Below are 52,460 nucleotides of genomic sequence, written 5' to 3' on the forward strand. Positions count from 1 at the left end.
ATCAACGCCTTAGCGGCATCCTCTTCCATTCCGGTCATGTCGACCAGTTCATCTACAGCCAGCTCGGCGAGATCGTCGCGCGTCTGCACGCCGTGTTCGGCCAGCTTCGCGAGCAGCTCCGGCGTGATGCCGTCGAGGCTCTTGAGATCCAGCGCTGCGTTCTCGACCTTTTCTTCATTCGCGATGGCCATCGTCAACAGCGCGTCGCGTGCGCGATTGCGCAGTTCGTGCACGGTGTCCTCGTCGAACGCCTCGATTTCGAGCATTTCGTTGAGCGGCACGTACGCGATCTCTTCCAGGCTCGTGAAGCCTTCGTCGATCAGGATGTCGGCAACTTCTTCGTCGACGTCGAGACGCGCCATGAACAGTGCACGCAGCCGGTCGCGCTCTTCACCCTGCTTCAGGGCGGATTCGTCCGGCGTCATGATGTTGATCTGCCAGCCGGTCAGTTCGCCTGCAAGACGAACGTTCTGACCGCTGCGGCCGATCGCGACAGCCAGCTCGTTCTCGTCGACGACGACGTCCATCGAGTGCTTTTCTTCATCGACGACAATCGACTGAACAGCTGCCGGCGCGAGCGCGCCGATCACGAACTGGGCGGGATCCTCCGACCATAGCACGATGTCGATGTTTTCGCCACCGAGCTCGTTGCGCACGGCCTGCACGCGGGAACCGCGGATGCCGACGCAGGTGCCGATCGGATCGATCCGCTTGTCGTACGCGATGACGCCGATCTTCGCGCGCACGCCCGGGTCGCGGGCAGCCGCCTTGATCTCGAGCAGGCCCTGCTCGATTTCCGGCACTTCCATCTCGAACAGCTTCATCAGGAACTCGGGCGCCGTACGCGACAGCTCGATCTGCGGGCCGCGCGCGGTGCGGTCGACCTTCGCGATGTAGGCGCGCACGCGGTCGCCCACGCGCAGGTTTTCCTTCGGGATCAACTGATCGCGGCGCAGCAGCGCCTCGACACGGCCCGATTCGACGATGAAGTTGCCCTTGTCGAGGCGCTTCACCGTACCCGTCATGATCTTTTCACCCCGCTCGAGGTAGTCGTTCAGGATCTGCTCGCGCTCGGCGTCGCGCACCTTCTGCAGGATCACCTGCTTCGCGGCCTGCGCGCCGATGCGACCGAACTCGATCGACGGAACGGGTTCCTCGACATACTCGCCGACTTCGACGTCGGGCTTCTGCTCACGTGCTTCGAACAGCAGGATCTCGCGATCCGGCTCCTGCAAGCCTGCCTCGTCGGGCACGACGAGCCAGCGACGGAAGGTTTCGTGCTCGCCGCTTTCGCGATCGATATGGACGCGGATTTCGGCGCCTTCGTCGAACAGCTTCTTGGAAGCGGACGCGAGCGCAGCCTCGAGGGCGCCCAGCACCACATCCTTGTCGACGTTTTTCTCGCGCGCCAGCGCATCCACCAGCATCAACACTTCGCGACTCATTATTTGCGGCTCCTAAAGTCAACTTGCGGAATCAGGCGGGCTTTGTCGATATCGGCCAGCGTGAAATCCAGCATGGCCGCCTCGCCCTTCTTCCTCTCAAATTCCAAACCGATCGTTTCGCCATTCGGCGCGTGCAGAATGCCCCGGTACGTCTTGCGCCCGTCCAGAGGCTTTTTCAAGGTCACGGAAACTTCGCTGCCAGCGAAGCGCTCGAAGTCGGCCAGCTTCTTCAACGGGCGGTCGAGCCCCGGGGACGAGACTTCGAGCCGTTCGTAATCGATGTTTTCGACCGTCAAGACGTGCTGGAGCTGACGCGTGACCTTTTCGCAATCTTCGAGCGAGATGCCGGCAGGCTGATCGATATAGATGCAAAGCATGCCGCGCCCGGTGCGCTCGAGATCCACCAGCTCGTAGCCGAGCCCGGTGACCGTGGTTTCTATCAGTTCCGTCAGTTGCACTGTGTCCTCTCAGGTGTTCGCGCCCGCCGCTCGCGATTACACCCGCGGGCGCGCGCCTTAGCCGGCGCAGGAAGCGCTACCCGAGATGCCTAACCGTTTCAGCAAAAAAAAATGGGCGGAACGCCCATCTTCTTACTGGTGGTCGCACCTGAGCCGCACATTGAATCCGTACGCCCAGCGACTCCGCGATTATAGCGATTTTTGGCGCAAACGCCAAGCCAGCCGGTAAAAGCAGCGTGTCGCCTGCCTTTACGGGCCCAAAAATGCGAAATCGGGCTGCACGATCGACCGGCGCCATGACGACAGGCCGGTGATCGGTCATGCCGGCGGCCATCCAGCACCGCGCGACATATATACAGTCGAAAGCAATCGACGCAATGCCTCGCGCCGACAAGACCGGCCGGATGCCGATCCGGCCGGCACACCGGCGGCCTTGCGCCGCATGCCTGACTGAATGCTCAGCGGCTGCGCGTGCGGCTGCGCTGCGGACGCTGACCGCCGCGCGGGCCGCCGCCATTGCCGGCACCCTCGGCACGATTGCCGTTCGGGTTGCGGTTACCGCCCTTGCTGCCGCCACGCTTGGGGCCTGCGCCATACGACGCGCGATTGCCGTCGACATCGCCACGGCCACCGCCGGCGCGATTGCCATCGCGTCCGCCCCCGCCCGCACGGTTGCCATCCCGGCCGCCGCCAGCGCGATTGCCGTAGCCCGACGGCGCGACCGGCAGGCTGCCGTAGCCGCTCAGGCCCGGCAGGCCCGGCCCGCCACGACGACCACCACCACGACGGGGCTGATCCAGCTGCCCATGCGTCGTCAGCACCGGCTCACGGCTGATGAAGCCCATCGACGTCTGCATCGGATCGGGCTGGCGACGCTCCGCCTGGCCCGCACCGGCGCGCTTGCCCTTCTCTTCGGACGGCGCCTTCAGGCCGACGGTCGCCATCAGCTTGCGCACCTGCGCGTCGTCGAGCTCTTCCCAACGACCGCGCTTCAGGCCACGCGGCAGCGGAATCGGGCCGTGACGCGTACGGATCAGGCGGCTCACCATCAGGCCGACCGCCTCGAACATCCGGCGCACTTCGCGGTTGCGGCCTTCGGCCAGCGCAACGTGATACCAGTGGTTCGTGCCTTCGCCGCCGCCGTCGCGGATGCGCAGGAAGTTCGCCGGGCCGTCATCGAGCTCGACGCCGTGCAGCAGTTTCTGCCGCATGCCTTCGGCCAGTTCGCCGACGACACGCACCGCGTACTCACGCTCGACGCTGTAGCGCGGATGCATGAAGCGGTTGGCGAGGTCACCGGAAGTCGTCAGCATCAGCAGACCTTCGGTATTGAAGTCGAGGCGGCCCACCGCGAGCCATTTCGCCGTCTTCATCGGCGGCAGGCGGTCGAACACCGACGGACGGCCTTCCGGATCCGCGTGGCTGACGATCTCGCCCGTCGGCTTGTGGTACAGCAGCACGCGCGGCGGCTTGTTCGGCAGCTTGCGCTTGACCGGCTTGCCGTTGATCCGCACCTGGTCGGTCGGCATGATGCGCTGGCCAATGTGCGCGGGCTCGCCGTTCACCGACACGCGGCCGGCCACGATCAGCTCTTCCATTTCGCGGCGCGAGCCCATGCCCGCTTCCGCCAGCACCTTGTGAAGCTTCGGCGCATCGTCGTCCGGCGACAGCACGCGCTTGTTCGCCGGCTGGCTACGGCCGCGACGCAGCATCGGTGCACGCACGCCGCTACCGCCCGCGGAGTTGTCCGCGTCGAATGCCGGCGACGTCACGTAGGCGAACAGTTCGTCCTGGGACGCATCGCCCTCCACCTTTGCCGCGCCGCCTTCAGCCTTCGGCGCGCTGCCGCGACGACCCTGGCCGCCCTGAGCCTTGGCCGCGCCTTCGCGCTTGGCCGCCGGCTTGCGAGCCCCCTTAGCCGCACCTTCCTTGCGCGGCGCGCGCGTCGGCTGCTGCGCTTCGGCGGCCTCGGCCGGCTGCGCGTCAGCGCCTTCGCCGCCCTGCGGCTCGCCTTCGGCGCCCTTCGACTTGGCTGCCGCGCGACGCCGCGCGATCAGGCTGCGCGGGCCTCGCCGCAGACCGCGGCGGGGACGCTCGTCGCCGCCCTCGGCCGAAGCGCCCTGCTCCGGTGCATCGTCGGCACGCGCTGCCTGCACGGCAGGCGCGGACGATTCAATATCGTGGATATCTGTCAAAACAACCTCAAAATGTCAGGTCTCGCGCCCGGCGCGGGCGCGGCAAGAAGTTGGCCGCGATCAGGCGCGACGCTGTTCAGGTTCTGCTTCGTCGTCCGGCAGCGCATCGGCACCGATGGGTGCACTGGCGCTTCGCACGGCATCGGCGAGACTGTCGGACGTGTCGTCCAGCAGCTCGTCGTCCGCAGGACGGGAGCGGGGGGCGTCGGCCTGGCTGGCCTCGCCAGGCGTATCGCCGGCCGCTTCCGCTCCGTCTCCGGCAACCGCTTCGGCAGCCGGCTTGCGATCTTCCTCGCTCCCATCCGCGCGCAGCGGCTCGGGCTGCACACCGGCCGGCACTGCTTCGGCGCCAGCCTGTTCCATTCGTTCCGTTTGCCCGTGAACAGCATCGAGCGTATCGCGGCTCGCGATTTCATGCGTCGACGCGACATCCGCCGCAGGATCGTCCGGCAATTCTGCCGATTGACCGGCGGATGCCTCATCTGTTTGCGGCGCGTCGCCCGTTGCATCGCCGGCAACCGGCATGCCCTCGTCGAAATCCATCGCCTGCTGCGCCAGCAGCGCGGCCTCGATGTTCGCGGCCGGCTCTTCGAGCGCAGGCAGATCATCGAGCGCCTTCAGGCCGAGGTCGTCGAGGAATTGCTTGGTCGTCGCATACAGCGCCGGGCGTCCCGGCACGTCGCGATGACCGATCACCTCGATCCAGCCGCGATCCTCGAGCTGCTTGACCACCTGCGTATTGACCGTCACGCCGCGAATCTCTTCGATATCGCCGCGCGTGACAGGCTGCCGATACGCGATGATCGCGAGCGTTTCGAGCACCGCACGCGAATATTTCGGCGGCTTCTCGGGATGCAGGCGATCCAGATAGTGGCGCATCGCCGGCTTGCTCTGGAAGCGCCACCCGGTTGCCAGCGCCACCAGTTCGACGCCGCGGCCGGACCATTCCTGTTTCAGATCTTCGAGCAACGTGCGGACCGTGTCAGCCGACACGCCGTCGGCAAAGAGCTTGCGCAAATCGCCGAGTTTCAGCGGTTCCTGCGCGCAGATCAAAGCAGTCTCGAGGACGATCTTCGCCTCTTGGGTATTCATGCAGCTAGGCCAGACCCTGTGGTCAAACGAACCGGATCAACAAACAGACGAAAGGAACGGAAGACGCGCTCGCCCGATTCTGATCGGTCATATTGATGGGAGCACGAACCGGGGGCGGCGAACCAACTTCAGGCCAGGCCCAAACCGGACGGAACAGCACGGCTCAACGACGGAACCGCGTGACTGAGCGCCATATTACGCAAAATTGCCCGGTGCGTAAAGATGAGCCGAACGGGGTGCCGCCAGCACGGCGCGCCCGCTCCGGCCCCGCTTCAGCGGTCGGCCACGCCCCGTGCCAGGAACCGCCGTAACCGCTCCACGCCCGCGTCGAGGCGTGCCGGATCGCACGCGTAGCACCAGCGCACGAACCCTTCTCCCTCCGGGCCGAATGCGCGCCCAGGCGCGAGGCCGAGCCCCGCCTCGCGCACCAGCGTCTTGCAGAACGCGAGGCTGTCCGACGCGCCCGGCAGGCGCAGAAACAAGTACATCGCGCCCGGCGGAGGCGGCACCTCGACACCCGGCAGCGTGCGCAGCGCGGCGACCAGGTGATCGCGCGCATCGTGCAGCGCCGCGACGAACGACCGCACGAACGGCTCGCCATCGCGCAGCGCGACCTCACCCGCGGCCTGCACGAAGCCCGGCGCACACGACGTGTTGTATTCGACGAGCTTCGACAGGTCGGCCATCACCGCTGCCGGCGCGATGAGCCACCCCAGGCGCCAGCCCGTCATTGCCCACGCTTTCGAAAACGAATTCACGACCACGACCCGCTCGTCGCGTGACGCGATGTCGAGGAACGATGGTGCACCGTCCGCACCGCCGGCGTCGAAAGCGAGCCGCTCGTACACCTCGTCGGCGACCAGCCAGATGCCGTGGCGGCGACAATGGGCGAGCACCGCTCGCTGGTCGTCGCGCGACATCGTCCAGCCGGTCGGATTGTTCGGCGAGTTGATCAGCAGCATCCGCGTATCGGGCGTCAGCGCCGCCAGCAGCCGCTCGACATCGAGCTGCCAGCCCGCATCGCCATAGCCGAGCGGTACGCATTCGACCTGCGCCCCAAGGATCTTCGGAATCTCGACGAGATTCGGCCACAGCGGCGTGACCGCGACGACACGTTCGCCCGGACCGACCAGCATCTGCGCGGCCAGCATCAGCGCGCTTACACCCGAGCTCGTCACGGCCACGGTGTCGGCCGCCGTCGCACCGTGACGGGCGCTGACGTAGGCCGCGATCGCGTCGCGCAGCGGCGCAGTGCCGAGGTTGTGCGTGTAGAAGGTTGCGCCATCGCGCAGCGCCGCCGCGGCGGCGTCCCGGATGAAGTCCGGCGTCACGCGATCGGATTCGCCGAACCAGAACGGCAGCATGTCCGGCACGCCAAAGCCGGCGTTTGCCACTTCCCGGATCAGCGACGGACGCAGCGCGTGCACGGCGTCGCGCGCCACCGGAAGAGAATCTGCGGAATGCACCATCGAGAACCACCTTCGAGGAACACGATCCGCGTAGTGTACCGGCCCGCAAGCAGGGCCGGCGCACGTCGATCCACGTCAGTCGAGGTCCTCTGCCCTCGCCGGCATCTGCCGCACGAGTTCCCAGATCGCCTGCGCAGCGGGCGACAACGACCGGTCGCGGCGGCGCACGAGTTCGACCGTGCGCTCGGTGCGTGGCGTGAGCGGCCGCGCGACGAGCGTCGAGCCGGCCGGTAGCGGCAGCGACAGCCACGGCTGCACGCTCACGCCGACGCCGGCCTCGACGAGTCCGAACACGGTCGCCGAATGCCCGAGTTCCTGCATGACCGTCGCGTTGACATGATGAGCGGCCAGCGCGGCATCGATCAGCGGCCGGCTTCCCGATGCATGATCGAGGAGCACGAGGCGCTCGCCGTCCAGCGCCGTCCAGGGCACCTCGGCCCGCGCCGCGAGCGGATGGTCCGCGCGCGCGACCAGGCAGAACGAATCGGTCATCAACGATTCGCAGACGAGATCGGCCACCGTGAGCGGACCGATCACGACGCCGAAATCGACCTCGCTCGACTTCACCTTGCGCAACACGTCGCTCTGCACGTCGTCGCGCAAACCCAGCGTCACGAACGGAAACTGGCGCTCGCACGACGCAACCACACGCGGCATCAGTCGGCACGCGATCGTCGGACTGGCCGCGACGATCACGCGCCCGCGGCGCTGCTCGCCGATCTCGCGAATTTCGCGCAGCGTGTCGTCGAGATCGTCGAGCAGACGGGATACGCTCGCGATCAGGTTTGCACCGACATCGGTCAGCTGCACGTCGCGCGTCGTGCGATCGATCAGCTTCAACCCGAGTTCGGCCTCGAGCTCGCGCACGCAGCGACTGACCGCGGACTGCGTGAGCCCGATCTCGTCTCCCGCGCGACTGAAGCTCTTGAGCCGCGCGACCTCGATGAAGACGCGAAGCTGGCGCAGCGTGACGTTCATTTCCCGACCTCATCAATCGTCGATATCGATGCGCGATTTTAATGCGCGAATCCGGCTTCGATGTGCGAATCAGGCACCTGCCCCACATGTTTCGCTGCGGTGCAATACATCCGCGAACGCACGTGGTGCGGGCGAACTGCACAAGATTGGTGATTGTCCCGATTTGCTGGCGGGTTATTTTGGCGTCTTATACGCCCCTAGCTGACTTAGCCGTTAGCTCGCTGCCAAGCGGCTCTCGAGGGAATTACCTCCGACATGGCACGCTTCGTGCATTACCTGGCGCACAGGGCGCAGGTTTTCGTCGGACGGAAGAGCAGAAACGCCGCTGCCGGCCAACCGGACGCCCCCACCCGGCACTCGATGATCGAGTGCCTGAAGAGTGCGCGGCGCAGGGCAGCGCACCGGAGTTAGCTTCGCTGAGGTGAGGACATGATGCTGTTCGACGATTTGAGAGATAACGAGTGGGCGCTGGTCGAGGGTCTGTTTTGCTCTGAACCCGCGCGGAGTGAGCGGCGTGGCCGCCCCCGCGTGGAAGCCCGCTCGGTGGTGAACGCCGTGCTGTGGGTGCTGTCGACGGGTGAAGGCTGGTCGAAGCTGCCGGGCCGCTATCCGTCGCCGCCGACTTGCCGCCGTCGCTTCGACGAATGGCAGGCGGACGGCACGCTCGCCGAAATCGTGAAGCGACTCGGCACGAGCGGCCGGCAGATTTCCCTGCGCGGGCGCATCGGCGCAAGCGCCGCGAAGCCGCCCGCACCGCCGAGCCGCGACCGGCTGCGCGGCGCCTTCTGGACCAATCCGGAATCCTGGCGCGCGCCCGTCAAGATGGCGTAACGAATGCTCGATCGGGCGGCTTCGGCCGCCCGGTTTCTTTCAGCGTCGCGACCTGTTCGCGACGCCCGCGTTGCCGTCGATTACCGTTGTCGTGTCGCGATACATCTATTTACCAATATTTACAGCTAGCCTGCACTCCCACGCTTACCTTAGCGAAATATCAACAGGCCGCGTCGACGGCTTGAAGGGAGCCCCGCCATGAAACCAATGTCACTGCTCGTCGCATGCGGCATTGTCATTTCCATGGCGTTGTCGGCCCCAGCCCACGCCGACGATCGCGTGAAGCCGCCCCATCGCCAGCAGGATCACCGGAACACCCTCCGCCAGCCGCCGTCCGCCAATCCGCCCAGCCGGCAAACCGTGCCGCGCGGCGACCTGCGCGGCGACATCGCCAGCAACGCGCGAGCGCGCATCGGCTCGCAGCCGACCGACGTACCGCGTCATCCGTAGTCCTGCCAATTTCGGGATTTAGCCAAAGAAAATGCCCGCGGTCGGGAACTGCGTCGCATGCGACGAGTCACAACGTTGCCATGAGCACAGCGTGGCAACAGCAAAAGTATCCGGTACGCCCGTATCCTCGCGATACGGGCTTTTTTTTGGTTCATCGCGGGAAACCGTGGAGCGTTTGAGGGGGATTGCGTAACCTGACGCCTGACTTTAAGGACGTCAGGAGGAGCAATTGCTCGATCGCAAGGCACTTCAGGCACTGGGCAGCTGGACGGGCTATCGGTTAGAGCGGGTGGAATGGCCGGAAGGAGAAGGCTGTACGCTGTCGCTGCATTTGAAGCCGGTCAGCAAGGTGATGTACTGCGAGCAATGCGGTGCACGGTGCCATCAAATCCACGAGACGACGGTTCGCCGCGTGCGCGATCTGCCGTTGTTCGAGTACCGGGTGGTGCTGCACGTCCCCCGCCGCCGGGTCTGGTGCGAACGCTGCGGCGGTCCGCGACTGGAGAAGCTGGTGTGGCTGGGCCGTTACCAGCGAGTGACGGAGCGATTTGCCAAGGCCTGCGAGAAACTGCTGCAAGCGGCCAGCGTACAGGCAGTGGCGGCTTTCTACGATCTGGGCTGGCACACGGTCAAATCGATCGACAAGATGCGCTTGCAAGCGCGTGTGGCTGAGCCGGACTGGTCGACGATCCGCTATCTGGCGATGGACGAGTTTGCACTCCATAAAGGCCATAGGTATGCCACGGTGGTGGTCGATCCGATCGGCCGGCAGGTGCTCTGGATTGGATCGGGACGCTCACGCGAGACGGCCCGCGCCTTCTTCGAGCAGCTTCCTGAGGGTGTCGCCGAGCGCATCGAAGCAGTCGCGATCGACATGACCACGGCCTACGAGTTGGAAATCAAGGCGCAGTGTCCGCAGGCCGAGGTGGTCTACGACCTGTTCCACGTCGTGGCCAAGTACGGGCGCGAGGTGATCGATCGGGTACGTGTGGATCAGGCCAATCAGTTACGCCATGACCGGCCGGCCCGCAAGGTATTGAAATCCAGTCGCTGGCTGCTGCTGCGCAACCGCCACAACCTGAAGCCCGAGCAGTCCGTGCATCTGAAGGAACTGCTGGCAGCGAATCAGCCCTTGTTGTGCGTCTACGTGCTACGCGACGAACTCAAACGGCTCTGGTTCTACCGAAAGCCTGCCTGGGCGGAAAAGGCCTGGGAACACTGGATCGAGCAGGCCCGGCAAAGCGGGATTGCCGCGCTGCAACTGTTCGCGCAGCGCCTACAGGGTTACTGGCACGGAATCCTCGCCCGCTGCCGCCATCCGCTCAATACCAGCGTCGTCGAAGGCATCAACAACACCATCAAGGTCATCAAACGTCGGGCCTACGGGTATCGCGACGAGGAATACTTCTTCCTCAAGATCCGCGCCGCGTTCCCCGGTAATCCGCGATGAACCTTTTTTTTGGCGCATCGCCAACCGCACGGCGATGCGCGTGACGGGATGATCGACCGCTACAGACGGCTTTCGAGAATCGCCACGGCACTCGCTTCGCTCAATGCGTAGTCGGCCATGCGGCGATCGGTCCAGGAAAGTAATTTCTCGTCGCGCTCGAGGCGCGAGAATTCGGCTCGACCGCTTTCGGTCAACACGGCAATGTCGACCGGCGCATGGAAGCCCGGCGCGGGGGCAACGGTTTTCTGCCTGACCGTGTCCATGAGCCCGAGCGAACGGAGATACTCGAACACACCCGGGCGGCGTGCCCACGGTACCTGGCGGTACTGCACTCGTCTCAATGCGTCGAGCACCGCTTCATTGGAATACGTGGCCATCTCGATTCTTTCTTAAAGTGCAGCGACAATGCGAAGCGGCGCGCCGGGCGGAGTCTCCGCCCGCCGATACCGCCACCGATTCTGGACGCCGACGGTCGGCGTCGCGTCAGGGCCGGATCGTCAGCCGTCCATAAAAAGACACCATACCCCAATCAAATTGATTCTGTTCGATTCATTTGCACTTCTCTTCATCTGTTTCATGCTCTGCCGCAAGCGGCGACGAATCATCTCGATCGTCGCCGTTGCGCTGTTCTGGCTGCTCGCGACAGGCTGGCTCGCCGCGCCGCTGATCGCCTGGACCGAGGCGGGCGTCGCACCCGTCGAGCACCCGGACATGCATGGACGGACCACGCTGATTCTCATCGGCGCAGGGACGAAGCGCACCGACTCCGGGCTGCGGCCGCCACCTGACGGAACCGCCCGCATCCACAAGGTCGCAGCGCTCTACCGCGCCTGCCGGCAGCAAGCCGAGCGCTGCACCGTGGTGATGTCGGGCGGCGACCCGCAGCATCACGGCGAAACCGAGGCTGCCGTGTACGGGCGCCAACTCGTCGCCGAAGGCGTCGCGCCCACGGACCTCGTTCTGGAACCGGAAAGCCGCACAACCTACGAAAACGCGAAATTCACTGCGTCTATACTACGCTCACAGTATGACGACGCGCGCATTCTCGTCACCTCGTCATACCAGATGCGCCGCGCATTGCTCGATTTCCACCGTTTCGGGATCGATCCGCAGCCCGTTTATGCGAATCGCCGGCGTGCGCAAACAGGCTGGCTGCCGCGCTGGCGCAATGTAGTCAACGCCGAGCAGGCGCTTCATGAACTGGTCGGCATCGCGCAGTTCCATGTGTATCGATGGCTCGGGTGGTTCTGACGACTCCGGGGAAACCGGAGCGGAAATGACTGCGGCGACGACGATGGCACGCACGTGACGAAGCGCGCGAAGTGTTGCGCGACTTCAACGGGGCGTTGCGTCGCGCCACGATCCGGTGCACATTGATCCGTCACTTTTGTTACACTCGACACGCACTCGATTGCAGTCGCCAGACAAAACGGCAACACTCGGGTTCATCACCACTTAGCGGAGGTAAAGCAATGAAGAAGACGTCCCTGGCTATCCTGGTAGCGATGTCGGCGCTGACTGGCGCAGCGTATGCGCAAGAGAGCACGGAAATCAAGACGATTACCGATCCGGCCAAGATCTCCGAGATCGAGCAGCGCGCACAGGCGCTGCAGCAGCAGCAAGCGGCTGAAGCCGCTCAGCCGGCGGTGCAGGAAGAGCATCACCACGGCAAGAAGGCTGCTCACCACAAGGCAGCTGCGAAGAAGGCCGGCAAGAAGGCTGCCAAGGCCGCAGACGCTGCCAGCCAGTAAGTTCGGCGGCACCGCACAAGCGAAAAGCCGAATCCGGGCAACCGGGTTCGGCTTTTTTGGTTGCGGTGCCCGTGCGCTGTGCTAAAGTCGCGCACCGAAATTTTCCACCCGTGCGCACCCCGGTGCGGAGGACAGCATGAGCAACATTCAACTCGACATCGAGTGGACCGAAGCCGCCACTCGCCAGATCAAGCAACTGATGCCCCGCGGCTCGGCTGACGCGTTCCTCGCGCTGCCGCCGATCGAGTGCCTGCCGATGGAGGGCGACGTGCTTTTCCTCGGCCCGCAAGGCAAGCAGCAACCGTTCATCGTCGCCGAGCGCCAGTACCATCACGACGGCGACGCCGACTGGACGATCATCCTGATCCTCGACGTACCCAACACGTCGCACTGACGCATCCCACGACCGGACACGTCCGGTCGCCCTGCCCGGCTCAGACGAGCTTCGACAGCACGCGGATTTCGGAACGCTCGATCCAGTCCGCGGCCGCTTCCCGATAAGCGAGAATGTGCGCGGAACGCGCATGAGCAGCCAGTGCCTCCTCGCTTTCCCAGCGCTCGACGAATACGAATCGCGCCGGCTCCTTCACGTCCCGATGCAGGTCGTACTGCAACGCTCCCGCTTCGTTGCGGGTCGGCTCGACGATCCCTTCGAGCTGCGCACGCAACTTCTCCTCGGCGCCCGGCTTCGCCACGATCAGCGCCACCACTGCAATTTCCGCCATTCCCGCCCCCCACCTTCGTCTGGAAAAGTCCGAGAATACGCGAATCGTGCAGCGGCTGCGCCAGCACGGCGTCACACGACGGCCCCAAAAAAATAGCCCGCGCTTCAGAGAAGCGCGGGCGAAACCGTCGCCCTACGAGGATAGGCGACGGGGCCATCGAGATCCGCACGCTGGCGCGGATCGTCATCAGTTGCGCCGACGCTTGTCGCGTCGGCATTCGAAGACGTCGATACCGTTGATCGGGCACTCGCGGCGCACCCCCGGCATCTGACGCCATCCTCCCTGTTTCAACAATTCCAACATATAAAGCAGGTTGCGTGCCAGCCACCACAGGCCGACCACCCTATTGATTTAAAAGGATAAATTTTTGACCTTCGACGATGCGACATGGGTTTTACCGCCGTAACGCACGGATGTTACGTAACGTCACGAGGAGGGACCGAACCTTCCGCACACATGCGCGCCGGCGAGCGGCGATAAAAAAAGCCCGCCATGTGGCGGGCTTTTCATCGATGCGGAGAAACGTCGAGATCAGCGAAGCTGATTCACGAGCAGCCCCATGATCTGGCGAGCCGGCGACGATGTATCGATCGCGCCCGCATCGTCGACGATCGCGATGCGCGTCTGGTCGGCCGTGAGTGCCTTCACGTTGACACGGTACTGCTTCGCCTGCTTTTCCTTCTTGCCGTGGAACAACTGGCTCCAGAAGCCCTGCTCGGCCGAAGTCAGATCCTTCGGATCGACATAGCGCACGAAATACAGGCCCTTGGTGCGATCGCGATCGTCGACGGTGAAGTTCGCGCGATCGAGCGCGAGACCAACGCGCAGCCACGACCGGTCGTACGGCTCGCCGAGCGTGACTTCCGACGGGACGGCAGCATCAGCCGCATCGTTGCCTTGCGCCGACGCGCGGGAAACGTTTTGCGCGGCAATCGCTGCAGTAGCCTTCGACGATGCGTCGTCGGCCTTCTTGTCCTTGGCCACCGGTACCGTGTTGTCCTTGATGTTCGCGATTGGCGGCTCGCCGTTCTTCGCGCGCTGCTCGTTCTGTGCAAGCACCGCCATCAATCGCTTCAGGTATTCGGTCTCGAGCGCCGGATCATTCGGCTTCGGTTCCCACTTGCTCGAATCGTTGTTCGAGCCCGTGATCGCTTCGCGCATCCCCTTCTGGCTGATGAACACGTAGGTGCCGCCATTCGGCGCCGAATCGAGACGCGTACGGTACTTGTTGCGCTCGGCCGTCACGTACGAGTTGCCCATCGCCTTCGAGATCACGCTACGGATCAGGCCGTCGTTGATCTGCGGATGGGTTTCGTTCCAGTCGGTTTCCATCACGCCCTTGTCGCGCTGGTCGACGACGAGCAGGAAGCCCTGCTCCTGCCAGAAGCGGCGAACCTGCGGCCAGACGGCGGCGGGCTGCTTGCCGTCGATCACGAGCCAGCTCTCGGTGCCGTCGCGCTGGATATGCATGCCGGCGACGGCCGGAGCAACGGTGTCCAGCGCAGGCGCTGCCTGCTGGACCTGCTGAAGCGCGGACAGGGAAGTCGCGCCGCCCTGGGGCGGCAGCGAACGCTGATCGGCCGTCTCGTCGAGCATGTTGGGCGGCACTGCGAGCGACGCTTCCTTCGATTTCGAATCGCTCTTGTAGTCCACTTTTGTGGGCGACGACGTACCGCAACCGGCGACGAGCGCGCCGGTGGCGAGCACTGCAGCGAACCGCATGGTAAGACGAAGATCAGTCATGTTCGGGGAATCCTCTTCCGCTAAATCACGGCGCTTTCCGTGGATCAACCTTGCATTTTACCGGGGCCGCGCCGCGATGTGCAAAAAAGCGACCGGCAAGAAAAAACCCGCGTCAGCTTGAGCTGACGCGGGTTCTTTGTCTGGTCGGGGCGAGAGGATTTGAACCTCCGACCACCTGCACCCCATGCAGCTTGAAAATCGGGCCGAATGCCTTTGCTGGCATGGCTTCTATGGGTAATGCTTCCAATATATTGATGTTTTTTTGAGCACGTAACGACGGGGCTTTACGGGGATGAGCTGGCTCTAATTGGAAAACATTGCGAGCATCTTCGATCTCTATACACTGTATGTAAATACAGTATCTTTCGTCCGATCATGCTTCACCAGCCCCTGCCATCCTTCCAGTCGCCGACCAATCGTGAGCTACGCGAGATGTGGCGTCGCTACCCGGACGGCCATGAGGTGCGTCGCCTGATCCTCGAGATCGCGAGGTGTCGGCATCAGTTCAGGGATGCGGAAGACCTCCGGAAATCGGTCCAGAAGGTTTGGAGCGAAGATGTCGGCGGCCACCTCGTCGCTCTGCACCAGCTACGCTTGATTCTCCAGGACGAAGCCCGGTTCGCCGAGGACTGAAAGTGCGCCGATCACGCGCGCGATCGCGTGGTCAGTCACGTTCGGAAACGGAAGCGCTGGGCGGCCGATCGGCTGGATCGCGCCGGCATGCTTCCAGTCAGGCGGGAGGTCCGTCACGATGTCGTTCCCGTTCTTGTACAGGTGCAACGGCACCTTCGCGAGCACCGCTGCCACGCTCCCGTTTGTGCTCACGCGCGGCGGCTCGAAACCGTAGACGGCTGCCGGCGGATTCCCGCTGACCACCATCGCCGCCGCGGCCATGATCGCGATCGCAGCACCGAGCGAGTGCCCGACGAGCGTCACCGGCCGACCGTCGATCGCTCCGAGCACATCGACGGCGATCGCGCCCCACGCCTTCCAGAATCCGTGATGCACCTGGCCGATGCCGATGACGTCGATCGGGTGCGCGTCCAGGTCAGCCGCGACGCAGTCAAGATTGTCGGTACCCGGGAAGGCTACGACCAGGCCGGCCGCCGTTTGCCGCACGATCGCGCGCGAGGCGCTGTCCGCTTTGCCGATGTCGGGCTTCGCGGAATACGCCTCCTGCGCGAGCAGCGCGTAATCGCGCGGGGTCATTGCAGCGGCGCGCCCGCGAGCGGCGTCGACGCAGCGGCCGGCGGCCCGTAGACCACCAGCCAGTTCGACAGCGCGATCGACGCGGCGCCGAGCGCGAGTCGAATCGATGCCTGCGCGGCTGAGTCGATCGGCAGCATGCCGACCAGGCCGATCGCCTGCGGGATCAGCGTGTTCACCAGCGATTGCGCGTTCGTCGCGTCGAGCGCCTTCGCGGCCGTGCAGATCTCGCCGTTGTCCGCCGCGAGCTGCTTCAGGTTCGCGTCATTCGGCAGCGACGCGCTCAGGTCGAGCAGCGTCGGCTGCACGACCGCGCATGCTTGCGCGACCTGCACCTTGGCGGTCGCTGCCAGATCGGCGAGTTTCTGCTGCTGGGCCGTCGTGCAGCCGGCCGCGACGATGAGAACGGACGCGACGATACCTGCCGCGAGCGGCATGAGCTTTTTCATGTGGCTTCCTTCGGGAGTGGCGCCGCGGCGTGCGGCAGACAGTTACTGCTGCGTGGTGGCTTGCGGGAAGAAGCGATTGACGACTGCGTGACCGAGCGTGATCAGCCCTGCCGCGAGCTGCAGCTGCGCGTCGAGCGGAATTTTCACGCCCATCGCCGATGCAGCCCAATCGATGAGCGGGACGAACGAGGACGCCGTGAATGTGACGGCGCCGGTTTGCAGAATGGATTTCGGCATGGCTACTCCTTGTGGTCTTGGACGAGCTCGTCCGGGGTGAAGACGAACCCGGCCTTGCGCGGGAACGCCTGGAACACGAAAGTCGGGAACGACCGGTGATGGATGCCGTGCGTCGGCGACCGGTGGAACTTCGCCGACAGCGGCAGCATGTTCGTCATCGCGTCGACGAAGACTTCAGGCTTCGCCGGATCGAACGCGTGCCAGTCGAAGCCGCGCAGCTCGACGAGCTTGCAGACGAGCCACAGGAACGATTCCTCGACCGGGTACAGTTCCTTCGTCGGCCGGTCGGTGGTCGGATCGAGCACAGGCAGCTCTTTCACGTCCCCCAGCGCGACGCCGCGCACAATGGCCCAGTCGATCGCGTCCGAATCCGCCCACTCGCAGAACAGGTGGTGATACTCGGGCGCCGGCTGGCCGCTGATCGCGCAGCGCAGGCCGGCCGCATGCCCTTCCTTCTTCGTGCGCCGGAACGTGGCCGATTCGGTGCGCGGCGGATGGTCCGGGTAGTACTCGATCTCGACGTCGGTCACGCGCACGGCATGCTCGCCGGCGATCTTCGGCAGGCCGGCGAGGCCCTCGGCCGTGCACTTCTCGCAGCGCTGCTCGAGCGCGACGTCATGGCTGCATCGGGTCATGTCTGGTCCGAAAATGAAAAAGCCCGGCGCGCGGCCGAGCTGGATTGCGAAATTTCGAAAAATCGAAAACTGGTGCATCAGGCCACGCCGAGAGCCTTCTTGCAGGAACCCCAGAGCGCCAGGCGGTCGTCCATGCCGTTCGGCGTCGCAGCCGAGCGCGGATTGCCGAGGTTGATCGCGCGGCTGATCGACAGGAAGTCGCCGGCATCAGCAAACGCGCTGAGCGCGTGGTCAGCCCAGAACTGAGCAGACGCTTCGGCTGCAACGCTCGGCTGCGCGATCTGGTCAGGGTTGCCCTCGAGGTTGATCCCGATCTTCTGGCCCATCACACGGAAGTTGTACCGGCCAGTGATCTGCAGAAGGCCGCCCCCGCGGTACCGGAAACCATCCCCGGCCTGCGTATTGCCGAGCTCGGCCGCCTTCGCCGCCGGCGGCTCATACGCACGCTGCGCGGCCGTCGGCCCCCAGATCTCGCGGAGCCACTGGAAGCCGCCCGTCTCGTGCCCGCACTGTGCGAGGAACGCGGCCTGCCGCGCGGGCGAGTCGATCGCATACAGCGCCATTGCGGCCGACAGCGGATCAGCCCAAGGCGTCGCGCGCTCGAGCGGAATCTTCAGCGCGGCGGACAAGATTTGAGGTGTCATGGTCATCCCAGAAGCAGCTTCACGACCGCGCTCGCCCAGTCGGGGATCGGTTCGTGTCGCAGGTAGCGAAAAACGATCACGCCAACGGTGCCGAACGCGATCGTCGGGCCGGCGACGTGCCGGACAAGGAAGCGCCACGCATCGGCAAGACGGCACAACGCGCGCACCGCGCGCGCGCCGCCATCCCACGTGTCGACCATCGACTGCGTGTTCGTCTGGATCATGGAAACCGACGCCACGATGGCGTCGATCTTCTCGTCCTGACGCTGAAGGTGCGCCTTCACCGCCGCATCACTTGCGTCGATTCGCTGTTCGAGCTTCGAGAAGCGGCGGTCACCCGCGCGCAGCCGTTCCTCGACGCGCGTGCGCGCCGTTGCGGTATCGGTCATTCATCCCCCGGAAATGAAAAAGCCGCCCGGTGGGCGGCTGCTGTTCGACTTTTTTGATGGGTCAGTACAACGGGTACCAGGTCGTATTCGTACCCCGGCAGAGATACCCGTGCCCCGCTCCTGCGGCGAGTGACGTCGCCGGAGCTGCCACGCTCCCAGACGCAGCGCCGAGCGTGAGCGCCGTGATTGTCTGAGTCGACGAGAAACGCGCGATCGAGCCGTCGTAAGCGCTGCTGCACGCAGGCAGCGTGATTGTGAGCGCGGCGAGCGTGCCAGCCGGGTCGATCACCGCCGTTTGCGTCCCGCTCGCGATTGCCACCGTCGCGCCGCTCGCTGGCGCCGTGTACGTGTAGGCCTTGTCGATCTGCTGCGCGGTGTTCGTGAGCGTTGTGCCAGACAGCGCGCCGCCGATATTCAGAGCACCGAGCTTCACGTTGCTCGAGTAGTTGCCGAGCGTGTTCGATGCGGCGTACTGCGACAGGCTGTAGATGTTTGTCGTCGGCACTGTCGCGTTGACGCCATATCCGCCGTTGTTGAAGATGTGGCGCGTCGAATCGATGGTGATAATCGTACTCGCATCGTCGACGCGCATGCCATCGCTCGTCGCGTTGTAGAGCTGGCCGGGCCCGAGCGAGATGCGGCCGTTCGGCCATTTCTGGATGTAGATCTCGATTCCGTTCGGGCTGCCCCCCAGCACGCCGGCAGATCCGAATGCACCGTTCATCACGATCGGCGCGTTCGACGTCAGCGAATCGTTGATCCAGACGCCATAACCGTACGAGCCATCGGAAATGCACTGATCGCTGAAGAAGATCTCGCGGTTCAGTCGCGCGGCCAGCGCGTTGTCGACCTGGTAGTTCGTGCCGTTGCCGTACGCGAGGATCTTCCCGAAATACACGCCGCCTTGGCCGCCCCCGACGTGGTACCCGATGTTCGAGAACGTCACGACGCCGTCGTCGAGGAAGATGTCGGAGCCCTCGTCGCTGGTCGGTGACCCGTTCATCATCAAGCCCTGATTTTGGACCTGAATGTTGAACTTCGAGTACTTGAAGACGTTGACGTTGTCGAGCCACACGCCGTTGTACAGCTTGCGCGTGGGTTGCCCGAAGACGCCCGCGTCGACGTCGAACAGCTCGCTGCCGTTCTGCATCCGCTTCAGGTGCAGCGCTGCGCCGGCCGTCATCGTGGTCGTCGAGTCGAAGCGCAGTCCCGAGATCGACCAGCCGGTCATCGAGGTCGTGCCGTCGCCGACTGTCCAGATGTCCGAAGTCGTGTTCGAACCCGTGTACAACAGCACCGTCTGCCGCGCCCCCGCGCCGCGGATCGATACGTTCTGCACGATCGGGAGCGCTTTCGGCGTGCTGAACACGCATGTTCCGGCCGGGAACACGAGCAGCTCGCCCGCGGTGAGGTTCGACAGCGCCGCATTCATCGCCGCGTCGTCGTTCGTCGTGCCGTCGCACTTCCCGCCGAAATCGCGGAAGTTGACGACGTCCTGCAGCTTGTCCATCACCGTGCGCGAAACGCTGCCCGGTGCAGTGCTACGGAACTGCGACACTGACGTGAACATGTTCGTCAGTTGCGACGCCGTCAGTATCTGGCCGGGAACGAACTGCGCGCGCGCCGGCGCGCACACCACGAATGCAAGCGAAAGCGCGAAGGCAATCGCGCAGAACAATTTACCGATTCGTCGCTTCATCTCATCAACTCCAGACCACCGATTGAACATCCGTCACCTTCGTCGCTGCCATGACCGCATCGACGAGCTGCTGTTTCTTCGTCAACGCAGCGAGGATCGCCGTCTTGCCATCCTGCCCGACCTGTTGGATCTGGGGCGCCGTGTGCTCGGCGTAGGTCCACGCGCCGCTCGCGTCCGCGCACCAGAACGGCGTCGTCCAGCCCGCAGCGAGGCCGGGATAGATCGAAGCAAGCACCGAAGCCGTGAGGTTCTGCTGATCGGTGATCGACGCCGGATACGTATGCGCCGCGCCGAGCGCGGACGATACAAACCCCTTCGTGATCGCGTTCGAGCAGGCCGTGGTCAGCATAGCGATCTGTGCCATCTGCGCAGCTGCGAGCAGCTCGGCTGCCGGAACGACAGGTGCGGTCTGCGTCATCTCACCGCCCACGACGTACCAGGTGCCCGATTCAGCTGCCGTGTATTCGGCATCCGAGAGCTGCAGAAGGTTCGATTCGGGCGGCAGCGACGCGTAGTTCAGTGCGTCGGTGTCGAGCAGGCGCAGCACGCGCGCGGTATTCTTGTCGAAGTATGCGTATTTCATGTCGTTCAGCACTCGATGATGACCAGACCCTGACCGCCGGAGCCGCCGCCCGCAGCGGTCCCAGCGGAGCTACCGTAACAACCGCCACCGCCGCCACCGCCGCCACCGAACGCGGCCCCGGTGCCCGCCTGTGCGCTGCCCTGAGCCGACTTTCCGCCAGCACCGCCACCACCAAACGGCGACGACGCGCCGAAGCCGCCGTTGCCCATATAGTTGCCGTCCGTACCGGCCTGGCCGCCCGGGTTGCCCGAGCCACCGAGGCCGCCGTTTCCGCCACCGCCGATAGCGTTCACCGTCGCGGCCACGCCGGCTGATCCCGGGCCGCCACCAGTCAGCGTTGCGAGCGTGCCGATCACCGTGTTTCCCCCGGCAGTGGCACTCGCGCCGCCGACGACGCCGCCGATTCCGCCAGCTCCGATCGAGATCACGATCTGCTGCCCGGGCGTCACGGCGAAAAACGCGCGCATGAGGAACTGCCCGCTCCCTCCGCCACCACCACCACCACCGCCGACAAGCGTCGACAAGCCGCCCGTGCTGGCACCTGCACCGCCGCCGCCGCCGGCCGCAACGCCGCTCACCCAGATGCCTGTCACGTTTGCCGGTACCGTGAACGTGCCGTTCGTGGCGAAAGCCGCAACGGTCTTGAGGTTCGCGAGCTGGCCGAGGTTGACGGCCTGATTCGATGCTGTCGCGGTAGCGACGGCAAACGTCTTGGTCGCATCCCCGTTCACCGCCGCGGCCGATGCAAGCAGGTTCGCCAGCAGCGTCGCCGTGGTGCCGTCGTCGATCGCCGGCTGACCGGTCCGTGCGACGATGAACTGCGCGAGCACGGCGCCCATGATGGTCGACTGCCGCCACGCCTTGTTGCATGCAGCGGACTGCGCCGTGCCGGACTGGAAGCCTTGCGAGACCGCAGCCAGCGCAGCGTACTGGGCCTGGGTCAGCACGTTCGCGCCGGCACCTACCGCGAACGGCAGAAAGTCGTTTTCGATTGCCATGTGAAGTCCAGAAAATGTCGTGACGACGCGTCAGGCGAGCGTCGAAACGTCGAGGGCGAAGGTGTAGTCGAGAAGGTTTTGCGGGGTGAGGCTCGTCGTCGACCACGCGCCGGCGTCGAATCCGGCGACGTACTCGTTGTCGACGTCGAAACCGAACACCGGCGAGCCGTCGAGCGACGTAAAGGCGTAGTTGACGTGGACCGCTTCCGGCTTCAGGGACAGGAAGCCCTTCGTCAGAAGCGCCGCATACAGCGCATTGGGCTGCTTCCCAGCGATGCCGATCGTGATCGACATGTCGCAGTGGTCTTCGATGAAGACCAGTGTGCCGGGCGGCGCCAGCATTTCAAGGATCGCGCCGGCGGCGTCCGGCGTTCCGTCCCAGTGGTTCGCCGCGATCTTCGCGCGCAGCGCCATTCGATACGTTCCATCGTCCAGCGACACGAGGCCGGTGTCTGGATCGAACGGTCCTTTCCATGCCCCCTGATCGAAGCCAAGGCCGAAGATGTCGAAGGCGAAGTACACGCCGACCAGCGGCGTGCTCACCTGCCGCGACAGGCCGATCCATTCCCCCAGCGTGTCGAGCTGGTCGCCCACGGCCGAGTCGAGGTCAAAGAGCGCCGGCATGCCGCCGAGCACGTTGATCTGGTCGACGATCGGCGATAGCCATGCCGCGACGACCGCCATAAAGATCGGACGCGGCTGATGCTCCGAGGTGATCAGCCCGGTGTAGTCGTCCAGTTCAGCCATGCTCACCCCGTCGTGATCGTCACCTGATCAGCCGTACACGAGGCCGATTCGTTGAACAGCAGAGCGACATCCGGCGATCCGGCACCGCGCGGCCCAGTGAGCACGAGGCTCATGATCTTGAACGTCGACGCGCCGCTGATGGATTTCGCCTGCGTGACGCATTCGTCCCATTCGACGCTCTGTGCCGCGCCCCCGCCGATCACGACGCTGTTGATGTACGCGGCGATCGCGTTCTGCATGGCGATGCCTGTCGCGGTCGTATAGCCGGGCAACACACGGATCGCAACGGCGACGGCGATCGGTGCATCGGTGGGCCGGAAGAAGTTGATCGGCACGGGCATGCCGTAGCGGTTCGTCGTGATGATCTGCGTCGTGCCGTAGGTGCCTCCGCCCGGGGTCTTCTTCACCGTGACCGCGTTGGCGATCGCCGTCGCGTCTCCGCCCTCGACGACGAGCGCGATCGAGTGCGAAGGGATACCGTTCGCATCCGTCACGCTGGTGTCGTTCTCGTACGCGACGTAGCGCGTCACGCCCGGGACGTTCCCGACAGCGCCGACGATCCCGTCGAGCACCGTTTGCGACGGCAGCGCCGTCGATACGCTCTGCCGCGCGCGCAGGGCGGGGTCCAGCTCGACCGGCGCGCCGGCGGCAGCATCCGACGCATTCGAAGCCGTCTGCCAGCCGCGCGTCGGCGTACCAATCTGGTTGATCGTGCCGGCAAGCGCGGTGATCGCGCCGATCGTCGTGCACGTCGCCGTAACCGTGATCTCGCCAGCCGGCGGAATCGTGACGGTCGCCGGCAGCGCCCACTGGTAGTTGTTGCCGTCCTTCACGATCCCGTTCGTGATCGTCGTGCCGGCCTGGCCGCCCAGCGTGATGTCGGCACTCGAATAAGACGCCGCTTCGCGCTGGATCCCGTTGATCTTCACGTTGCTCGACAGCGCGGCGCCCACCGCCTTCGACGGACTGAACGAGTTGTAGACGCCGATCGTGACCGAGTTGCAGTCCGCGATCGCCTGCGCGAATACGGCGAGCAGCTGCCCGTCCTGGCTGTCCGGGTCGATGTAGACGTCCGTCCCATAGATCGCCTGGTACTTCGCCTGGAAGTAGGCGTAGATGTCCGCATAGGTCGGCGCGGTAATGCCGCTCGCGCTGATGGTTGGCGCGACAGTGGTGAGCGTCGTCGTCACAGGGTCGTCTCGAAGGTGGTGGTGCCGTAGAGCGTCGTGATCGTCGCGGTGACGGTCAGCGTGCGGGTCGTGCTGTCCAGCGAGCTCGCATACTCGGTGATCTCGGTGACGCCGGTCGTGCCGAGGATGCACGCGCGGATCGCCGCGTCGGCCGTGCCCTGTGTGTTCTTCCCGATCACGGCCGGCCAATCCATGCCGACCGTGGTATCTAGGAACCACTCGCCACGAATCAGCCGCAGGCGCGTGATGACCGCCTGCGCGACGGCGTCCGGCGAGTTCACGAGGAAGTCGTTCGCCGACCCGCCGAAGACGTAGTCGCCGTCAGCGTCGAGTTTTCGGTATCGCATGAATGTCTCAGTTGACCGGGCCGGTATTGCCGCCCTGCGGGTCGGAGTGCGTGTGCGAGTCGTCGATGCGCTTGCCGTTCGAGGTCAGCGTCCCGATGAAGTTGATCGTGCCGGTGATCGTCGCTGCGACGCCTTCGGCAGCGCTGCCGATCAGCCCCGCCAGGAAGGTGAAGACGCCTTCGACCGTGAGCGCTCCCGTGAACGTCGATTGGGGCGAGTTCACCTCGACGGATGTGCCGGCATTGACCTTCACCGTCGGCGCATCGATCTCGAGGCCGCCTGGCGCGACGAGCTTCAGCGTGCCGGCTGCCGGGTTCAGGTCGACGTACGTCGCGCCGTCATCGCTGCGCAGCTGTGCGGACGTCGCGCTGATGCCCGGCAGCGCACGCGGGCGCGATCGGAAGCCGAGCAGCGCGAACCCGTCGGATAGGTCGTGCATGCGCTGCGCGGCTTGCTCCTGCACCCCGCCCGACTGCCACCAGGCATCGACGCTGCGCGACGAGAAGACCAGGAGGCATTCGTCGCCTGGAGCCACCGGGAAGGTCAGCGTACAATTTCCGCCAGACGGGAACTGCATCGGGCAGTCGACGACGGGAGGCAACGCAGATGTCGTAACCGTGCCGTCATTGGCCCGGACCGGAACCTTGATGGTCGGCTGCACGACGCAGGTCAGCGCGGCAGCGTCGAATGACTCGATCACGCCGGGAAGTGCCGTCCAGATTCCGACTTGCCACCCGCGCAGCGCCGAGCGCAGCGAGGCCAGCTCGTCGTCGACTCGCTCTTTTCGATCCATGGGGGAAGAATGAAAAAAATTTTAGCTGTTGCACTTGCCGCGTTGTCATTCGCCAGCGCAAGCGCGGTTGCAGAAACCAGTGAGGCTTACGTCATGGCGATGAAGCCGCCCGTCGACGGCGTAATCAAAAACGCGTCGATGCTGTACATGCTAGATCCGAAAGTCGCATGTCCGCTCGCGGTCGCGAACTACAAACACATGAGGCTCGCGTTCATCTTCAATCCGGCATTCAAGAAGCCGATCGCCGGATGTTGGGCGCGGACCAACGACCCGTCGGGAGCAGAGGCCGTCATAGTCGGCAACGACGGGACGTTTCTTCCGAGCGTGAACCTGATGAACCTCTATCGTGTAGACGTTCTCGACAATGGTGACGGGCGCGTTCTCGGGCCACTTATGACCGAAGAGCAGCGACAGAAGAACATCGCAGCTTACAAGCAACAGTTCCGTCAGCCATAAGGGTCGATTACCCCGAGCTTCGGCGGCACAACACCGCTGACTCCCTGATCGCTCTTATTTACGAGGTTCAGGTCCTGAGCTGTCGCATCGACGGCCAAACAGATCACCTCGTTGTACCAATCGTTGCCGCGCGTGTCTCCCCAGAATTCGTTCGACATCACGTAGTAGAAGCCGTCCCCGTTGATTTTGTTCTGCAGAGACGTGTTTCGATTGGCGATAGCGTCGGCGCTGCTCAGGCTGAATTCGTACCTTTGGATGCTCGAGTTGTCGAGCTGGATCAGGCGCCCGATCTTCACGGCAGGGTTGAGCAGCATGCGCACGGTGATGCCATTCTGCGTCTGCTCGGGTAGCCCGATCATGCCCGATGTCGCATCAATCACCGGGATCTCGCCGGGCACGTACGACGTCTCGGGCACGATCTGCAACTGTCCGTCCTGAATCGACCAGAGGGTTTGCGTCGAGCGTGCTACCGTTTCGAGGTGGTCACGTGCCATACCGAACAGCACTTGGCCGCGCGGCATCGGGTTCGATGGCATATCCGCGATATAGCCCGCCGTCACGCCGTACTTCCCCATCGCCTTCAAGCATGCGTCGACGACGTCCGCATGCGTCGAGCCTGCCGCGAGCGTCGTATTGACCACTGCGAAGTTGTACGCCATATCGCCGTCGGCGGCCGTGATGTCGATGTATGTGTCGGTCGGGCTCTCGCGCCCGCGCCGCACCTGGATGATCGATCCGTCGAAGATGATCCCGTAATTGCCCTCGTAACCGCCCTGTAGCACCACGCGCGTGAACTCAGCGGCCGCACGCTGCGCGGTATTGTCGGACACGTTGTACACTCGGATCCGCGCCGAGTTCGGTGTCTGGAGGTCGCCGCGCTGCACGCGGAACACAATGCGCAGGCCTGACAGGTCCAGTGCATCGCCTGAGTCAGGCCCGACGATCAGCGAGACCTTGCGGCCAAATTGTTGCGTTGCCATCAGTCGGTCACCCAGAAAACATGCGAGCCCACGCCGAGGTCGTCGAACGTCGGGACATCGTCAGGGCTCACCGCACCCTGCACCCATAGACGGCCACCGAAGCCGAGATATGCATACTGGCCGAGCAGATCGACGCCCGTGACGAGAGGAATGCCGTTCACAAGTGCGTTGCCGTTCGCATCGGCAATATCAAGAATCCAGCCGGTACCACCGGCGGCTCGATACTGGACCGTCAGCCGATAAATGACGCTGCTCAGCGTGATCGTGAACGTCTGCGGATCGGGCGTCAGCGGGATTTCGTAGAACGTCGTCATCACATGCTCGTCGGTGGAACCGATCCGCCCGGCGCCGGCGTTGCCGGCACAGCCGACTTCGCTCCCGCGTTCTGCGTCTCGGCAGTAGCGGCCGGATTCGCCTGATTCGCGCGCGGCGGTAGCTTCGTAGCCTGCGTGCTCACGATGATCACCTGCTTTAACGACGCCGTGAGCATCAACGCTGAACCGCTCTTCTGGTCGGTAACGACTGAAAGCCCAGTGATCAGCATGTTCGAGTACTTCCGGCGCGTCGACACGATATCGATCGGCTTGCGAAGGCTCTGAATCTGCAGCAGCTGGCTGTACACCGCGTCGACATACGTGCCGGTCGCCATCGTGTTGGCGCCGGTCTCGTCGAACGACACGACGGCCGCGCCGAGGAGCGCCTCGTAGTCGGCGTTGCTCCATCCGCACTTCATCAGGATCTCGCGCGGCCGCATGTACGCGTGGTCGTTCACCGGCGCGCCCGTTTCGACCGGGTGCTCGGTCACGACCACCTCATCGCTGTACACCTCCTCGATCGCTGCCGCGATCGTTACGGTGCCAATCTTCTTGCTGCCTACCAGCGTGACATCGAGGATGTCGGAAAGCGTGCTCACGTCATCGCCCCCTTCATGTTCCGCACCGTGGCGTCAGCGACGCCCTTTTGCTCGCGCGCGACGGACCGCGCGGTCGCATCAGGGTCACTGGACCCGCTCACCTGGATCTTGACGTCCTGGTTGATCTCGACGTGATTCGACGCGCCGGCCTGGGTGGCCGCCGGAGCGAGCCACTCGGGATTCTGCAGTGCGTTCGACATGATCTTCTTGAGCTTCGTGCCGTAATTGCGGTCCTCCGCGTAGACGCCGGTCAGTGCGTCGGCGAACGAAAACGCATTGCCCATCACCTTGCGGGCGTTCGCATACGGCTTTCCCTTCGCCAGCAACTGCGCGTGCGCATCGAACGCGTCCTCAAGCGTTTTGAACCGGCGGAACTTCGCCTGGTACGGCGTGCCGTCGGCCCGATGGTCAAGGCCCCATACGAAGTCCTGACCCGCTGTCGCCTGAATGCTGAACGGGTTGTTACTCCGCTTCGAAAGGCCGCTGCTACCGAACCCACTTTCGAGCGCCCACTGCGCGAACGTGACCAGCCAGGGCACGCCATACTTGCGCTCGGATTCCTTCGCCGCCGCGATCGCCGCGCGCACGCGATCGAGGAAGCCCGGTGCGGCCAGTTTGCTGCCGCCGGCAGCGGCCTCGGCACCTGGTACGCCGGCCGCTGCCGGCGGCGGCGTCGACGTGTCGGCGCCCGGCTGACCGTCAATCGTCGGCCCGAGAGCCTGGCGCCGGCGCAATTCTTCTTGCTCGCCGCTGTTCAGGTCTTCGCTGTGCAGCAGCAACCCCAGACCGCCAGCAAGCCGCGCGGCAAACGGCAGCAGGCGGCCGAGCAACCCGCCGGCGCCAGCCGCCGCGCCGGCAGTCGATGCGGCCGCCGTAGCGGCTCCCATCGCGCGCAGCGCCGCGACCATCTTCCATACGCCCGCGATGATCTGGAAGCCGCCCAGCACCTTGAAGATGCCGACCATGAACAGCAGTTTCGTCGACCAACCATCCGTCGCCTTGTCCAGCTCGAGGAACTGGTCGGCGAGCCACTTCAGCGGCGGTCCCATGGCGGCTGCCGCGTTGACGAAGGCGCTCGCGATGTCGCCGATCCGGCGCGCGATTTCCTCGCCATGGTCGTCCATCCATTTCTGGAAGTGATCGAGCTGCGGCCCGATCTTCTGCAGCATCACGCCTTCGATGCGGATGCCGAGGTTCTCGAACGTCGTCCCGATCTCGCGCAGCCGGACCATGAACTTGTGCGAATCGTCGGCCGCCTTGTCCAGGCCGGTCGTCGCCGACATCTCGCGATACTGCTTCAGGAACTTCTCGAAGTCCCCGTTGCGCATCGCGAGCATCAGGTTCTCGTCGATCCCGAAGATGTTCGCGTACTGGGCGGAGCGCCACGTCGGCATCTTGGCGAGCGCGCCGCCGAGGTCCGACATGATGTCGACCGTGTCGCGCAGCTCGCCGTTCGCGTTCCGCGTCTGCACGCCAAGGCTCGCGAGATACCCTTCACCGGCCGGGTTATTTCGCAGGAAGCGTGCGAGATTCTCGATCGTGCCGAACGCAGCCTCGGTCGATACGCCGAGGTTGCGCGCGGCGAAGTCGAACGCGCGCAGGCTCGTCGCCGCGGCACCCGTGCGCTGCGACACGAAGTACAGCCGTTCGAGCTTCGACGCGAACGCGGACACGCCCGCACCGAGCGTGAGCGCGGCGCCGGAGATCGTGGTGATCAGGCGCGTGACGCCCTTCGTTGCCCCCTCGACGCCTTCCGTGAAGTTCTTCAGGCCCTTCTCGTCGACCTTGAAGCCGAGAGCGACCAGGAACTCGCGTATGACGACCGATTCAGCCATTTTCTCTTTCCTGTCTGCGGCGCCAAGCCGCTTCGTTGTCTGCCCGGACGGTGAGTGAATCGTTCATCAGCGCGACGTCGGCCAGGTCAAGCGTCCCGTCCTTCAAGGACTCGAACCGGCACATCTGCGCGTGCACGGGCGCGAGCAGCCAGTCCTCGCCGCCGGGCAGCGACTTCAACCAGCCGTAGTCGCCGCCGGGCTGCTCGCTTGGCTGGTAAGCAGCCCGTTGATAAAAGGGCCGAGGTTCTCGACCACGACGCGCACGACCAGCGGCAGCATGGACCCCATGTCCATATCGTCGAACAGCGACGTCTTATGGGCAGCCGACCAGACCTTCGCCCAGCCATTCTGATGCTGGCGCTCGACCACCGACAGGCACGTGCCGAACACATACTCGGCGTCCTCGTCCTTCAGGCCGGCGAGCGCATCGGCGAACGGCTGCAGCACCGGTGCGATCGAGTCGACCAGGCCCAGCACGTCACGCTGTTCGGTTGCTGCCCCAGCTCCGCCAGCGTCGGCCGCGAGCGCGGCGAGGGCTGCATTTGCGGCCGCGTTGCGCGTGCGCTCGATCTCCGCATAGAACTTCATCAGAACCGGGATCATCGACGGGATGATCGGCGCGATGCGCCGGCTCACGTGGAACTGCTGCATCGCGTTCAAGCGCCCGATCTGGTATCGCTTGCCGCCCAGTTGGATTTCGGTCGCCATGGTCAGTACGTCCCGAGCAGGCTGTCGATCTTGATCGAGTCGAAGATCCACTCGACGATGTCGCCGTCCTTCGCATACTTCAGGTCCGGTGCCTTCTTGAACGCGCAACTGCGCGCCGTGATGACGTCGCCGGCAGCCGTCTGCGAGACCTCAATCAGGTTCTTGCCCCAGAGGGCGCTCGACAGCGACTGCGCGTCGTACATCGCCATCAGCTTGGCGTTGATGGGCGCCGTCTTCAGATAGCGCAGCGTCACCTGGCCGGACTTGTCGGCGTGCAGGCTGTGCATGCCCTCGCCGTCGGAGCCGATGGTCATCGTGTTCTTGTCGCCAGCGCGCGTGATCACGATGCCTTCCTCGGCCGTGGCTTCGCCGTAGCCGAGCGAGAACACGCCCGTCGGCCCGACGATCGTCGCGGTGACGTCCACAAAGCTGTAGGTGCTCATGGTGGTTTTCTTCCTTTACCGGTTGACGGTGAGCGCGATGTCGACGTCGCCGATCGCGCCCGCCTCCTTCGCCGCGACCTGGAACGAAACGGATTTACGCGCCTCGCGATCCGCCTGCGATTGCGACGAGATCGGCGGTGCGTACACGTAGTAGCCCTTCGACAGCGTCTGCCCCTGCACGATGGCGCCGAAGCCGGCCGAGTTCCAGACGCCCGGCGCGAGGTATCCGTTCGTCACGGCCTGGTCGCACACCGACGAGATCGCGCCGGCGATCAGCGCGTTGCCCGCATCCGTCTGCGGGATCTTCGTGGGGCTCTGGTACTGCAGGTTGTAGACCGCCGTCTGGACTGCGTTCTTGAACCAGATCGCGTTGTAGATCGAATCGACGAAGATGCCGCTCGGCGTGACGCCGTACTGCACGATCGCGGTGTTGTTCTGGTACGCCGCAAAGACGTTGCAGTTCTTCGCCTGCAGCGCATTGGCCTGCGACGTCGACAGCGTTTCCGCGACGATGCCGGGCTCCTGCTTGTAGTCCATCGTGATCGTCGTGCTGTTGCCGTTGAAATCGACGGTCAGCAGACGGCCGAGGAACGAGCTGATCGCATACGGGCTCGCGCTCGAGTACTGGATCACCGAGTACTGGTAGTTGAGCGCCTTCAGGCGGCTGGCCAGATCGGTCGTCACGGTCGGATCCAGCGTCTGCGGATTCTGGGTCGTGATCCCGTAGATATGCGCCTGGTCGGCCTCGATCATCGCCGCGACCGCGACGTGCTGGTCGTCCGTCACCGCCGTGTCCGCGAACTCGATCCCGAGGAACTTGCTCGCGAAGCGGTCGAGGAAGATCGCCACTGCGGCCGTCGGCTGCTCGGCTGCGATGCCGTTCACCGGCGCCGACGCGAGCGCGCTCGTCAGGCCCAGCATCGCCGAAACGTCGGTGCCGGAGCCGGGCGCGGTCGCGTAGCTGACCGTCGACGCCGCGACACCGCCGGCGAGCGTGGCGCCCGACAGCGTGATCGCGCTGCTCGACTTCGCCAGCGTGATCGCGTTACCAGCGTTGCCCACCGCGATCGCAGTCACCGTCGTGACGGCGCCGGTCGTCGAGTAGCTGCACTGGGACAGGTTCGCGTCCGTCGAAGCGGCGAGGAACGCCTGCAGGTTGGCCGCAGTCGCAGCCGCGTTGGCACCGATCAGCACCTGGCTGCCCGTAGGCGCGGAAGCGACGAACGTCACGGCCGTGCCGTTGATGGTGACGGTATCGTTCGCGGCCGGGTTCGCCGTCAGCGTGATCGTGCCGCTCGCGGCCGCGCCGATCCCGCTCGACTTGCTCGTCACCTGGAACTGGCTGCCGGTCCACACAACCGTCGCGTACGACGCGAGCGCCGCCTGCACAATCGAGGCCACGCCGTTCAGGTTCGAGGCCGACGAGAAGTTCAGCGCGGATACGTTGCGCGCGGTGCCGTCGATCGTTATATTGAACGCGCCGTTCGTGATCGCCTGCCATTGCGCGAGCGCCTGCTGCGCCGCCGACAGCGCGCCGCCCCGCAGCGAGCCCGACGTCGCCGTCTTCGCCCAGCGGCCGATGCAGAGCTGCGTGGGTTGCGGCGACTGACTCGCGTATTCGACCGCAGCCAGATACTCCGGCGCGCTCGTGCCAAAGTCGGATGCCACCTGAGTGGCAAGGTTCGACCCAGTGTATGCACGCATCCGTTCGTTGGTATCGATCACGGTCGATGCGCCCAGAAACAGCGCGGCGTTCAGGTTCGCGCCCTGAGCCGCGAGCGCCGCGAGGCTGAGCGTCACGTTGATGCGGCGCGATACCGGCAGTCCGTTGGACATGCTGATCCCCTACAGGTTGACGTTTATGGTGGATGTGACCGGCGGCGACGCGTCTGTCGTCGTCGACGCCTGCACGGACTTCAGGTTCAGGACCGCGTAGGTGCGCGTGACCTTGCGGCGCAGCTTCACGGACATGTCGTATCGCCGCACCCATTGCTGGTTGACCAGGTCCGGCGCCGCGCGGATCTCGGATACGCTGACGAACGCCATGTCGAGCAGCTGGAGCTGTTCGCGGTTCTGCGGGAGCGAGAGACCGTCGGCAAGCCGCTGAGCGTAGCCCTTGGCCTGCGGGCCGTAGAACGTGCAGAGCACGTCGAGATCCTGATGACGGATGTACGTGTCGCTGCCCTCGTTCGCGCCGTTGTGCACGATCGCCGGGCTCGCGTCAGGTGTCTGCGTCTGGATGCCGAAGGCGCACCAGTTGACGCTCGGCTCGGGCTGCTTCGCGACGACCGGTTGCCAGCGCGGCCGCACGAGGTCGGGAGACAGGGCCGTGATGCCCGCGACCAGGTCGTGCACCAGGTCGTCGAGGGCATCATCCTCGTCCGGCGGCGTATCGACGGCTGGCGCCAGGTATCCGCCGGTCGAGCTGTCGGTCATGGTGTCATCCGGAAAGCGGTTTCAGGTCGCACGTCGCGCAGACGAAGCCGCGGCCGAAGTGCGAGTAGTCGTTCACGTTGACGACGGTGTAGGTGCGGCCCGCCCACACGACTTCATCGGCGTCGTGGCCGGCGCTGCCGTCCATCAGCCGGAACATCGTGTGCACCGTGATCGATCCGATGATTCGGCTGCCGTCGGCATTCCGGTGCAGGATGTCGCCCTTGTCGCTCGTCACGACGGCCGAGAACGTGTTCGCGGTGGGCGTGTTCTGGCCGCGCCCGTGCACGTCGACGACCTGCGCCATGCGGTTGCAGATCAGGCCGGTATCCATGAAATCGGGATCGAGCAGGACTTCGGTAACGTCGAGGAAGGCCATGCGCTACCCCTTCTTGCGGATCACGTACGTGATCGAGTTGCGGTACTGGCCGGTGTCGACCAGCGTGTTCTCGCGCGTGACGCCGCGCCGGCGCCGCGCTTCGAGCGTCGATTCAGCCAGTTCGGGGGCGATGTTGCTGTTGACCTTCGCGCGCACGGAGTTCTGCGCTGCGATGCCGGCCATGTTCAGCCGGCGCTGGACCTGTTCGAGGTCACCGTCGAGCGCCGCTTCGACGCCCTTCTGCAGCTGCGGCTCGAACTTCGGCCGCGCGTCCTGCACGCCTGGCACGAGGTGCGGGCGCGCGGGGATGTTGTTCGCTGGGGATCCAGTCTCCTGGATGTAGCCGATCTCGGCGTTGCTGAGCGGCTGACCGTCGTCCTTGCGGCCGGCCGTACTGTCGGGCACGCCGACGAGCACTTCCTGCTTCACGAGACCGGCGATCGACTTCAGCACTTCGTCGAGGCGGTCTACCTTCATGCTGCCCATGGGATTCTCCCGACGGGCAGCGGCGGCGCTACAGCTGCATGCCGCCCGCGCCCATCATCATCGCGAGGCTGAGATAGCGGATCCCGTACATGGTGCTGTTCCAGAATCCACCGTCCTTGATGGCGACGGCCGCCGTGTCGTAGCTGGCGCTCACCTTGTCGACGGACTTCGCCGACTGCGGCCCGGTCACCTGCCCGGGCACGGCGCCGATGGCCGCCGCGTTCTGGTCGCGCATCGACAGCGCGACGTGGTGCGCAGTACAGAGCCCGATGCCGATGTCGGTCAGCTCCTGCCAGCGGTCCGGGTTCACGAGCGACACGGACACGGTCAGCCAGATCTGGATGACCGCATCGGGATACAGCGTCGAATTCTCGAATTCGGGAAACGTCTGGCGGAACTGAGCGATGTCCACGGGTCACCTTCGGTTGGAGATGGCGGGCGCGCCGGTGGCGCCCCGCCTGCGGCCATTATGCCTGCTTGCCGCCCTGCTTCTGGCTGCCGCTCGCCTTCTGCGAAGCAGCCTCGGCAGCTGCCGCCTGGGCTGCCTCGAACGCCGCGACGTTCGACGCGTGCTCCAGTTCGCGCGCGGCGATCGAGCCCTCCCGCGCGTCGAGCTCGGCGGCACGCGCGTCGATGCCCTTCGACATCGCATCGAGCTCGGCACGCTGCTCGGCCAGCCGGCCGCCCTCGGCTTCGAGCTCGGCGCGCGCCGCCGCGAGCGCAGCTGACATGTCGCTGCCGGCCGCCGCCGGCGCGTCGCCCGGATCGCCGAGGTGGTGCTTCACGTACCAGTTTTCCGCGACGGCCTCGTCGACCGTGTGCATGCCGACGTGGAAGTCGGTGTGCTTGCCGTCGGCACCGAGCAGCTTGAACGCCTTCGCAACGTAGATTTTCGTCTTCGCCATGATGTCCCCTTACACGCCGTCGCGGTAGCCGATGGTTTCCGGATACACGACTTCGACGACACCGAGCCGGCCGAAGTACGTCGTCAGCTGGCGGATGTCGCGGTACTCGAGCGGCGTGCGCTGCAGCGGCACGAGCGGGAAGCGCACACGGTTCTTGTCCTTCGTGTACGCGACCATGCGGTTCGTGTTGCTCGCGCCGCGGTTAGTGAGCCACTTCGAGGGGTAGATCTCGAGCGGCCGGCCGTTGATGGCGTTCGACAGCGAGTTGTTCTTCAGGAACTGCAGGATGCTGATGTTGCCCGCGCTGCTCACGATTTCCGAGTTCAGGCGCGAGAAGTTGAGCGGGTCGATCAGCAGGCGTTCGGGGCACACGGCATAAGCCGAGGCCGCCCACACGCTATTGAGCAGCTCGTTCACGTCCGCGAGCATCTGCGCCGGTGTCGCGCTGCCCCAGTTGCCGGTGATCGCGTTGCTGGCGTTGGTCACCGACGCCGCATTCACCAGCCCCGTCACGCCGAGGATCGGGTCGCCGATGTATACCTGCTCATCGACGTCCATGTTGTGCTTCAGCTGCATGCCCTCGAACTTCTGCTGGTCGACCGGGCGGCCGAGCTTCTGCGCGGATTCGAGTTCCGGGATCGTCCAGCCGATCTGCATGCCCCACAGGGTCAGCGGGTTCGGCGTCTTGCCGATGTCCAGCGACAGGCCGGCGATCGCGCTCGCGTCCTTGCCGATCCACGACTTGCCGTTCGGCGAAGCGCCGCCGGCGGCCGCGAACGTCGAGTTCGTGAACGACGACACCTCGTCGGCGATCGACACGTCCTCGCGGAGGTCGATGTCGCGCGACCACGTGACCGACGCGAGCGGCATGTGCAGCGTCTGGTCGAGCCGTTCCAGCTCGCCGACGAGGAACGAGCCGGTGCTGTCGATCGTCGCCGCGTCGAAGGTCATCAGCGCGTCGCGCGTGCGTGCGCGGATGATCGCCGGCGCGCCGACGATGGCGATGCCCGCCGCGCGGGCAAGCAGCGTTTTGTTGTGAGTCGTCATGTCGGCTCCCTTAGATGTTGTAGGCGATTTCGACGTTGCCGGCGGCATCGGCCGCCGCCATGAACGTCGCGCCGGCGATGGCGATCGTGTTGGTGCTGTCGGCCGCAGCTTCGATGCCGCCGATCGGCTTGCCGGCCGCGGCCGCCGCGACGCGCACGTAGACCTGGCCGTTCAGCGCGGCGACGCCGGCGTTCAGCTGGACGGTCATATAGCCGCGACGCATCACGTCGGCCGGGCCGCTGGTCGGCGGCGTCGACGTGCCGACGGGGTCCTGCGAGCTCTGCGTCGGGAACGGACGCACGAGCAGGCCGTAGACGGTCGTGGCGACGTCACCGGCGCCGATCGGCACGAACTTGCCGTTCGCGATCTTGCCGAACAGACCGTATGCCGAGAACGGCTTCGTCGAATCGAAGAACCCGGTTTCGACGGTGGCCTGCGACTGCCGGCTGATGTCGCCGGGAATGCCCGAAGGCATGCGAAACAGAATTGCGTTGCCCATGTGGCACTCTCCTTATTGGCCGGCCCGCTTGGACCAGAATTCCGCGTTGCGCTTGTTGATATCGGCGATCGTGGTTGCCTTGCCGAAATCGCGCGTGTTGACCTTGCCGCTCGAGGCGCCGGCGTTGTTCTTCGCGCGCATCAGTTCGGCCGCGCCGGTGAAAATGGTGTCGACGACGCGCGCGGGCATGGTGTCGAAGTCCGGCGAGCGACCGCCGAGGAACGGCGCGATCGCGGCGCGGCCGGCGTCCGTCTCGTACGCCTGGTCGAGCGCCTTGCGCTGGCAGCGGCAGAGCGCGGCCGCGCGGTCCTTCGTCTTCAGTCCGTCGAGCGTCGGGAGCTTCACGCCCGGCGCGAGGATCTCGGCGCGGGCCGGAATCAGGCGAGCGGAGTCGCCGGTATACAGATCGACGCCCGACTGATCGAGGCGGCCAGCGGTTTCGGCTTCGATGACGGTGTCCTTCGTCTCGTCCGTCTCGTCGTCCTCTTCCTCGTCGTCGTCCTCGGTTTCGCGCTCGCGGTCGGCGTCGCGGGCTTCGATGCGTGCCATGCGGCGATCGAGCGAGCGCAACGTCTTCAGGATCAGTGCGTTGTCGCCGGTCTTGCCGGCCTCGGCCGCCTCGCGCTTCTTGCGCTCTTCCTCGGACTCTTCGTCCATGGCTTCCTGCCCTTCCTTGAGCGCTTCCTCGACGCCTGCTTCGTCCTTAGCCTTCATGGACTGCATCAGGCGATCGAGCCACGCCGGCCGGCGCGAGGGCTTGCTGTCTTTCGTCTTCATCTCGGGTTCCTTATCGCCGATCGCGCAGCGCGGGCCGCAGCGGCCGCGAGGGACGATGGCTACGTGGTTGACAACGATGTTCCGCTGTACCCCGCGGCCGGGTGATACCTGTTCGTAGTCGGCCTCGTATCCGAGGCTGACCTCTTCGATTTCTTCGTCCTGCACCGCTTCGATCGCGTCCTGCGAGGTGATCAGCAGGTCGGCGAGGATCAGGTCGTTCTCGATGCCGTCACCGCGGCGGATGTTCAGCATCACGCCCTTGCCAAGCGCGGAGAACGTTGCGGGCGTGACGAAGTCGTCCGGATGGTCGAGTGTCACCGGCTTGCCGGCGCAGCTCGCGAGGGTCGCGTCGCGGAACACTTCCTCCGGCGTGCGGCTGATACGGATCAACCCGTCCGGGCCGGCCTCGATCGGCACCTCGCCATCCGCGTACAGCATCTCGCCAGTGCGCGCGACGGGAACGTCCTCGCACAGCAGGAAACCCTCGGGCGTGAGCGAACGCTTCGGCCCGAGCTTCTGTACGGTGTAGAAGCGCATATCAGTCCTCGGAAATAATCGGTTCGGCCCAGCACCGGCAGTTCCAGATCTGCCCGGGGTGGAATCGCATGACGCGGCCGTTCTCGTCGACCTCCGGCGGGTCGTTCCACGCGCAGACCTTGCCTTCCATCGCGCGGTGGCCGGCGCGCACGTCGCTGTCGCCGCTGGTGCGCCAGATGTAGTGCGTGCTGCCGACGGCGAGCGCACGGGCTTCCGTCAGCGACGTCGCCGCGCGCGAAACCTCCGTGCGGGCGATCAGGTCGGCGCGGCTCTTTGCCACCTCGCCCGATCGCTGAATCTCCTTCGAGATCGCAGCCGCGCGCGTGCTGTCTTCGAGCGCCTCGATCGTGAGACGGTGCACGCGCTCGGCGGCCTCCAGCGGGATCGACTTAATCAACCCCACCTGTTCCGCCATCAGCGCGCGCATCGTCTCGCCGGTCGGCGCGCGCCGCAGCTCGTCGCGCAGCGCGTGCGACATGTCGGCCGCCTGCTGCATCCATGCCTGCTCGTCGCGCCGGTTCAGGTCGTCGAGCATCCGCGCGGCGGTGACCTCGGCCCACGGGCCGAGCGCTTCGGCATATCGCCTAAGCAGCTGCTCGATCGTCGGCGCGTACGCGGGATCGCCAGGCGGAAAGCCATCGACCAACGCGCCCACCTGCTCGGCGATCTTGCGGAGCTGCGTCCTTAGCTGACGCTCGGGCGCGGCCAGGCGCACCGGATTGCGGCGTCGCTTGCGGTCCGTCGTTCGGGTCATCAGCATCAGTGGGAAGCTCCATCTCAGCCGCCGGCGGTGGCTCGTCCTCGGCCTGCTTGATTTCCTCGTCGGTGATCGACGAGAACACGCCAGTCCGATGGGCCGACGCGCGCAGCTCCTTCATGCCGCCGGCCGGCGTCACGAGACCAGCGTCGACAGCCTTCGTCACCGCGTCGGTGATCGTGTTGGCCGTCGCGGCCTTCTGCTCGTCCGTCATCTGCCACAGCGCGCGGAAGTCGTACGAGAAGCCCTTCGGGGGGGCTTTGCCGAGCACGGAGCGGAACAGCACCTCGAACAGCACGTTCAGCGGCCGGCGCAACCGGCGCTCCTGTTGCTGCTTGATGTTGTCGTAGTACGTGCGCAGATCCGACTCGCCGGTGGCGTTCAGGCCGGCCGGTGACTGGCCGAGCAGCCGCACGAGCGGGATCTGCAGCGCGCCGGCGAGCTGCTGCGCGAACTGCAGCAGCACGGCGTCCAGCCCGGTGAACCCGTACTGGTCGATCTGCATCTCGTCGTCGGCGTCGATCAGCGACAGCCCTTCGTTGGACTGGAACCGACGGATGAAGTCGACGTTCTTCAGGAGCGCCTCGAGCGCCGGGCCGCCCATCGCAATGATCTTGCGCAGGTCCTTCACCTTCATCGTGCGAAGGTGCGCCTTGAACACGAGCTGCGCCGCGCCCATCGTCGTGCTGTCGAACGCGACCAGGCGGTCGATCAGCCGCTCGATGACGGACTGCCCCCAGAGGTTCTCGGCGATGCGCTGCCAGTACGGCAGCGTGACGCCATCGAAGCGCAGCACGCGGCTGTAGTGGATGCGCTGGCGCGGCAGCGCCATCGAGTCGGCGACGACGTCGTAGTAGCGCGGCATGCCCAGCTCCGGGCCCGGCTCCTGCACCAGGTCATTGAGCGTCGGCTGCACGAGCCAACGATCGAGCACGCATAGGCCCTTGAACTGGCCCTCGGCAATCGTGTCCAGGCGCAGCGGCTTCGACGCGTCCTGCCCGTCGATCATCATCACGGCGAGCGCGCCGCCGTAGAGGCGCGACCACTTCACCGTGTCGCACAGGCTGTCCCAGATAGCGAGGTTCTCGAACCCCTGGTTCAGGGTGTCTTTGTCCTCGGGATCGATGTCGGAACCGATCTCGACGCCCATGCGCGTCATGTCTTCGGCGACGACGTCGACGGCCTGGCCGACGATCCACGACGACCGGTACATCGCCTCCATCTGCACGCGGTTGCGCGAGATGAAGTCGAACCCGTACTGGTAGGCGGACGACTGGTTCGGCGTGCCGAGCCCGACGCGCGCCTCGAAGTTCTGGAAGCTGTCCGGCGTCAGCCAGCGTTTCGCGTTGGCAGAATCCGCAGCCATCGCGCGGTATTGCCGCTGCTCGGCCTTGCGTTGTTTTCGATTCATCCTGCCAACCTTGTCCAGATGTCCAGAACCTGACCGGCCGGCTGATACGCGATCATCACCGCGTCAGCCAGGTTCGGCGATTTCGTGCCTTCCGGCGCCTTGTCGATGACGATCTTCCCCACGCCGTTGACGGTGTAGGTTGGCTGCGCCAGTTCCATCGTCAGCGCGGACAGCTCGTCCAGCGCTGGGTCGATCGAGATGATGTCGTCCGGGTTGTACGGCTTACCCTCGACGACGGCGCGATACGTCGCCTGAAAGCGCAGCCGCAACGCCCACCATGACTGCGCTTTCAGGTTCGCGAAGAAGTCCTGGTTTTTTCGCTCCTGGACCATCTCGCCTTCAGGGTCATGCACGGGCCCGGAGCCGCGGAACGGCTCGTCATTGATCGGCCGCTTGCCGATCGCGATGCGCTGCTCGTTGATCACGCGCGCGTCGCCGCGCACGCCCGCGCCGAGGCCATCGGCGTCGTAGTCGAACGACTCGTAGCCGAGCTCGTCGCAGATGCCGAAGGTCTTCTCGACCGTCTCGTAGATGTCGCCGCCCTTGCCCGACCAGGACCGGAGGTAGTTCAGCAGGAAGCCGTAGCGGCCCGCGAACGCGTTCTTGTCCTTGCCCTCGTCGGCGACGTCAAGGCCGCCGCGCCGCAGGCCGGTCGGCTCGATGCCGAGCTTCACGTGCGCGCCGATAGCGGCCTGCACCCATGCCGACGGAATCACGACGCCCTCGACGGACGCCGCGTAGTTGATGTCGATTTCCTGCGCGACGACGACGGCCGGCAGCTCGGCGACCTGTTTCGCGTACCAGGCGTCGTCCTTGCGCGGGTCGTCGCGCCAGTGGAATGTGAAGACCTTGATCTTGCCGCTGTGCCGTCGCTGGGCAAACGAGTTGCCCATGCCGTTCGGCGTCGAGATGTCCTGGCGGCAGTTCGTCGTCGCCGACAGCGATGCGTCGACCAGCTGCGGCCGCTCGAGGAACGCGGACTCGTCGACCACGTAGAAGCTGGCGCGGTCGCCGCGGCCGATGCCGTCACCCGACTCGCCCGTGATCACCGACCCGGTGTCAGGGAACAGGATCCGCATGTGCGGCGCGTGCGTGCCGATGTCCCACGATCCGCGAAACTCGGCGGGCAGCAGCCGGAGGAACTCGCGCGCCTTCCAGAACAGGCTCTTCGGTGCGCCGATCTTGTCGACGTACTCTTCCTTGCGCGAGCCGAACCCGGCCGCGACGCCCTCGTGAAACAGGCAGATCGTGTCGGCAAGGCCGACCGTGAGCCACGACATGCCCATGTCGCGAGTTTTCTCGGTGATGCCCGGCTCCTGCGACTTCCAGCGCTCCATGAACCACTGGCACCATTCCTCCTGCTTCGGGAACAGCAGGAACGGGATCGTCGCCGGCAGCCCGCGCTCGACGTTGCGCGGGTCGAACGTCATGCCCCAGTCGATGATGAACTGGGCCGGGTTGTCACGATAGAACGTCCGCAGCGCCGGCAGCATGGCCGGGTTCGCGCGGATGCGCTTCAGCCGCTCCGCTCGCCATTCGAACACCTGCACGTAGTCCGGTGTGCGGAAGTCGAACGGGAACGGGATGGGCATGCTACGGGTTCATGAGCTTGGCGTAGATCTTCGCCGCCTCCTGTGGGTCGTTCGTCACAGTCGAGATCGCGGTGATCGGACCGCCCTCCTTGCCCGTGTGCTCCAGGCGGTGACGGTTCGTGAACGCGTCGCCGGCTTCCTTCGCAGCTTGTTCGAGCAGTTGGGCCATCAGCGGAATGTTTCCACGCTGCTCGGCGATGCCGACAGCGTGGTCGAGTTTGCGGAGGCGCACGGCGCGATGCGCGACGCCGATGCGCGACGTGTCCTTCAGGAATTCCTCGCGCGTGTGCTCGAAGATCTCCCGGTATTTCTGGCTGAGCGCCGAGCCAGCGCGCTTCGTCGGGTCGTAGCGCTCGCATTGCTGCGGCGACACCTCGACGCCGAATTCATCGCGCACCGCCTTCGCGACTCGCGAGATCGTGTCGAAGCATGCGAGCGACTGGGTGATGTACACCTTGATCGCGTCGGGAAGTGCTGCCATAGCGGAAAATCGTTCAGTTACGCGGCCCGCAGGATGCAGGTGCCGCAGGCGCGCGCGATGTCGACGTGTCCGACCTCGGGTGCGCGCCGCGCGGCGTCGACCAGCTTCGCGGTGTCGCCGGCGCCGCCACCGACGCCGTAGCGCCGCACGATCCCGACGAATTCCTCGACGTCGTGCCCGCGGATGCCGAGCTTCGGCATGCCGTCCTTCGTGAATGCCGGCGCGCCGAATCCGTCGTCGCGCTGGCCGATGTGATACAGCTCGTGCTCGACGAGCGCGCACCACTCCATGTCGCTGCATTCGCGCGCATAGTGCGCGTCGAGCGTGATCAGGAACGCCGGCACGCGGCCGAACCATTCGCAGAGCTGCTGCTCCTGCCGGGCGCGCTGCCAGCCGCCGGCGCGGATCATCACCTCTTCGCACTGGCCGACGACGCGGCGCATCTGGCGCACGTTCTCGACGGCCGCCCAGAGGTAGGCAACGTCGGCGTCGACCAGGTGCGCGTGATCTCCGTTGTGCAGCGGCGCGCCGTCACGCAGGAAGGTGTGGTGCACCCAGTCGTTCACGCCGTCGGCCGGCATGAGGTGACGAAACCAGTTCGAGTCGTCGAAGAGCGCGTCAGGCGGCATGGGCCGGTTGCTGCCGGGCGCCGTCCTCTGCGCCCTGCTCATGCCGCGCTATCCAACCGCGGCGGCAGGTCGAACAGCGCCTCGGCAGCGCGGCGCGCTGGGCTGGGCTCGTTCCTGAGCGCCTGCCGCTGCCGTTCGCGCTGCTCGGCTTCCTGCTTCGCCTCGAGCACAAGCATCGGGTCGCGGTACATGCGGGTTTCGAGGATGCGGAAAGACATGGCGGAACCCCAATGCAAAAAGCCCGCTGGCTTTCGCTCAGCGGGCTTTGGACGCACGTATCACGTGTATCGAATATCGCGGATTATTGTGCATGAAATGCACATCGTCAAGTGGTTTCACTCTCCTTCAACAATCCGATCTCGTTGAGCTTCCGCTCGATCTCGCGCCATGCGACCTGCGCAACACCAACGGATTCACCCTTTCGGTCGCCATCGATCCAGAGCCGCACGGCCGCGTTCTGCTTGCTCACGGTGTTCCGATGCGCCTCACATTCGTCGGCGATCTCCGACAAATCGCACTTCACGCCAAACAGCCGCTCGATGATCGCGCGGCGCACGCGGTAGTGCGAGAAACCCGAGCAGTATGCCGCTGACGCGCGCGTCAGCCAGCCGATAGCAGCCTGCCATTCGAGGTTCGGTGTGCTGCCGCTGCAGCATGCCGACGCGCACGAGCACGGCAGCACATGCGGGGCGGCGCGCGCGACGATCACCGACATGTGCAACTCGGGCAGCGTTTCCAGCTCGCGCCGGATCATGCCCGCTTGGCCGGCGCCGGCCAGCCCGATCAGCCCCATTCCGTCGCCGCCGATCTCGCCGCGCATGCGCTTCGCCATGATCGTCTCGCCGTACTGCTGCGACGAGTAGCAGAGCGCGAAGCGCACGGCGTCGAACGCCGATTTGAACTCGATCACATCGCTCATCGCGCACCCCGCGTCGTCATGGCCAGTGCCTGGTGGCTGCCGAGCCAGCCCGCATACCCGGTGAGGTGGCTCGTGAAGTCCGGGCGGATCCGCGTGTCGACGTGCTGGTCGCCGCCGCACGTGCCGGCCAGCGAGAACATGCGGCCACGCTTTTCGCCCCGCTTCACGTCCACGCGCGTCGCTGCGCGGTCGCTCGCGAGCAGGTGCCGCACGGTCGACAGCGGCACGTCCGCGTTGCGCGACAGGTCGTGCGCCGTGTAGCGCTGCCCCGGCTTCATCACCGACAGCACCGTGTCGAGGGTGATTTTCGTGGTTTTCGTCTTCAAAGGGCCCTCCCTATGCTCGCTGCAGGTTCAGTTCGATGACTTCGACGCGCACGCCGGGCACGACCGCATAGCGCTTCGCAACCCAGAGATCGACGACCTGGCCGTCGTCGACGTACGCAACCCCGTTCATCCCATCTTTCAACGCCTTGACAACGTTGTCCGCGTCCGGCTTCTTGGTGGCGCCTATCTCGCCGGCGGCGGCCGCGCGTTGACGCTTCTGCGACCAGCTCGTCGGGATGGGCATGCCGATGTGCACGACGAGACGGATCGGACCAGCGTACGGCTCCGTGCTGCGCATGGCAGCGCTCGCGGCCAGCTTCACGAGGTTCTCGTACCGCTCGGTCTTCTCGGGCGTGTGCGTGCGCACATTGCCGGCCTGGCGTGAAAAGCGCGGGCGTCCCTTCGCGACGGGGGTTCCCGGGATCGTGAATTCGACGCTGCGCGCGACGAGCGTCGCCGCGGTCATGGACTGCTGCTCATGGCTCATCGGCCGGCCTCCAGGATCGAGCCAGCCGCGACCGGGCCGGCGCTGTTGCGAAATGCGCGGTTGTGCTCGTCCCACCACGGGCCATCGCCCGCAGCGCGCATCACGCGCAGCTTGAAATCGGGACACGTCTCGTGCTCGTCCTGCTCGAGGCCGAGCGTGCGGCCATGGGCGACGATTCCGGGCCAGCTGGTGTGCCACGGGCCGGCGGCCGCAGTGGTCGGGCTAGTACCGGCGCGGCCGGTGCGCTGCGCGATCGCTTCGGGCAGCAGCGAGTTCAGCAGCCCGATGTTCAACGGCTGGGTCGAGCCCTCACGCTTCCGGCGCAGGAGCCCGACCTGAATCGCCGTGCGGAGGTCGATCGGCGTCGCGCCGAGCGCGGGCCAGCTGCGCACGCGCTCGTCGTCGGCGGCGAAGCCGATGCCGCTGGTGCGAAGGATCTCGACGAAAGCGGCGGCGGCGTTCTGCGCATCGTCGCCTACTGCCTGTGCTGTGCCGCCGCCGCTTGCTTTTAGGTTTACTTCTCCCTCTCCCTCTCCCTTGGATGAGGTTTCCCCGGGGACAGTTGGGGGGACACCACCCGCTTGTCCCGGGGGACGCTTACCGCTTGTCCCCGGGGACACTTTCTGTTTGTCCCTAGGGACAGGGTCGCGATAGTCGGGGGACAAGAACTCTTCGAACGAGGGAAATTCGATCTGGATTTCGTGCCGCTGGTTATGCTTCTTGATGCGCGCGCACTCGGTTTTGTAACGCTGCTCGTGTTTCGCGGACCATGCGTTGCGCGCCTTCTCAGCGACGACGGGGTGGTACAGGCGACCATCGGCGCACTTCAGCCAACCGCGCAGCGCACCATCGCGGACCTTGCGCCACTCGGTGACGACGCGGCCGTAGCCGGCGAGCTGCGAGAGCACGCGATCGTCATCAGGAAGCGACGCCGCGGGCACTTGGTGCCACGCTGCGCACCAAAGCAACACGGCGGCACGGAACTCGTCAGCTGACGCCAGCGCAGCAATGTCGCTGTCGCGCAGGCGTACGACGTCGAGCGGCATGAACGCGAAGTCGCGCACGTCGCAGTCGGCGGCGGTGAGAGGATTCGGGAGGTCGTTCACGGCTGTTGCTCCTCATCATCGGTCCCAGATTGGGCCGCTTTGGGCCGCTTCTCGAACTCGATGACGAGCGGGTGCATGGCGCCGTACGCGCCGCGTAGCACCTGAATTCCCAGGAAATCGGTAACGGGGATGCCCTCCGCCGCCGCACGCATTGCCAGATCAGCTGCTTCGGCCACTGGCAGCAGGACCGCCTGCTCCACGCGGCGACCCGTCATGCATTCACCTGTGGGCCAGTCTGTCCCACATCGGCACTGACGCCCGCGAGCTGGACGGGCAAAGTACCCACAACGCCGAACAGCGCTACCTCCGCGATGCGGTTGAGCGCGGCGGAGTCGGAATCGATACCGTGCAGCTGCTTGTAGAACTGAAGCGCGTCGTACACGCGATCACGCAGCCGCGTTTTTACTTCGTTTCGAAATTCGGCGCGTCTTGACATGACGATAGCCCCGATTTTTATTGAAAAAGATGCGAACCACCGCTATGCGAGAATTGAAGCTCTCTACTTCCTCAACCCATTCACGACGGGGTTCGCATGACCGACAAGAAAACAGATGTAACGATGGAAAAGCTGGAGGCCCATCTTCGGGCGCTCGAGGCCGGATTCATCGCGCTGGCGCGCCTCTATCCGGAACGCGATGCCCTCTTCGCCGAGTTCGATCGCAACATCAGCTCGATCGCCGCGTCGTTCTCGAAGATCGGGCGCGACGACGACTGGAAGGCGAGCCTGTTTGGACATCGCGACGCGCTCAAAGAGCTAATCGACCGAAAGCCCTGATCCGATCTGCTTCGGCATCCAATTCGGCTTCGCTCGTTGATCGAGGAATAAGTCCGCCCCCACCGCCGGACGGCCGGACTCCGTCAACCTTGACGGTCACGACGAAGTTGTCGTGTACCTCGTACGTTCCGATGGAGCCGAGCCGAGCATGCTTGCCGCTCGACGGCTTCCGTTCGAGCCGCACCGGCTTGAACACGCGGGTCTTCTTCACTCCCCCTCCTTCGGATCGCCGATTACTTCCTTGTGCAGTTCGAGAAGCTTGCTCACGACCTCGTAGGACACGCGCTTTCCTCGTTTCCCCGTGTAAAGGCTGGAAACGGTTGATTGGTCGATACCCGTGCGTCGCTCGATCTCCATCTGAGTGAGACCGGCGGCCATGAGGTCAGAAATCATCTGTTGAGCGTTCATGCGACCCAGAATATTGCATTTGTACTTGAATAGCAAGTACCAATGCAATCGCACACCCTATTACGATTGCAATATGAATACATTCGGATTCCGCGTGCGCGAACTGCGCGAGAAGGCAAAGTGGTCGCAGGAGGACCTAGCAAAGGCGGCCAACGTCTCGCAGTCGACCATTGCGCAGATTGAGGGCGGTAGGAACAAGGGCTCGAAACACATCCTTGCGCTGGCGCACGCCCTCAATGTGTCCCCCGAATGGCTCCAGCATGGCGATACGAAAGGGACGTCATATGCCATCCCCGTGATTGCAAAGCAGCTCAGTGAATCGCCGGACGTCAGCCGCGCTGCGCGAGCATTGATCGAGGCGATCAAGGAGGCCGACCGCAACGGAACGTCCCCTGAGGCATTCGATGTCCTGAAGCAAACGCTCAGGCTTTTAGGGAAACGCGCTCCTGATCCTGATGAACCGTTTGACGTTGAAGATCCAGGCCAGTAATCGGAGTCAAATTCCAGTCATACATCAGGGCACGCGTCCGCCTCGCAAGTTTCCCTGTCACAACACTTCTGGCCATGACGCCGGGCCCCTGAAGCTCGGTCAGCCAATCATGGATGCCATCAGCGCTACGCCCCACAACGCGCACGAGCAACCCGATTCGCCCAGGCACACCGCACTTCGTGACGATCGCCAGATCGCCTGGCTTGCACCGCAGCCCTGCTGCCTTAGCATCCCCGTTCATCGCTTCCCTCGCAATTTCTTCTGACGAAATACTGTATGGATGTACAGTAGTTTAGCGAAATAATGGGGGCGCTTTCAATAGCATTGTTGGGCGCTGTCGAGCGAGTAAGCCTTTCCGAAGCACTGCACTCTCCCCTCAGCAAGGCTATGACAAATTCAATTGCAAATGTACTTGACCGAGCTTAGTACATTTGCAATACTTCACTCCAACGCAGCACACAACGCGCTGCGCCACCGCCCAGGCGGATCGCTCTCTAACAATCGAAGGTATGCCGGGACCGCTTCTGCGGAGCAACCGGCCGGCGCGATCAGCGTCGTGAGTCAGGACGGACGCAGCGGAAGACCGCTGTGCGCCGAGCGAGCCTGATGCAAGACAGCCAGAGCAACACGTGACCGATGGCGTGGTAATCGGCACACAACCTCGCGCGGCTCGGAGCCGGCACGGCCGGGAGTAGCCGGGCGCGCGAGTGAAAGCAGTTCTGACCGGTGGCGGTTCTTATTCGAGGCGCCACCGGTGAGAGCTGCAGCAGCAAGCACCGTTTGCCGTTTCACACCCCAATTTACTTAGCAGTTCTTCCTTTCTGGAGTTTCCATGAACGCGCCCACCCCCACCGCTGTTTCCATTCCGCAGCTCGCCGAGGGCGAGATCTACGTCGGCATCGTCACGAATACGGCCGGCGAACGGCATTACGTCGTGCTCCTGCCGGGCGACAACGACGACGCAACGTGGCAGGCCCAGATGGAGTGGGCGCAGTCGATCGGAGGCGACCTGCCGACGCGGGTCGAAATGCTCTTCCTTCTGGAAAACCATCGCGACGAGTTCGAGCGCGACGCGTACTGGACGTGCCAACCGGACACCGATCCGGGCTACTCCGGCTGGGCGTGGTCCCAGGGCTTCGGCGATGGCTACCAGTACACCAGCCTCCAGTACGGCGAGTTGCGCGCCCGCGCCGTCCGCAGATTGCCCATTTAACCCTTCATCAATTTCAACTGCATGGAGGGTGCGATGCATCCGAACAATCGCCAGGTCGGAAACGTCCGCGCGCTCCCTTCGCGTATGGACGCCCTCGCCGACCACCGACAAGCAGCAGCCGATGATGCGGCGCTGACGCGCGACGAGCGTAACGAGGCAATTGCCGAGCGCGTGACGTTCGACGTGTTGCCGTTCTCCGCCAATCAGATCGCAGTGCTCGACGCAGCGCTGCGCCGCGGCTACATCGAGGACGTCTACGAGGTCTGGAACGTGTGTCAGGACGTCCTGAAGGCGGAAATCGCGCGCCGCATCTCGGCCGCTGACCTCGCCGCAGTCGCGCCGCGCTTCGCGCAGACTACCTGCTCGTCGTGCGGCGTCGCGCTCGGCCCGGGCAACGCAGGCATCAGCCACTGCGCCGACCACGGCGCGCCCTCGCTGCGTCTCCTGCGCGGGATCTGACATGGGCCGCTTCGTTGTGGGCGTAATTGCCCTCCTGATCCTCTGGCTCGTCGTTGAACTCGCCCACGCGCTCAAACGCTGGAACGACGACGAACACCACCGCGGCTGAGCCGCGCCAACCACACCGAGAGACCACATGGGACAGACCAACCATCCGCAAGGGCCGTGGGAAACGTGCGAGCCCGGCGACTACCTCGACTACGACGGCAACTGCATCGTCGTGCTCGGCGAAGACGAGCGAATCTGCATCGTGCTCGGCACGGGCGAGAAGTCCCAGGCGCGCGCCCAGTTGATCGCGGCATCGCCGGATATCGTCACCGCGCTGCGCCTCGTTGCCTCAAAAACCGTGCTCACGTCCGGCATCCGTGCCGTCGTCGACGCTGCGCTCGGCAAGGCCGGCTGCTCAGCACCGGTTCCGGTCGCTGATCCTGTGCGCCACATCACCGTCGCGGGATTGAATCGATGAGCCGGCGTGAATATCCCCGCATCGGGATGAATCGGCGTCGATCAGGCACGAAGCTCTGCAACTGCTGCAGCGCGACGGCGAAGTGGCAGGTCGAGTTTCAGGTCGACTGGTTCCGCGGCGACGACGAGTGTTTTCTGCTTTGTGACACACATCACGCGCTCGTTGCGGACATGAATCTCATCGAACTCACTCGCCTGAAGGCCGAAGAGAACGCTCGTCGCCGTTCCACTCAGAAGGTGAATTCATGATGCGCGCCACGCACGATAACGCACTGCTGCTCGTCGCCGACCGCGCGCCGCGCGTTCGGCGCGCCATCGAGGCCGGCGTGTGGATGGCCGCCTACGGCATCGCGATCGCTGGCCTTTGGTACGGCTCGCTCGTCGCCGGCCCCTATCTGCGGAGCCTCGGATGACGCCCTTCGATTTTCTCGGCGCGCTGCTCGAACGCATCCACGCGCGCAGCCCGGTCGTCAGCTACATCGTCGCGAGCTTGATCGCCGCCGCATGCATGTATGCCGTCGCCGCCCTCAATGCCGACGGCACCAGCGCCGTCGCCAACCTCGTGAGAACCTGATGAACCCGTCCGTCTACACCGTCCGCGCGTCCAGCTGGGGCGCACTCTTCGACTGCGCGTACCGCTGGGAGGGGATCCACCTCCTGAACATGCGCAACGTGGTCGGCCTGCGCGCCGCACTTGGCACCGCGATTCACGCCGGCACGGCCGTGTTCGACCAGGCACGGCTCGATGGCTCGGGCCTGACCGTAGACGATGCGGCCGGCGCGTTCGTCGACAAGCTGCGCGACCCGGAGAACGAGTTCGATCCGGAGCGCGACGACCTGAGCATGTCCGACGCCGAGCGCATCGGCCTGTCGCTCACGACGAAGTACTGCCTCGATTTCGCGCCGCGCTACCACTTCATCGCGGTCGAGATGGAAACGAAGCCCCTCGAAATCGACTGCGGCGGCGACGTCATCGTGCGCCTGACCGGCACGATGGACCGTGCACGCGTGCGCCGCTCGGCAGCCGGCGTCGGCATCGCAGACCTGAAAAGCGGCTCATCGGCAGTCCAGAAAGGCGCGGCGGTCACAAAGGGACACGGCCCGCAGATCGGCACGTACGAGCTGCTGTACGAGCACACGACCGGCGAAAAAATCGGCGACACCGCCGAGATCATCGGCCTGAAGACGAAGGGCATGCCCGAGGTCGCGACCGCGCCGATCGCGAATTCGAAGCGCGTGATGGTCGGCACCGAGGAAACACCCGGGCTGATCCAGTTCGCCGCGGACATGTTCCGGTCCGGCCGCTTCTACCCCAACCCGAAATCGCTGCTGTGCGACAAGAAGTACTGCCCGCGCCACGGCACCTGCCAGTTCCACGACTAACTCGCGAGATCTCCATGTCCACGCCTACCACCCTGGAATCCGTCCGATCACCGCTCCCGCGCGAAGCCAGCCTACCCGCCGTCGCCCCGGGCTTCGGCTCCCTTCAATCGTTCGAGCTGATGCAGCGCGCGGCGAACCTGCTCGCGTCGTCAACGCTCGTGCCCGCCGCGTACCGCAAGGTGATCGAGAAGCTCGACAAGTACGGCAATGTGAAGGAATCACGCGACAACCCGAACGCGCTCGCGAACGCCGTCGTGGCGCTGAACATGGCGCAGCGCATGGGCGCCGATCCGCTGATGGTGATGCAGAACCTATACATCGTCGAGGGCCGGCCGTCGTGGTCCTCGCAGTGGATCATCGCCGCCGTGAACGGCTGCGGCCGGTTCTCTCCGCTGCGCTTCGACATCAAGGTGCTCGGCGCGAAAAACGTCGACTACGTCGAGACGTTCTGGGAGAACAACCAGCGCCAGAAGCGCACGATCAGCGTGCCGATCACGGACAAGGTCTGCGTCGCATGGGCGATCGAGAAGGAAACGGGCGAACGCATCGAGTCGCCCGCCGTGTCGATCGAGATGGCCGTCAAGGAAGGCTGGTACACGAAGAACGGCAGCAAGTGGCAGACGATGGACGAGGTCATGCTGCGCTATCGCACGGCGTCGTTCTTCGGGAAGCTGTATGCGCCCGAGCTGCTGATGGGCCTCACGACCGTCGAGGAAGCGGCCGACATCGTCGACGTGCACGACGACGGCAGCTACTCGGTGAACCGCGCCACGCTCGACGAGCTGCGCGTCAGCCGCGTCCAACCTGCCGACGAAGTACCGCGCGGCACCGCGCCGGCACAGACTGGGCCCGCGTCCGAACCGCAGACCGACGGCGCGCCGGCTGCCGCGCAGGCGGATCCGGTCGGCGACCAGGACGAGCCTCGCGCCGGCGCCAGTCAGAGCCAAGGCGGTTTCGAGTTCGACGTCGAGGGCCTGGTGCGCGGCATCCGCGAGGACATCGAGTCCGCCGCGACCGCCGAGGATCTCGACCTCGCGCGCAGCGCGATCGCCGGGGTGCCGGACGAAGCCGCAAAGGCGGACCTGAACGCAGCGGCATCGGCGCGCATGCGCGCCATCACCGCAGCAGCCGAACAGGCTCAGCAACAACCGCGCGCCGGTGCTGCCCGCCGCACGCGCGCGCCGATCAGCGCCGACTAACCGGAATCTCCCATGAAGATCACCGACATCTACGTCTCGAAAGTGCTCGGGATCCACGCCGCAGACCTGCGGCTGTCGAAGCCCGTCGCACTCTTCGCCGGACCAAACGGCGCCGGCAAGAGCAGTCTGCAGGAAGCTGTGCGCATGGCGCTGACCGGTGACACCGTGCGCGTCTCGCTGAAGAAGGAATACGGGTCGCTCGTCACCGAGGGTTCCGAGGCTGGCCAGATCGTCGTCGCGTGCGGCGAGCAGGCAAACAGCGTCATGCTGCCGTCGGGGAAGCTGAAGCGCGAACTCGCCGAAGATCCGCGCCTTCCGCTGGTGCTCGACGCGCAGCGGTTCGCGCACCTCGGTTCGGCCGAGCGCCGCGCGTTCCTGTACGACCTGATGGGTGTGAAGATCGGCGTCGACGAAATGCGTCTCCGGCTGCTCGATAAGCTCGGGCTTCGCGCCGATGCGTTGCCAGCGCCGGCCGCCGCACGGCTCGCAGCCGTCACACCTATGTTGCGCGCCGGCTTCGAGGCGGCGCAGAAGGAGGCGGCCGACCGCGCGCGCGGTGCGAAGCAGTCGTGGCGCAACGCGACCGGCGAGACCTACGGCAGCCAGAAGGGTGCGACCTGGCGCCCGGCGCCGGTCGAGTTCGACGAAGCAGCGTTACGGAAGCTCACAGGCGACCGCGCGGCGCTCGACGACCGGATCGGCGAACTGCAGCAGCAGATCGGCGCAGCCGACGCGGCGGACACCGCGGCACGTGCGCGCGCGTCGAAAATCGCCGACCTTCGCACGCGCGCCGCCGGTTACGCGAAGGCGGTCGAGCTCGCGCAGCTCGCCGACGAGCAGGTCGCCGAATTCCTGCCCAAGGTCGAAGCGCTTCGTGTGCTCGCCGGCGCGGCTCCGGCCGGCACCGAATGTACGTGCCCCGACTGCGGCGCACTCCTGCGCTATCTCAACGGCGTACTGTCGGCGGCGGCCGCAGCCGGAGCGCGCGACGCCGACGCGGCCGCGAAGCTGCCCGAGTATGAGCACGGCCTGAAGACGCTGCAAAACGCGGCCGCGAACCGGAAACGTGACGTCGAAGCAGCTGAATCGGCCGCGACGCAGCTGCGGGCGCTCGAAGACGACGCGGAGGGAAGCGGCGCGGCCGCTGCGCGCGAAAGCGGCGACGCCGCGCGCTCGGAGCTGGCCGACCTTCAGCGCCATCGAAAGCAGCTCGACACCGACATTGCGACGCTTCGCGAAATCGAGCGGCGCGCTGCCGGGGCCGCCGATCTGGCAAAGCAGGCTGCGGCACTGCACGAAGACGTCGCGGCATATGAGGCGATCGCCGACGCGCTCGCGCCGAACGGCATACCGGCCGACCTGCTCAGCGAAGCGCTCACGCCGATGAACGAGCGCCTGACGGACCTGGCCGAGATGTCCGAATGGGCAGACGTGACGATCACGCCGGAGATGGAAGTT

The 52,460-nt window shown here is 65.2% G+C and carries 70 protein-coding genes (2 of these 70 cut by a window edge); 18 read left to right on the top strand and 52 right to left on the bottom strand.

The features are described 5' to 3' along the window. The 6 genes from nusA to CFB34_RS16140 form a co-directional block, all read right to left on the bottom strand. Positions 1-1,445: the 5' portion of a transcription termination factor NusA gene (nusA, locus tag CFB34_RS16115; protein ID WP_006476166.1), read on the bottom strand. 31 nt of this gene lie to the left of the window's left edge; the window shows 1,445 of its 1,476 coding nt (coding positions 1-1,445); its start codon is at positions 1,443-1,445; its stop codon lies beyond the left edge, outside the window. Beyond that, entirely contained in the window at positions 1,445-1,903 is a 459-nt protein-coding gene (gene rimP / locus CFB34_RS16120; RefSeq protein WP_014897219.1) for a ribosome maturation factor RimP, read from the bottom strand. The genes nusA and rimP overlap by 1 nt, the downstream gene beginning before the upstream one ends. A gap of 458 nt (positions 1,904-2,361) precedes the next feature. Continuing rightward, positions 2,362-4,098: a 23S rRNA pseudouridine(2605) synthase RluB gene (gene rluB / locus CFB34_RS16125; protein WP_089439948.1), complete on the bottom strand. Its 1,737-nt coding sequence runs from the start codon at positions 4,096-4,098 to the stop codon at positions 2,362-2,364. A gap of 60 nt (positions 4,099-4,158) precedes the next feature. Then, complete coding sequence (scpB, locus tag CFB34_RS16130) at positions 4,159-5,190, bottom strand: SMC-Scp complex subunit ScpB (protein ID WP_089439947.1); 1,032 nt, start codon at positions 5,188-5,190, stop codon at positions 4,159-4,161. A 272-nt stretch (positions 5,191-5,462) separates the two neighbouring features. Continuing rightward, entirely contained in the window at positions 5,463-6,659 is a 1,197-nt protein-coding gene (locus CFB34_RS16135) for a pyridoxal phosphate-dependent aminotransferase (protein ID WP_089439946.1), read from the bottom strand. 75 nt (positions 6,660-6,734) lie between these two features. Further along, complete coding sequence (locus CFB34_RS16140) at positions 6,735-7,637, bottom strand: LysR family transcriptional regulator (protein ID WP_071334368.1); 903 nt, start codon at positions 7,635-7,637, stop codon at positions 6,735-6,737. Between the two features lie 429 nt (positions 7,638-8,066). Here CFB34_RS16140 and CFB34_RS16145 point away from each other — a divergent pair, with 429 nt between their 5' ends. The 3 genes from CFB34_RS16145 to CFB34_RS16155 all read left to right on the top strand — a co-directional run bounded on the left by CFB34_RS16145 (position 8,067) and on the right by CFB34_RS16155 (position 10,368). After that, positions 8,067-8,468: a transposase gene (locus CFB34_RS16145; protein ID WP_006409263.1), complete on the top strand. Its 402-nt coding sequence runs from the start codon at positions 8,067-8,069 to the stop codon at positions 8,466-8,468. 198 nt (positions 8,469-8,666) lie between these two features. Continuing rightward, positions 8,667-8,918, top strand: coding sequence for a hypothetical protein (locus CFB34_RS16150; protein WP_089439945.1), 252 nt, complete (start codon positions 8,667-8,669; stop codon positions 8,916-8,918). Positions 8,919-9,147: 229 nt separating this feature from the next. Beyond that, positions 9,148-10,368 (top strand): ISL3 family transposase, encoded by a 1,221-nt coding sequence (locus CFB34_RS16155; RefSeq protein WP_089439991.1) that lies wholly within the window; start codon positions 9,148-9,150, stop codon positions 10,366-10,368. Positions 10,369-10,427: 59 nt separating this feature from the next. Here CFB34_RS16155 and CFB34_RS16160 read toward each other — a convergent pair whose 3' ends face one another. Continuing rightward, the gene (locus CFB34_RS16160) at positions 10,428-10,745 is read right to left on the bottom strand and encodes a hypothetical protein (RefSeq protein WP_011351791.1); all 318 of its coding nucleotides are present in this window, start codon (positions 10,743-10,745) and stop codon (positions 10,428-10,430) included. 157 nt (positions 10,746-10,902) lie between these two features. On the opposite strand from CFB34_RS16160, the gene CFB34_RS16165 reads away from it, so the two are divergent. From CFB34_RS16165 to CFB34_RS16175, 3 genes are all read left to right on the top strand, one after another. Beyond that, positions 10,903-11,619, top strand: a complete 717-nt coding sequence (locus CFB34_RS16165; RefSeq protein ID WP_089439943.1) for a YdcF family protein — start codon at positions 10,903-10,905, stop codon at positions 11,617-11,619. 221 nt (positions 11,620-11,840) lie between these two features. Further along, complete coding sequence (locus CFB34_RS16170) at positions 11,841-12,119, top strand: hypothetical protein (RefSeq protein ID WP_039339310.1); 279 nt, start codon at positions 11,841-11,843, stop codon at positions 12,117-12,119. Positions 12,120-12,255: 136 nt separating this feature from the next. Further along, positions 12,256-12,513, top strand: a complete 258-nt coding sequence (locus CFB34_RS16175; protein ID WP_021162409.1) for a hypothetical protein — start codon at positions 12,256-12,258, stop codon at positions 12,511-12,513. A gap of 40 nt (positions 12,514-12,553) precedes the next feature. Here the strand turns inward: CFB34_RS16175 and CFB34_RS16180 are convergent, their stop codons facing one another. From CFB34_RS16180 to CFB34_RS16250, 15 genes are all read right to left on the bottom strand, one after another. Further along, positions 12,554-12,844, bottom strand: coding sequence for a putative quinol monooxygenase (locus CFB34_RS16180; RefSeq protein WP_089439942.1), 291 nt, complete (start codon positions 12,842-12,844; stop codon positions 12,554-12,556). Between the two features lie 531 nt (positions 12,845-13,375). After that, positions 13,376-14,587, bottom strand: coding sequence for an outer membrane protein assembly factor BamC (bamC, locus tag CFB34_RS16185; protein WP_089439941.1), 1,212 nt, complete (start codon positions 14,585-14,587; stop codon positions 13,376-13,378). A 588-nt stretch (positions 14,588-15,175) separates the two neighbouring features. Next, positions 15,176-15,796 (bottom strand): alpha/beta fold hydrolase, encoded by a 621-nt coding sequence (locus CFB34_RS16190; RefSeq protein ID WP_089439940.1) that lies wholly within the window; start codon positions 15,794-15,796, stop codon positions 15,176-15,178. After that, positions 15,793-16,242, bottom strand: a complete 450-nt coding sequence (locus CFB34_RS16195) for a hypothetical protein (RefSeq protein WP_089439939.1) — start codon at positions 16,240-16,242, stop codon at positions 15,793-15,795. Before CFB34_RS16195 ends, CFB34_RS16190 begins: the two co-directional genes overlap by 4 nt. Before the next feature lie 42 nt (positions 16,243-16,284). Further along, positions 16,285-16,479 (bottom strand): hypothetical protein, encoded by a 195-nt coding sequence (locus CFB34_RS16200; protein WP_089439938.1) that lies wholly within the window; start codon positions 16,477-16,479, stop codon positions 16,285-16,287. A gap of 2 nt (positions 16,480-16,481) precedes the next feature. Beyond that, on the bottom strand, positions 16,482-17,114 hold the full coding sequence (locus tag CFB34_RS16205) for a hypothetical protein (protein ID WP_089440390.1): 633 nt from the start codon (positions 17,112-17,114) through the stop codon (positions 16,482-16,484). Positions 17,115-17,191: 77 nt separating this feature from the next. Continuing rightward, on the bottom strand, positions 17,192-17,743 hold the full coding sequence (locus CFB34_RS16210) for a glycoside hydrolase family 19 protein (protein WP_242808666.1): 552 nt from the start codon (positions 17,741-17,743) through the stop codon (positions 17,192-17,194). A gap of 17 nt (positions 17,744-17,760) precedes the next feature. Then, the gene (locus tag CFB34_RS16215) at positions 17,761-18,147 is read right to left on the bottom strand and encodes a hypothetical protein (protein WP_242808667.1); all 387 of its coding nucleotides are present in this window, start codon (positions 18,145-18,147) and stop codon (positions 17,761-17,763) included. Positions 18,148-18,208: 61 nt separating this feature from the next. Beyond that, positions 18,209-19,846: a glycosyl hydrolase family 28-related protein gene (locus tag CFB34_RS16220; protein ID WP_179243629.1), complete on the bottom strand. Its 1,638-nt coding sequence runs from the start codon at positions 19,844-19,846 to the stop codon at positions 18,209-18,211. A gap of 4 nt (positions 19,847-19,850) precedes the next feature. Continuing rightward, positions 19,851-20,429 (bottom strand): hypothetical protein, encoded by a 579-nt coding sequence (locus tag CFB34_RS16225; protein ID WP_089439935.1) that lies wholly within the window; start codon positions 20,427-20,429, stop codon positions 19,851-19,853. Between the two features lie 5 nt (positions 20,430-20,434). Continuing rightward, positions 20,435-21,427, bottom strand: coding sequence for a hypothetical protein (locus CFB34_RS16230; protein ID WP_089439934.1), 993 nt, complete (start codon positions 21,425-21,427; stop codon positions 20,435-20,437). Between the two features lie 30 nt (positions 21,428-21,457). Further along, complete coding sequence (locus CFB34_RS16235) at positions 21,458-22,174, bottom strand: DUF2612 domain-containing protein (RefSeq protein WP_089439933.1); 717 nt, start codon at positions 22,172-22,174, stop codon at positions 21,458-21,460. A 2-nt stretch (positions 22,175-22,176) separates the two neighbouring features. Then, a complete protein-coding gene (locus tag CFB34_RS16240) occupies positions 22,177-23,364 on the bottom strand; it encodes a baseplate J/gp47 family protein (protein WP_089439932.1) in 1,188 nt (395 codons plus the stop codon). After that, the gene (locus CFB34_RS16245) at positions 23,361-23,711 is read right to left on the bottom strand and encodes a hypothetical protein (protein WP_089439931.1); all 351 of its coding nucleotides are present in this window, start codon (positions 23,709-23,711) and stop codon (positions 23,361-23,363) included. The genes CFB34_RS16240 and CFB34_RS16245 overlap by 4 nt, the downstream gene beginning before the upstream one ends. Positions 23,712-23,718: 7 nt before the next feature. Continuing rightward, complete coding sequence (locus CFB34_RS16250; protein WP_089439930.1) at positions 23,719-24,504, bottom strand: phage baseplate assembly protein V; 786 nt, start codon at positions 24,502-24,504, stop codon at positions 23,719-23,721. Here CFB34_RS16250 and CFB34_RS16255 point away from each other — a divergent pair. Beyond that, complete coding sequence (locus tag CFB34_RS16255; RefSeq protein ID WP_179243607.1) at positions 24,439-24,960, top strand: hypothetical protein; 522 nt, start codon at positions 24,439-24,441, stop codon at positions 24,958-24,960. The two genes, CFB34_RS16250 and CFB34_RS16255, sit on opposite strands and share 66 nt — an antisense overlap. Here the strand turns inward: CFB34_RS16255 and CFB34_RS16260 are convergent. The 28 genes from CFB34_RS16260 to CFB34_RS16395 form a co-directional block, all read right to left on the bottom strand. After that, complete coding sequence (locus CFB34_RS16260; protein ID WP_089439928.1) at positions 24,951-25,940, bottom strand: hypothetical protein; 990 nt, start codon at positions 25,938-25,940, stop codon at positions 24,951-24,953. The genes CFB34_RS16255 and CFB34_RS16260 overlap by 10 nt on opposite strands. Continuing rightward, positions 25,940-26,254 carry a hypothetical protein gene (locus tag CFB34_RS16265; RefSeq protein WP_089439927.1) on the bottom strand — a complete coding sequence of 105 codons (315 nt, stop codon included), beginning with the start codon at positions 26,252-26,254 and terminating at the stop codon, positions 25,940-25,942. Before CFB34_RS16265 ends, CFB34_RS16260 begins: the two co-directional genes overlap by 1 nt. Next, positions 26,254-26,853: a phage baseplate protein gene (locus CFB34_RS16270; RefSeq protein WP_089439926.1), complete on the bottom strand. Its 600-nt coding sequence runs from the start codon at positions 26,851-26,853 to the stop codon at positions 26,254-26,256. Before CFB34_RS16270 ends, CFB34_RS16265 begins: the two co-directional genes overlap by 1 nt. Beyond that, positions 26,850-28,688: a glucosaminidase domain-containing protein gene (locus CFB34_RS16275; RefSeq protein ID WP_143329440.1), complete on the bottom strand. Its 1,839-nt coding sequence runs from the start codon at positions 28,686-28,688 to the stop codon at positions 26,850-26,852. The genes CFB34_RS16270 and CFB34_RS16275 overlap by 4 nt, the downstream gene beginning before the upstream one ends. Continuing rightward, complete coding sequence (locus CFB34_RS16280; RefSeq protein WP_034195777.1) at positions 28,681-28,866, bottom strand: hypothetical protein; 186 nt, start codon at positions 28,864-28,866, stop codon at positions 28,681-28,683. Before CFB34_RS16280 ends, CFB34_RS16275 begins: the two co-directional genes overlap by 8 nt. Next, the gene (locus CFB34_RS16285) at positions 28,863-29,396 is read right to left on the bottom strand and encodes a phage tail assembly chaperone (RefSeq protein ID WP_089439925.1); all 534 of its coding nucleotides are present in this window, start codon (positions 29,394-29,396) and stop codon (positions 28,863-28,865) included. The genes CFB34_RS16280 and CFB34_RS16285 overlap by 4 nt, the downstream gene beginning before the upstream one ends. A gap of 2 nt (positions 29,397-29,398) precedes the next feature. Next, entirely contained in the window at positions 29,399-29,839 is a 441-nt protein-coding gene (locus tag CFB34_RS16290) for a phage protein (protein ID WP_069705196.1), read from the bottom strand. 15 nt (positions 29,840-29,854) lie between these two features. Continuing rightward, complete coding sequence (locus CFB34_RS16295) at positions 29,855-31,675, bottom strand: DUF3383 domain-containing protein (protein WP_089439924.1); 1,821 nt, start codon at positions 31,673-31,675, stop codon at positions 29,855-29,857. Between the two features lie 9 nt (positions 31,676-31,684). Beyond that, on the bottom strand, positions 31,685-32,275 hold the full coding sequence (locus CFB34_RS16300; protein ID WP_089439923.1) for a hypothetical protein: 591 nt from the start codon (positions 32,273-32,275) through the stop codon (positions 31,685-31,687). A gap of 4 nt (positions 32,276-32,279) precedes the next feature. Further along, a complete protein-coding gene (locus tag CFB34_RS16305) occupies positions 32,280-32,651 on the bottom strand; it encodes a hypothetical protein (protein WP_089439922.1) in 372 nt (123 codons plus the stop codon). 3 nt (positions 32,652-32,654) lie between these two features. Next, positions 32,655-33,137 (bottom strand): hypothetical protein, encoded by a 483-nt coding sequence (locus CFB34_RS16310; RefSeq protein ID WP_089439921.1) that lies wholly within the window; start codon positions 33,135-33,137, stop codon positions 32,655-32,657. A 28-nt stretch (positions 33,138-33,165) separates the two neighbouring features. After that, a complete protein-coding gene (locus CFB34_RS16315) occupies positions 33,166-33,549 on the bottom strand; it encodes a DUF4054 domain-containing protein (RefSeq protein ID WP_089439920.1) in 384 nt (127 codons plus the stop codon). A 55-nt stretch (positions 33,550-33,604) separates the two neighbouring features. Next, on the bottom strand, positions 33,605-34,042 hold the full coding sequence (locus tag CFB34_RS16320; RefSeq protein ID WP_089439919.1) for a hypothetical protein: 438 nt from the start codon (positions 34,040-34,042) through the stop codon (positions 33,605-33,607). Between the two features lie 9 nt (positions 34,043-34,051). Then, the gene (locus CFB34_RS16325) at positions 34,052-35,089 is read right to left on the bottom strand and encodes a DUF2184 domain-containing protein (RefSeq protein WP_089439918.1); all 1,038 of its coding nucleotides are present in this window, start codon (positions 35,087-35,089) and stop codon (positions 34,052-34,054) included. Positions 35,090-35,099: 10 nt separating this feature from the next. Beyond that, entirely contained in the window at positions 35,100-35,588 is a 489-nt protein-coding gene (locus CFB34_RS16330; RefSeq protein WP_089439917.1) for a hypothetical protein, read from the bottom strand. 12 nt (positions 35,589-35,600) lie between these two features. Continuing rightward, on the bottom strand, positions 35,601-36,902 hold the full coding sequence (locus CFB34_RS16335; protein WP_089439916.1) for a DUF2213 domain-containing protein: 1,302 nt from the start codon (positions 36,900-36,902) through the stop codon (positions 35,601-35,603). Between the two features lies 1 nt (position 36,903). Further along, positions 36,904-37,548, bottom strand: a complete 645-nt coding sequence (locus tag CFB34_RS16340; protein ID WP_242808724.1) for a phage minor head protein — start codon at positions 37,546-37,548, stop codon at positions 36,904-36,906. Beyond that, the gene (locus CFB34_RS16345; RefSeq protein WP_089439914.1) at positions 37,487-39,070 is read right to left on the bottom strand and encodes a DUF1073 domain-containing protein; all 1,584 of its coding nucleotides are present in this window, start codon (positions 39,068-39,070) and stop codon (positions 37,487-37,489) included. The genes CFB34_RS16340 and CFB34_RS16345 overlap by 62 nt, the downstream gene beginning before the upstream one ends. Beyond that, a complete protein-coding gene (locus CFB34_RS16350) occupies positions 39,067-40,662 on the bottom strand; it encodes a TerL protein (RefSeq protein WP_089439913.1) in 1,596 nt (531 codons plus the stop codon). The genes CFB34_RS16345 and CFB34_RS16350 overlap by 4 nt, the downstream gene beginning before the upstream one ends. A gap of 1 nt (position 40,663) precedes the next feature. Further along, entirely contained in the window at positions 40,664-41,143 is a 480-nt protein-coding gene (locus CFB34_RS16355) for a DUF2280 domain-containing protein (RefSeq protein WP_089439912.1), read from the bottom strand. A 17-nt stretch (positions 41,144-41,160) separates the two neighbouring features. Then, positions 41,161-41,814 carry a putative metallopeptidase gene (locus CFB34_RS16360; RefSeq protein WP_089439911.1) on the bottom strand — a complete coding sequence of 218 codons (654 nt, stop codon included), beginning with the start codon at positions 41,812-41,814 and terminating at the stop codon, positions 41,161-41,163. Continuing rightward, complete coding sequence (locus CFB34_RS16365) at positions 41,811-41,990, bottom strand: hypothetical protein (RefSeq protein ID WP_089439910.1); 180 nt, start codon at positions 41,988-41,990, stop codon at positions 41,811-41,813. The genes CFB34_RS16360 and CFB34_RS16365 overlap by 4 nt, the downstream gene beginning before the upstream one ends. Before the next feature lie 107 nt (positions 41,991-42,097). Continuing rightward, positions 42,098-42,691 (bottom strand): DNA-binding protein, encoded by a 594-nt coding sequence (locus tag CFB34_RS16370; protein WP_089439909.1) that lies wholly within the window; start codon positions 42,689-42,691, stop codon positions 42,098-42,100. Further along, complete coding sequence (locus CFB34_RS16375) at positions 42,688-43,017, bottom strand: hypothetical protein (protein WP_069705212.1); 330 nt, start codon at positions 43,015-43,017, stop codon at positions 42,688-42,690. Before CFB34_RS16375 ends, CFB34_RS16370 begins: the two co-directional genes overlap by 4 nt. A gap of 10 nt (positions 43,018-43,027) precedes the next feature. Beyond that, entirely contained in the window at positions 43,028-43,504 is a 477-nt protein-coding gene (locus CFB34_RS16380) for a RusA family crossover junction endodeoxyribonuclease (RefSeq protein ID WP_089439908.1), read from the bottom strand. Then, positions 43,501-44,610, bottom strand: a complete 1,110-nt coding sequence (locus CFB34_RS16385) for a DUF1376 domain-containing protein (RefSeq protein WP_242808668.1) — start codon at positions 44,608-44,610, stop codon at positions 43,501-43,503. The genes CFB34_RS16380 and CFB34_RS16385 overlap by 4 nt, the downstream gene beginning before the upstream one ends. Beyond that, positions 44,607-44,825, bottom strand: coding sequence for a hypothetical protein (locus tag CFB34_RS16390; RefSeq protein ID WP_089439907.1), 219 nt, complete (start codon positions 44,823-44,825; stop codon positions 44,607-44,609). Before CFB34_RS16390 ends, CFB34_RS16385 begins: the two co-directional genes overlap by 4 nt. Next, entirely contained in the window at positions 44,822-45,046 is a 225-nt protein-coding gene (locus CFB34_RS16395; protein ID WP_027787544.1) for a hypothetical protein, read from the bottom strand. The genes CFB34_RS16390 and CFB34_RS16395 overlap by 4 nt, the downstream gene beginning before the upstream one ends. 96 nt (positions 45,047-45,142) lie before the next feature. On the opposite strand from CFB34_RS16395, the gene CFB34_RS16400 reads away from it, so the two are divergent. Then, on the top strand, positions 45,143-45,385 hold the full coding sequence (locus tag CFB34_RS16400; RefSeq protein ID WP_143329439.1) for a hypothetical protein: 243 nt from the start codon (positions 45,143-45,145) through the stop codon (positions 45,383-45,385). Here CFB34_RS16400 and CFB34_RS16405 read toward each other — a convergent pair. Beyond that, complete coding sequence (locus CFB34_RS16405) at positions 45,357-45,596, bottom strand: hypothetical protein (protein WP_143329438.1); 240 nt, start codon at positions 45,594-45,596, stop codon at positions 45,357-45,359. The two genes, CFB34_RS16400 and CFB34_RS16405, sit on opposite strands and share 29 nt — an antisense overlap. Beyond that, positions 45,593-45,793 (bottom strand): helix-turn-helix transcriptional regulator, encoded by a 201-nt coding sequence (locus tag CFB34_RS16410; RefSeq protein ID WP_143329437.1) that lies wholly within the window; start codon positions 45,791-45,793, stop codon positions 45,593-45,595. Before CFB34_RS16410 ends, CFB34_RS16405 begins: the two co-directional genes overlap by 4 nt. 73 nt (positions 45,794-45,866) lie before the next feature. Between CFB34_RS16410 and CFB34_RS16415 the strand changes: the two genes are divergently transcribed. From CFB34_RS16415 to CFB34_RS16460, 10 genes are all read left to right on the top strand, one after another. After that, a complete protein-coding gene (locus CFB34_RS16415; protein ID WP_179243628.1) occupies positions 45,867-46,283 on the top strand; it encodes a helix-turn-helix domain-containing protein in 417 nt (138 codons plus the stop codon). Positions 46,284-47,115: 832 nt separating this feature from the next. Further along, complete coding sequence (locus tag CFB34_RS16420) at positions 47,116-47,496, top strand: DUF1566 domain-containing protein (protein WP_089439902.1); 381 nt, start codon at positions 47,116-47,118, stop codon at positions 47,494-47,496. A gap of 33 nt (positions 47,497-47,529) precedes the next feature. Then, entirely contained in the window at positions 47,530-47,955 is a 426-nt protein-coding gene (locus CFB34_RS16425) for a hypothetical protein (protein WP_089439901.1), read from the top strand. Positions 47,956-48,091: 136 nt separating this feature from the next. Continuing rightward, positions 48,092-48,421 carry a hypothetical protein gene (locus tag CFB34_RS16430; RefSeq protein ID WP_089439899.1) on the top strand — a complete coding sequence of 110 codons (330 nt, stop codon included), beginning with the start codon at positions 48,092-48,094 and terminating at the stop codon, positions 48,419-48,421. Next, positions 48,418-48,669 (top strand): hypothetical protein, encoded by a 252-nt coding sequence (locus CFB34_RS16435; protein WP_143329436.1) that lies wholly within the window; start codon positions 48,418-48,420, stop codon positions 48,667-48,669. Before CFB34_RS16430 ends, CFB34_RS16435 begins: the two co-directional genes overlap by 4 nt. Continuing rightward, positions 48,666-48,833: a hypothetical protein gene (locus tag CFB34_RS16440; RefSeq protein WP_179243606.1), complete on the top strand. Its 168-nt coding sequence runs from the start codon at positions 48,666-48,668 to the stop codon at positions 48,831-48,833. The genes CFB34_RS16435 and CFB34_RS16440 overlap by 4 nt, the downstream gene beginning before the upstream one ends. Then, the gene (locus CFB34_RS16445; protein WP_167562609.1) at positions 48,830-48,994 is read left to right on the top strand and encodes a hypothetical protein; all 165 of its coding nucleotides are present in this window, start codon (positions 48,830-48,832) and stop codon (positions 48,992-48,994) included. Before CFB34_RS16440 ends, CFB34_RS16445 begins: the two co-directional genes overlap by 4 nt. Beyond that, positions 48,994-49,803, top strand: a complete 810-nt coding sequence (locus CFB34_RS16450) for a PD-(D/E)XK nuclease family protein (RefSeq protein ID WP_089439897.1) — start codon at positions 48,994-48,996, stop codon at positions 49,801-49,803. Before CFB34_RS16445 ends, CFB34_RS16450 begins: the two co-directional genes overlap by 1 nt. Before the next feature lie 14 nt (positions 49,804-49,817). Next, a complete protein-coding gene (locus tag CFB34_RS16455; RefSeq protein WP_089439896.1) occupies positions 49,818-51,002 on the top strand; it encodes a hypothetical protein in 1,185 nt (394 codons plus the stop codon). A gap of 12 nt (positions 51,003-51,014) precedes the next feature. Beyond that, positions 51,015-52,460: the 5' portion of an AAA family ATPase gene (locus CFB34_RS16460; RefSeq protein WP_089439895.1), read on the top strand. It continues 321 nt past the right edge of the window; only the first 1,446 of its 1,767 coding nucleotides appear in the window; its start codon is at positions 51,015-51,017; its stop codon lies off the right edge, out of view.

Origin of the sequence: Burkholderia sp. HI4860 (assembly GCF_002223045.2) — a bacterium.
Lineage (GTDB): Bacteria > Pseudomonadota > Gammaproteobacteria > Burkholderiales > Burkholderiaceae > Burkholderia.

What these genes read in the sequence shown, in the direction of transcription:
- scpB (WP_089439947.1), bottom strand. Translation starts at nt 5,190, where the DNA reads ATGAATACCCAAGAGGCGAAGATCGTCCTCGAGACTGCTTTGATCTGC.
- CFB34_RS16135 (WP_089439946.1), bottom strand. Translation starts at nt 6,659, where the DNA reads ATGGTGCATTCCGCAGATTCTCTTCCGGTGGCGCGCGACGCCGTGCAC.
- CFB34_RS16140 (WP_071334368.1), bottom strand. Translation starts at nt 7,637, where the DNA reads ATGAACGTCACGCTGCGCCAGCTTCGCGTCTTCATCGAGGTCGCGCGG.
- CFB34_RS16145 (WP_006409263.1), top strand. Translation starts at nt 8,067, where the DNA reads ATGATGCTGTTCGACGATTTGAGAGATAACGAGTGGGCGCTGGTCGAG.
- CFB34_RS16150 (WP_089439945.1), top strand. Translation starts at nt 8,667, where the DNA reads ATGAAACCAATGTCACTGCTCGTCGCATGCGGCATTGTCATTTCCATG.
- CFB34_RS16160 (WP_011351791.1), bottom strand. Translation starts at nt 10,745, where the DNA reads ATGGCCACGTATTCCAATGAAGCGGTGCTCGACGCATTGAGACGAGTG.
- CFB34_RS16170 (WP_039339310.1), top strand. Translation starts at nt 11,841, where the DNA reads ATGAAGAAGACGTCCCTGGCTATCCTGGTAGCGATGTCGGCGCTGACT.
- CFB34_RS16175 (WP_021162409.1), top strand. Translation starts at nt 12,256, where the DNA reads ATGAGCAACATTCAACTCGACATCGAGTGGACCGAAGCCGCCACTCGC.
- CFB34_RS16180 (WP_089439942.1), bottom strand. Translation starts at nt 12,844, where the DNA reads ATGGCGGAAATTGCAGTGGTGGCGCTGATCGTGGCGAAGCCGGGCGCC.
- bamC (WP_089439941.1), bottom strand. Translation starts at nt 14,587, where the DNA reads ATGACTGATCTTCGTCTTACCATGCGGTTCGCTGCAGTGCTCGCCACC.
- CFB34_RS16190 (WP_089439940.1), bottom strand. Translation starts at nt 15,796, where the DNA reads ATGACCCCGCGCGATTACGCGCTGCTCGCGCAGGAGGCGTATTCCGCG.
- CFB34_RS16195 (WP_089439939.1), bottom strand. Translation starts at nt 16,242, where the DNA reads ATGAAAAAGCTCATGCCGCTCGCGGCAGGTATCGTCGCGTCCGTTCTC.
- CFB34_RS16200 (WP_089439938.1), bottom strand. Translation starts at nt 16,479, where the DNA reads ATGCCGAAATCCATTCTGCAAACCGGCGCCGTCACATTCACGGCGTCC.
- CFB34_RS16205 (WP_089440390.1), bottom strand. Translation starts at nt 17,114, where the DNA reads ATGACCCGATGCAGCCATGACGTCGCGCTCGAGCAGCGCTGCGAGAAG.
- CFB34_RS16215 (WP_242808667.1), bottom strand. Translation starts at nt 18,147, where the DNA reads ATGACCGATACCGCAACGGCGCGCACGCGCGTCGAGGAACGGCTGCGC.
- CFB34_RS16220 (WP_179243629.1), bottom strand. Translation starts at nt 19,846, where the DNA reads ATGAAGCGACGAATCGGTAAATTGTTCTGCGCGATTGCCTTCGCGCTT.
- CFB34_RS16225 (WP_089439935.1), bottom strand. Translation starts at nt 20,429, where the DNA reads ATGAAATACGCATACTTCGACAAGAATACCGCGCGCGTGCTGCGCCTG.
- CFB34_RS16230 (WP_089439934.1), bottom strand. Translation starts at nt 21,427, where the DNA reads ATGGCAATCGAAAACGACTTTCTGCCGTTCGCGGTAGGTGCCGGCGCG.
- CFB34_RS16235 (WP_089439933.1), bottom strand. Translation starts at nt 22,174, where the DNA reads ATGGCTGAACTGGACGACTACACCGGGCTGATCACCTCGGAGCATCAG.
- CFB34_RS16245 (WP_089439931.1), bottom strand. Translation starts at nt 23,711, where the DNA reads ATGCGATACCGAAAACTCGACGCTGACGGCGACTACGTCTTCGGCGGG.
- CFB34_RS16250 (WP_089439930.1), bottom strand. Translation starts at nt 24,504, where the DNA reads ATGGATCGAAAAGAGCGAGTCGACGACGAGCTGGCCTCGCTGCGCTCG.
- CFB34_RS16260 (WP_089439928.1), bottom strand. Translation starts at nt 25,940, where the DNA reads ATGGCAACGCAACAATTTGGCCGCAAGGTCTCGCTGATCGTCGGGCCT.
- CFB34_RS16265 (WP_089439927.1), bottom strand. Translation starts at nt 26,254, where the DNA reads ATGACGACGTTCTACGAAATCCCGCTGACGCCCGATCCGCAGACGTTC.
- CFB34_RS16275 (WP_143329440.1), bottom strand. Translation starts at nt 28,688, where the DNA reads ATGGCTGAATCGGTCGTCATACGCGAGTTCCTGGTCGCTCTCGGCTTC.
- CFB34_RS16285 (WP_089439925.1), bottom strand. Translation starts at nt 29,396, where the DNA reads ATGGCGACCGAAATCCAACTGGGCGGCAAGCGATACCAGATCGGGCGC.
- CFB34_RS16290 (WP_069705196.1), bottom strand. Translation starts at nt 29,839, where the DNA reads ATGAGCACCTACAGCTTTGTGGACGTCACCGCGACGATCGTCGGGCCG.
- CFB34_RS16295 (WP_089439924.1), bottom strand. Translation starts at nt 31,675, where the DNA reads ATGTCCAACGGACTGCCGGTATCGCGCCGCATCAACGTGACGCTCAGC.
- CFB34_RS16300 (WP_089439923.1), bottom strand. Translation starts at nt 32,275, where the DNA reads ATGACCGACAGCTCGACCGGCGGATACCTGGCGCCAGCCGTCGATACG.
- CFB34_RS16305 (WP_089439922.1), bottom strand. Translation starts at nt 32,651, where the DNA reads ATGGCCTTCCTCGACGTTACCGAAGTCCTGCTCGATCCCGATTTCATG.
- CFB34_RS16310 (WP_089439921.1), bottom strand. Translation starts at nt 33,137, where the DNA reads ATGGGCAGCATGAAGGTAGACCGCCTCGACGAAGTGCTGAAGTCGATC.
- CFB34_RS16320 (WP_089439919.1), bottom strand. Translation starts at nt 34,042, where the DNA reads ATGGCGAAGACGAAAATCTACGTTGCGAAGGCGTTCAAGCTGCTCGGT.
- CFB34_RS16325 (WP_089439918.1), bottom strand. Translation starts at nt 35,089, where the DNA reads ATGACGACTCACAACAAAACGCTGCTTGCCCGCGCGGCGGGCATCGCC.
- CFB34_RS16330 (WP_089439917.1), bottom strand. Translation starts at nt 35,588, where the DNA reads ATGGGCAACGCAATTCTGTTTCGCATGCCTTCGGGCATTCCCGGCGAC.
- CFB34_RS16335 (WP_089439916.1), bottom strand. Translation starts at nt 36,902, where the DNA reads ATGCGCTTCTACACCGTACAGAAGCTCGGGCCGAAGCGTTCGCTCACG.
- CFB34_RS16345 (WP_089439914.1), bottom strand. Translation starts at nt 39,070, where the DNA reads ATGAATCGAAAACAACGCAAGGCCGAGCAGCGGCAATACCGCGCGATG.
- CFB34_RS16350 (WP_089439913.1), bottom strand. Translation starts at nt 40,662, where the DNA reads ATGCCCATCCCGTTCCCGTTCGACTTCCGCACACCGGACTACGTGCAG.
- CFB34_RS16355 (WP_089439912.1), bottom strand. Translation starts at nt 41,143, where the DNA reads ATGGCAGCACTTCCCGACGCGATCAAGGTGTACATCACCCAGTCGCTC.
- CFB34_RS16360 (WP_089439911.1), bottom strand. Translation starts at nt 41,814, where the DNA reads ATGAGCAGGGCGCAGAGGACGGCGCCCGGCAGCAACCGGCCCATGCCG.
- CFB34_RS16365 (WP_089439910.1), bottom strand. Translation starts at nt 41,990, where the DNA reads ATGTCTTTCCGCATCCTCGAAACCCGCATGTACCGCGACCCGATGCTT.
- CFB34_RS16370 (WP_089439909.1), bottom strand. Translation starts at nt 42,691, where the DNA reads ATGAGCGATGTGATCGAGTTCAAATCGGCGTTCGACGCCGTGCGCTTC.
- CFB34_RS16380 (WP_089439908.1), bottom strand. Translation starts at nt 43,504, where the DNA reads ATGAGCCATGAGCAGCAGTCCATGACCGCGGCGACGCTCGTCGCGCGC.
- CFB34_RS16390 (WP_089439907.1), bottom strand. Translation starts at nt 44,825, where the DNA reads ATGACGGGTCGCCGCGTGGAGCAGGCGGTCCTGCTGCCAGTGGCCGAA.
- CFB34_RS16395 (WP_027787544.1), bottom strand. Translation starts at nt 45,046, where the DNA reads ATGTCAAGACGCGCCGAATTTCGAAACGAAGTAAAAACGCGGCTGCGT.
- CFB34_RS16400 (WP_143329439.1), top strand. Translation starts at nt 45,143, where the DNA reads ATGACCGACAAGAAAACAGATGTAACGATGGAAAAGCTGGAGGCCCAT.
- CFB34_RS16410 (WP_143329437.1), bottom strand. Translation starts at nt 45,793, where the DNA reads ATGAACGCTCAACAGATGATTTCTGACCTCATGGCCGCCGGTCTCACT.
- CFB34_RS16415 (WP_179243628.1), top strand. Translation starts at nt 45,867, where the DNA reads ATGAATACATTCGGATTCCGCGTGCGCGAACTGCGCGAGAAGGCAAAG.
- CFB34_RS16420 (WP_089439902.1), top strand. Translation starts at nt 47,116, where the DNA reads ATGAACGCGCCCACCCCCACCGCTGTTTCCATTCCGCAGCTCGCCGAG.
- CFB34_RS16425 (WP_089439901.1), top strand. Translation starts at nt 47,530, where the DNA reads ATGCATCCGAACAATCGCCAGGTCGGAAACGTCCGCGCGCTCCCTTCG.
- CFB34_RS16430 (WP_089439899.1), top strand. Translation starts at nt 48,092, where the DNA reads ATGGGACAGACCAACCATCCGCAAGGGCCGTGGGAAACGTGCGAGCCC.
- CFB34_RS16435 (WP_143329436.1), top strand. Translation starts at nt 48,418, where the DNA reads ATGAGCCGGCGTGAATATCCCCGCATCGGGATGAATCGGCGTCGATCA.
- CFB34_RS16440 (WP_179243606.1), top strand. Translation starts at nt 48,666, where the DNA reads ATGATGCGCGCCACGCACGATAACGCACTGCTGCTCGTCGCCGACCGC.
- CFB34_RS16445 (WP_167562609.1), top strand. Translation starts at nt 48,830, where the DNA reads ATGACGCCCTTCGATTTTCTCGGCGCGCTGCTCGAACGCATCCACGCG.
- CFB34_RS16450 (WP_089439897.1), top strand. Translation starts at nt 48,994, where the DNA reads ATGAACCCGTCCGTCTACACCGTCCGCGCGTCCAGCTGGGGCGCACTC.
- CFB34_RS16455 (WP_089439896.1), top strand. Translation starts at nt 49,818, where the DNA reads ATGTCCACGCCTACCACCCTGGAATCCGTCCGATCACCGCTCCCGCGC.